The sequence below is a fragment of the Lysinibacillus parviboronicapiens genome, assembly GCF_003049605.2.
GTDB lineage: Bacteria > Bacillota > Bacilli > Bacillales_A > Planococcaceae > Lysinibacillus > Lysinibacillus parviboronicapiens.
The window spans coordinates 4,760,416-4,818,086 of record NZ_CP073713.1 but is presented as its reverse complement, the minus strand read 5'-3'; the positions used below and the strand labels follow the sequence as shown (position 1 = coordinate 4,818,086).

General features: G+C 36.8%; 56 protein-coding genes and 1 pseudogene. 38 read left to right on the top strand and 19 right to left on the bottom strand.

What is annotated here, in order from left to right; genetic code table 11:
• The first annotated feature begins 17 nt into the window (after positions 1-17).
• From mnmG to C9J31_RS23400, 6 genes are all read left to right on the top strand, one after another.
• Positions 18-1,913 carry a tRNA uridine-5-carboxymethylaminomethyl(34) synthesis enzyme MnmG gene (mnmG, locus tag C9J31_RS23425; RefSeq protein WP_107925945.1) on the top strand — a complete coding sequence of 632 codons (1,896 nt, stop codon included), beginning with the start codon at positions 18-20 and terminating at the stop codon, positions 1,911-1,913.
• A gap of 75 nt (positions 1,914-1,988) precedes the next feature.
• The gene (gene rsmG, locus C9J31_RS23420) at positions 1,989-2,705 is read left to right on the top strand and encodes a 16S rRNA (guanine(527)-N(7))-methyltransferase RsmG (RefSeq protein WP_107925947.1); all 717 of its coding nucleotides are present in this window, start codon (positions 1,989-1,991) and stop codon (positions 2,703-2,705) included.
• A 179-nt stretch (positions 2,706-2,884) separates the two neighbouring features.
• Complete coding sequence (gene noc / locus C9J31_RS23415; RefSeq protein ID WP_107925949.1) at positions 2,885-3,784, top strand: nucleoid occlusion protein; 900 nt, start codon at positions 2,885-2,887, stop codon at positions 3,782-3,784.
• A 237-nt stretch (positions 3,785-4,021) separates the two neighbouring features.
• Complete coding sequence (locus C9J31_RS23410) at positions 4,022-4,783, top strand: ParA family protein (RefSeq protein ID WP_054768478.1); 762 nt, start codon at positions 4,022-4,024, stop codon at positions 4,781-4,783.
• Positions 4,776-5,624 carry a ParB/RepB/Spo0J family partition protein gene (locus C9J31_RS23405; RefSeq protein WP_107951478.1) on the top strand — a complete coding sequence of 283 codons (849 nt, stop codon included), beginning with the start codon at positions 4,776-4,778 and terminating at the stop codon, positions 5,622-5,624. Before C9J31_RS23410 ends, C9J31_RS23405 begins: the two co-directional genes overlap by 8 nt.
• A gap of 77 nt (positions 5,625-5,701) precedes the next feature.
• Positions 5,702-6,418 (top strand): DUF554 domain-containing protein, encoded by a 717-nt coding sequence (locus C9J31_RS23400; RefSeq protein ID WP_107951477.1) that lies wholly within the window; start codon positions 5,702-5,704, stop codon positions 6,416-6,418.
• On the opposite strand, the gene yyaC is transcribed toward C9J31_RS23400, so the two are convergent.
• Positions 6,335-6,967, bottom strand: a complete 633-nt coding sequence (gene yyaC, locus C9J31_RS23395) for a spore protease YyaC (RefSeq protein WP_107925955.1) — start codon at positions 6,965-6,967, stop codon at positions 6,335-6,337. The two genes, C9J31_RS23400 and yyaC, sit on opposite strands and share 84 nt — an antisense overlap.
• Positions 6,968-7,060: 93 nt before the next feature.
• On the opposite strand from yyaC, the gene C9J31_RS23390 reads away from it, so the two are divergent.
• From C9J31_RS23390 to C9J31_RS23375, 4 genes are all read left to right on the top strand, one after another.
• Entirely contained in the window at positions 7,061-7,942 is an 882-nt protein-coding gene (locus C9J31_RS23390) for a mechanosensitive ion channel family protein (protein WP_054768477.1), read from the top strand.
• Positions 7,943-8,143 (top strand): DUF951 domain-containing protein, encoded by a 201-nt coding sequence (locus C9J31_RS23385; RefSeq protein WP_107925957.1) that lies wholly within the window; start codon positions 7,943-7,945, stop codon positions 8,141-8,143.
• 276 nt (positions 8,144-8,419) lie between these two features.
• Positions 8,420-9,520 carry a redox-regulated ATPase YchF gene (gene ychF, locus C9J31_RS23380; protein WP_107951476.1) on the top strand — a complete coding sequence of 367 codons (1,101 nt, stop codon included), beginning with the start codon at positions 8,420-8,422 and terminating at the stop codon, positions 9,518-9,520.
• A gap of 132 nt (positions 9,521-9,652) precedes the next feature.
• Complete coding sequence (locus C9J31_RS23375) at positions 9,653-10,084, top strand: acyl-CoA dehydrogenase family protein (RefSeq protein WP_107951475.1); 432 nt, start codon at positions 9,653-9,655, stop codon at positions 10,082-10,084.
• 10 nt (positions 10,085-10,094) lie between these two features.
• On the opposite strand, the gene C9J31_RS23370 is transcribed toward C9J31_RS23375, so the two are convergent.
• The gene (locus C9J31_RS23370; protein ID WP_107925963.1) at positions 10,095-10,670 is read right to left on the bottom strand and encodes a DUF3267 domain-containing protein; all 576 of its coding nucleotides are present in this window, start codon (positions 10,668-10,670) and stop codon (positions 10,095-10,097) included.
• A 174-nt stretch (positions 10,671-10,844) separates the two neighbouring features.
• On the opposite strand from C9J31_RS23370, the gene rpsF reads away from it, so the two are divergent.
• From rpsF to C9J31_RS23330, 8 genes are all read left to right on the top strand, one after another.
• Positions 10,845-11,135, top strand: coding sequence for a 30S ribosomal protein S6 (rpsF, locus tag C9J31_RS23365; RefSeq protein ID WP_054768474.1), 291 nt, complete (start codon positions 10,845-10,847; stop codon positions 11,133-11,135).
• A 36-nt stretch (positions 11,136-11,171) separates the two neighbouring features.
• Positions 11,172-11,741, top strand: coding sequence for a single-stranded DNA-binding protein (gene ssb, locus C9J31_RS23360; protein WP_054768473.1), 570 nt, complete (start codon positions 11,172-11,174; stop codon positions 11,739-11,741).
• Positions 11,742-11,788: 47 nt separating this feature from the next.
• The gene (gene rpsR / locus C9J31_RS23355) at positions 11,789-12,025 is read left to right on the top strand and encodes a 30S ribosomal protein S18 (RefSeq protein ID WP_024364646.1); all 237 of its coding nucleotides are present in this window, start codon (positions 11,789-11,791) and stop codon (positions 12,023-12,025) included.
• Positions 12,026-12,422: 397 nt separating this feature from the next.
• Complete coding sequence (locus C9J31_RS23350) at positions 12,423-13,364, top strand: YybS family protein (protein ID WP_107951474.1); 942 nt, start codon at positions 12,423-12,425, stop codon at positions 13,362-13,364.
• Between the two features lie 12 nt (positions 13,365-13,376).
• Complete coding sequence (locus C9J31_RS23345) at positions 13,377-15,350, top strand: DHH family phosphoesterase (protein ID WP_107951473.1); 1,974 nt, start codon at positions 13,377-13,379, stop codon at positions 15,348-15,350.
• Positions 15,347-15,793 carry a 50S ribosomal protein L9 gene (gene rplI, locus C9J31_RS23340; protein WP_107925967.1) on the top strand — a complete coding sequence of 149 codons (447 nt, stop codon included), beginning with the start codon at positions 15,347-15,349 and terminating at the stop codon, positions 15,791-15,793. Before C9J31_RS23345 ends, rplI begins: the two co-directional genes overlap by 4 nt.
• Before the next feature lie 13 nt (positions 15,794-15,806).
• Positions 15,807-17,165 carry a replicative DNA helicase gene (gene dnaB, locus C9J31_RS23335; RefSeq protein WP_107951472.1) on the top strand — a complete coding sequence of 453 codons (1,359 nt, stop codon included), beginning with the start codon at positions 15,807-15,809 and terminating at the stop codon, positions 17,163-17,165.
• A gap of 547 nt (positions 17,166-17,712) precedes the next feature.
• The gene (locus tag C9J31_RS23330; protein ID WP_054768471.1) at positions 17,713-19,002 is read left to right on the top strand and encodes an adenylosuccinate synthase; all 1,290 of its coding nucleotides are present in this window, start codon (positions 17,713-17,715) and stop codon (positions 19,000-19,002) included.
• A 215-nt stretch (positions 19,003-19,217) separates the two neighbouring features.
• Here the strand turns inward: C9J31_RS23330 and C9J31_RS23325 are convergent, their stop codons facing one another.
• Positions 19,218-20,078: a YitT family protein gene (locus C9J31_RS23325; protein WP_107925971.1), complete on the bottom strand. Its 861-nt coding sequence runs from the start codon at positions 20,076-20,078 to the stop codon at positions 19,218-19,220.
• Positions 20,068-20,739, bottom strand: coding sequence for a YitT family protein (locus tag C9J31_RS23320; RefSeq protein ID WP_238602211.1), 672 nt, complete (start codon positions 20,737-20,739; stop codon positions 20,068-20,070). Before C9J31_RS23320 ends, C9J31_RS23325 begins: the two co-directional genes overlap by 11 nt.
• 332 nt (positions 20,740-21,071) lie before the next feature.
• Between C9J31_RS23320 and C9J31_RS23315 the strand changes: the two genes are divergently transcribed.
• From C9J31_RS23315 to rlmH, 9 genes are all read left to right on the top strand, one after another.
• Entirely contained in the window at positions 21,072-22,538 is a 1,467-nt protein-coding gene (locus C9J31_RS23315; RefSeq protein ID WP_107951470.1) for a M23 family metallopeptidase, read from the top strand.
• Between the two features lie 412 nt (positions 22,539-22,950).
• A complete protein-coding gene (yycF, locus tag C9J31_RS23310) occupies positions 22,951-23,664 on the top strand; it encodes a response regulator YycF (protein WP_107951469.1) in 714 nt (237 codons plus the stop codon).
• Between the two features lie 5 nt (positions 23,665-23,669).
• Positions 23,670-25,535 (top strand): cell wall metabolism sensor histidine kinase WalK, encoded by a 1,866-nt coding sequence (gene walK / locus C9J31_RS23305; RefSeq protein WP_107951468.1) that lies wholly within the window; start codon positions 23,670-23,672, stop codon positions 25,533-25,535.
• Positions 25,532-26,854: a YycH family regulatory protein gene (locus tag C9J31_RS23300; RefSeq protein WP_107951467.1), complete on the top strand. Its 1,323-nt coding sequence runs from the start codon at positions 25,532-25,534 to the stop codon at positions 26,852-26,854. The genes walK and C9J31_RS23300 overlap by 4 nt, the downstream gene beginning before the upstream one ends.
• Positions 26,841-27,662, top strand: a complete 822-nt coding sequence (locus C9J31_RS23295; protein ID WP_054768467.1) for a two-component system regulatory protein YycI — start codon at positions 26,841-26,843, stop codon at positions 27,660-27,662. Before C9J31_RS23300 ends, C9J31_RS23295 begins: the two co-directional genes overlap by 14 nt.
• Before the next feature lies 1 nt (position 27,663).
• On the top strand, positions 27,664-28,452 hold the full coding sequence (locus C9J31_RS23290; RefSeq protein WP_107925975.1) for an MBL fold metallo-hydrolase: 789 nt from the start codon (positions 27,664-27,666) through the stop codon (positions 28,450-28,452).
• 277 nt (positions 28,453-28,729) lie between these two features.
• Entirely contained in the window at positions 28,730-30,025 is a 1,296-nt protein-coding gene (locus C9J31_RS23285) for a S1C family serine protease (protein ID WP_107925977.1), read from the top strand.
• A 182-nt stretch (positions 30,026-30,207) separates the two neighbouring features.
• Positions 30,208-30,372: a CxxH/CxxC protein gene (locus C9J31_RS23280; RefSeq protein WP_107925979.1), complete on the top strand. Its 165-nt coding sequence runs from the start codon at positions 30,208-30,210 to the stop codon at positions 30,370-30,372.
• Positions 30,373-30,462: 90 nt separating this feature from the next.
• Positions 30,463-30,942, top strand: coding sequence for a 23S rRNA (pseudouridine(1915)-N(3))-methyltransferase RlmH (rlmH, locus tag C9J31_RS23275; protein ID WP_054768466.1), 480 nt, complete (start codon positions 30,463-30,465; stop codon positions 30,940-30,942).
• A gap of 389 nt (positions 30,943-31,331) precedes the next feature.
• Here rlmH and C9J31_RS23270 read toward each other — a convergent pair whose 3' ends face one another.
• Complete coding sequence (locus tag C9J31_RS23270; RefSeq protein WP_244854851.1) at positions 31,332-35,222, bottom strand: S8 family serine peptidase; 3,891 nt, start codon at positions 35,220-35,222, stop codon at positions 31,332-31,334.
• A 730-nt stretch (positions 35,223-35,952) separates the two neighbouring features.
• Here C9J31_RS23270 and C9J31_RS23265 point away from each other — a divergent pair.
• Both C9J31_RS23265 and C9J31_RS23260 read left to right on the top strand, forming a co-directional pair.
• Complete coding sequence (locus tag C9J31_RS23265) at positions 35,953-36,762, top strand: MBL fold metallo-hydrolase (protein WP_107951466.1); 810 nt, start codon at positions 35,953-35,955, stop codon at positions 36,760-36,762.
• A 217-nt stretch (positions 36,763-36,979) separates the two neighbouring features.
• Positions 36,980-37,258 (top strand): hypothetical protein, encoded by a 279-nt coding sequence (locus C9J31_RS23260; RefSeq protein WP_107951465.1) that lies wholly within the window; start codon positions 36,980-36,982, stop codon positions 37,256-37,258.
• A 214-nt stretch (positions 37,259-37,472) separates the two neighbouring features.
• On the opposite strand, the gene C9J31_RS23255 is transcribed toward C9J31_RS23260, so the two are convergent.
• Positions 37,473-37,964 carry a hypothetical protein gene (locus C9J31_RS23255; protein ID WP_107927092.1) on the bottom strand — a complete coding sequence of 164 codons (492 nt, stop codon included), beginning with the start codon at positions 37,962-37,964 and terminating at the stop codon, positions 37,473-37,475.
• Positions 37,965-38,439: 475 nt separating this feature from the next.
• On the opposite strand from C9J31_RS23255, the gene C9J31_RS23250 reads away from it, so the two are divergent.
• Complete coding sequence (locus C9J31_RS23250) at positions 38,440-39,927, top strand: malate:quinone oxidoreductase (RefSeq protein ID WP_211634927.1); 1,488 nt, start codon at positions 38,440-38,442, stop codon at positions 39,925-39,927.
• A 93-nt stretch (positions 39,928-40,020) separates the two neighbouring features.
• Here C9J31_RS23250 and C9J31_RS23245 read toward each other — a convergent pair whose 3' ends face one another.
• Complete coding sequence (locus tag C9J31_RS23245) at positions 40,021-40,563, bottom strand: ECF transporter S component (protein ID WP_107926858.1); 543 nt, start codon at positions 40,561-40,563, stop codon at positions 40,021-40,023.
• A gap of 300 nt (positions 40,564-40,863) precedes the next feature.
• Between C9J31_RS23245 and C9J31_RS24105 the strand changes: the two are divergent.
• Positions 40,864-41,600 (top strand): annotated as a pseudogene (locus C9J31_RS24105) (SDR family oxidoreductase).
• Positions 41,601-41,722: 122 nt separating this feature from the next.
• Here the strand turns inward: C9J31_RS24105 and C9J31_RS23235 are convergent.
• From C9J31_RS23235 to C9J31_RS23205, 7 genes are all read right to left on the bottom strand, one after another.
• A complete protein-coding gene (locus C9J31_RS23235) occupies positions 41,723-41,995 on the bottom strand; it encodes a hypothetical protein (RefSeq protein WP_107926856.1) in 273 nt (90 codons plus the stop codon).
• Complete coding sequence (locus tag C9J31_RS23230; protein WP_107950539.1) at positions 41,992-42,657, bottom strand: hypothetical protein; 666 nt, start codon at positions 42,655-42,657, stop codon at positions 41,992-41,994. The genes C9J31_RS23235 and C9J31_RS23230 overlap by 4 nt, the downstream gene beginning before the upstream one ends.
• Before the next feature lie 133 nt (positions 42,658-42,790).
• Positions 42,791-43,204: a MarR family transcriptional regulator gene (locus C9J31_RS23225; RefSeq protein ID WP_107950540.1), complete on the bottom strand. Its 414-nt coding sequence runs from the start codon at positions 43,202-43,204 to the stop codon at positions 42,791-42,793.
• Between the two features lie 391 nt (positions 43,205-43,595).
• Entirely contained in the window at positions 43,596-45,077 is a 1,482-nt protein-coding gene (locus C9J31_RS23220) for a serine hydrolase domain-containing protein (protein WP_107950542.1), read from the bottom strand.
• Positions 45,078-45,212: 135 nt separating this feature from the next.
• Positions 45,213-45,872, bottom strand: a complete 660-nt coding sequence (locus tag C9J31_RS23215) for a hypothetical protein (protein WP_107950543.1) — start codon at positions 45,870-45,872, stop codon at positions 45,213-45,215.
• A 2-nt stretch (positions 45,873-45,874) separates the two neighbouring features.
• Complete coding sequence (locus C9J31_RS23210) at positions 45,875-46,282, bottom strand: permease prefix domain 1-containing protein (protein WP_107950544.1); 408 nt, start codon at positions 46,280-46,282, stop codon at positions 45,875-45,877.
• Positions 46,279-46,608, bottom strand: coding sequence for a PadR family transcriptional regulator (locus C9J31_RS23205; protein WP_107926846.1), 330 nt, complete (start codon positions 46,606-46,608; stop codon positions 46,279-46,281). Before C9J31_RS23205 ends, C9J31_RS23210 begins: the two co-directional genes overlap by 4 nt.
• Before the next feature lie 130 nt (positions 46,609-46,738).
• On the opposite strand from C9J31_RS23205, the gene C9J31_RS23200 reads away from it, so the two are divergent.
• Together C9J31_RS23200 and C9J31_RS23195 are read left to right on the top strand one after the other, a co-directional pair.
• A complete protein-coding gene (locus tag C9J31_RS23200; protein ID WP_153062533.1) occupies positions 46,739-47,197 on the top strand; it encodes a hypothetical protein in 459 nt (152 codons plus the stop codon).
• A complete protein-coding gene (locus tag C9J31_RS23195; RefSeq protein WP_238602149.1) occupies positions 47,197-47,361 on the top strand; it encodes an ATP-binding protein in 165 nt (54 codons plus the stop codon). Before C9J31_RS23200 ends, C9J31_RS23195 begins: the two co-directional genes overlap by 1 nt.
• A 213-nt stretch (positions 47,362-47,574) precedes the next feature.
• Here the strand turns inward: C9J31_RS23195 and C9J31_RS23190 are convergent, their stop codons facing one another.
• Together C9J31_RS23190 and C9J31_RS23185 are read right to left on the bottom strand one after the other, a co-directional pair.
• Complete coding sequence (locus C9J31_RS23190; RefSeq protein ID WP_107950547.1) at positions 47,575-48,765, bottom strand: M14 family metallopeptidase; 1,191 nt, start codon at positions 48,763-48,765, stop codon at positions 47,575-47,577.
• 190 nt (positions 48,766-48,955) lie between these two features.
• Positions 48,956-49,300: a hypothetical protein gene (locus C9J31_RS23185; RefSeq protein ID WP_107950548.1), complete on the bottom strand. Its 345-nt coding sequence runs from the start codon at positions 49,298-49,300 to the stop codon at positions 48,956-48,958.
• 280 nt (positions 49,301-49,580) lie between these two features.
• On the opposite strand from C9J31_RS23185, the gene C9J31_RS23180 reads away from it, so the two are divergent.
• Together C9J31_RS23180 and C9J31_RS23175 are read left to right on the top strand one after the other, a co-directional pair.
• Complete coding sequence (locus C9J31_RS23180) at positions 49,581-52,331, top strand: ATP-binding protein (protein WP_107950549.1); 2,751 nt, start codon at positions 49,581-49,583, stop codon at positions 52,329-52,331.
• Between the two features lie 5 nt (positions 52,332-52,336).
• Positions 52,337-53,197 carry a CheR family methyltransferase gene (locus C9J31_RS23175; protein ID WP_107926835.1) on the top strand — a complete coding sequence of 287 codons (861 nt, stop codon included), beginning with the start codon at positions 52,337-52,339 and terminating at the stop codon, positions 53,195-53,197.
• A gap of 58 nt (positions 53,198-53,255) precedes the next feature.
• On the opposite strand, the gene C9J31_RS23170 is transcribed toward C9J31_RS23175, so the two are convergent.
• On the bottom strand, positions 53,256-54,392 hold the full coding sequence (locus C9J31_RS23170) for a SpoIIE family protein phosphatase (protein WP_107950550.1): 1,137 nt from the start codon (positions 54,390-54,392) through the stop codon (positions 53,256-53,258).
• A gap of 222 nt (positions 54,393-54,614) precedes the next feature.
• Positions 54,615-55,631, bottom strand: a complete 1,017-nt coding sequence (locus C9J31_RS23165) for a hypothetical protein (protein ID WP_238602150.1) — start codon at positions 55,629-55,631, stop codon at positions 54,615-54,617.
• 257 nt (positions 55,632-55,888) lie between these two features.
• On the opposite strand from C9J31_RS23165, the gene C9J31_RS24100 reads away from it, so the two are divergent.
• Both C9J31_RS24100 and C9J31_RS23890 read left to right on the top strand, forming a co-directional pair.
• Positions 55,889-56,020: a hypothetical protein gene (locus C9J31_RS24100; protein ID WP_268807950.1), complete on the top strand. Its 132-nt coding sequence runs from the start codon at positions 55,889-55,891 to the stop codon at positions 56,018-56,020.
• Positions 56,021-56,300: 280 nt separating this feature from the next.
• Positions 56,301-56,564 (top strand): hypothetical protein, encoded by a 264-nt coding sequence (locus C9J31_RS23890; protein ID WP_238602151.1) that lies wholly within the window; start codon positions 56,301-56,303, stop codon positions 56,562-56,564.
• Positions 56,565-56,723: 159 nt separating this feature from the next.
• On the opposite strand, the gene psiE is transcribed toward C9J31_RS23890, so the two are convergent.
• Positions 56,724-57,176 (bottom strand): phosphate-starvation-inducible protein PsiE, encoded by a 453-nt coding sequence (gene psiE, locus C9J31_RS23155; protein WP_107926831.1) that lies wholly within the window; start codon positions 57,174-57,176, stop codon positions 56,724-56,726.
• 268 nt (positions 57,177-57,444) lie between these two features.
• On the opposite strand from psiE, the gene C9J31_RS23150 reads away from it, so the two are divergent.
• Positions 57,445-57,666, top strand: a complete 222-nt coding sequence (locus C9J31_RS23150; protein WP_054769940.1) for a hypothetical protein — start codon at positions 57,445-57,447, stop codon at positions 57,664-57,666.
• Positions 57,667-57,671 lie beyond the last annotated feature (5 nt).

The window sequence follows — 57,671 nt, the reverse complement described above, 5'->3', positions numbered from 1 at the left end:
GAAGGGAAGATACGAGCATGCCAACACAATACGAGGCAGGCACGTTTGATGTAATTGTAATTGGTGCAGGCCATGCAGGCTCAGAAGCTGCTTATGCTGCTGCCAAAATGGGTGCCAACACACTGATGCTAACAATCAATTTAGATATGATTGCCTTTATGCCATGTAATCCATCAATTGGTGGTCCTGCTAAAGGAATCGTCGTCCGTGAAATTGATGCACTTGGTGGCGTCATGGGAAAAGTTATCGATAAAACGCATATACAAATGCGCATGCTAAATACAGGAAAAGGTCCTGCTGTACGTGCATTACGTGCACAAGCAGACAAAGTATTGTACCAACATGAGATGAAACGTGTATTAGAAGAAAATGAAAATTTAACAATTCACCAAGCAATGGTGGAGGAACTGATTGTAGAAGAAGGCGAAGTAAAAGGGGTAATCACTCAAATCGGCGCCATTTATCGTGCTAAAACAGTTGTTGTCACTACAGGCACATTCTTACGTGGTGAAATTATTATCGGAGATGTGAAGTATTCAAGTGGTCCAAATAACCAACAGCCATCAATTGGCTTAGCAGATAATTTAAAAGATCTAGGTTTTGAGCTTGTGCGCTTTAAAACCGGTACACCTCCACGCGTGAACAATCGAACAATTGATTATTCTAAAACAGAGATGCAACCAGGAGACGATGTACCACGTGCATTTAGCTTTGAAACTACTGAATTCATCATGGATCAACTACCGTGTTGGCTAACTTATACAAGTTTGCAAACGCATGAAATTATTGAGGCCAATTTACATCTTTCACCGATGTACTCAGGCATGATTAAGGGCACAGGTCCACGTTATTGCCCGTCAATTGAAGACAAAGTTGTGCGATTTAATGATAAGCCGCGCCATCAAATTTTCTTAGAGCCAGAAGGTCGCAATACTCGTGAAGTGTATGTACAGGGATTATCAACAAGCTTACCTGAGCATGTACAAAAACGTTTAGTACAATCTATTCCTGGTTTAGAAAAAGCAGAAATGATGCGTGCAGGCTATGCAATTGAGTATGATGCAATTGTGCCAACACAATTATGGCCAACATTAGAAACAAAACGCATTAAAGGCTTGTATACAGCTGGTCAAATTAACGGAACATCAGGTTATGAAGAAGCTGCTGCACAAGGTTTAATGGCAGGGATGAATGCCGCTGCAAATGTACTTGGTAAAGAAGAATTGATTTTAAGCCGTTCAGATGCTTATATTGGGGTACTAATCGATGACCTAGTTACAAAAGGGACAAATGAGCCGTACCGTTTACTGACATCTCGCGCTGAATATCGTCTGCTACTTCGCCATGATAATGCTGATTTACGTTTAATGGAGAGAGCATACAAGATTGGGATGCTTTCTGAAGACCGTTTTTCAAAATTCACGGAGAAAAAGGAACTTATTGAAAATGAAATAGCCCGTCTTCGTGAAGTCATTATTAAACCAAATGAAGCAACACAATCTGCCATCCGCTCTGTCGGTGGTAGCGAACTTAAAGATGGCATTCGGGGAGCAGATCTGTTAAAACGTCCTGAAATGCATTATGATTTAATTTCTTCTTTAATACCAGCTGATATTGAATTTACGGATGAAGTGAAGGAACAAGTTGAAATTCAGTTAAAATATGAAGGTTATATTGAAAAGGCATTGCAACAAGTTGAAAAGCTTCATAAAATGGAGAATAAAAAAATCCCTGAAAATATTGATTATGATGCAATTTCGGGTCTAGCTACTGAAGCACGACAAAAATTAAAACAAGTAACGCCACTTTCTCTTGCACAAGCATCACGTATTTCTGGCGTAAATCCAGCAGATATTTCAATTTTACTAGTTTATATTGAACAAGGTAAAATTGCGCGTGTAAGCGGCGAATAATAGAGCAACAGTAAAGTGAATAAGAGGCGGGCATACCTTTGTGCCCGCTTCCTATTTTTAAAAAGGAGACTTTACATGAACGAACAACAATTTATTGAGGCATTAAAGGAGAAGGGCATCGAACTTTCTGACAAGCAAATCGCGCAATTTAAGAAATATTTTGAACTGCTTGTAGAGTGGAATGAGAAGATGAACTTAACGGCTATTACGGATATAGAGGGCGTTTATTTAAAACATTTCTACGATTCGATTAGTGCCTCATTTTATTTTGATTTTACACAAGTAACAACTGTATGTGATGTTGGTGCAGGTGCTGGCTTCCCAAGCATTCCGATTAAAATCTGTTTCCCACATTTACATGTAACGATTGTAGATTCTTTAAATAAACGAATAACATTTTTAAATCATTTGAGCGATGAATTACAATTAGAGCATATGCACTTTGTCCATGCTCGTGCAGAAGAATTTGGACAAAATGTAAAATATCGTGAGCAATTTGATGTTGTCACAGCTCGCGCAGTAGCACGTTTGTCAGTATTGTCCGAGCTATGTGTACCATTAGCAAAACAAGGTGGCTATTTTGTTGCTTTAAAGGCCGCAGCAGGCGCAGAAGAATTGAAAGATGCCAAAAAAGCATTGGCTACATTTGGCGTAACACTAAGAGAAGAATTTTCTTTCCTTCTACCTGTTGAAGAAAGTGAACGAACTTTATATATATTTGATAAAATAAAAGGAACACCGAAAAAATATCCGCGTAAACCAGGTGTACCAAATAAAACACCAATTCAATAATTAGTGTTTCATGTGAAACTTCTCAAGATGGAAAATAATTTTTCTGTTTTGAGCATACATACTAGTTAGGGATGGTTCACGCAAATGACATCTATGAACTATATACATTTTAGGAAATATAATAAATAATAATAGAATGACACAGAGCAAGATAGTTACTTAAAGGTGGTGCCACTTGGATGAAAAGTCCTTTTTCACGTTTTTTTGGAGGCGGAAATAAAGCAGAGCCTATTGTGAAAAATGAAGTAGAACAAGCAGAGGCGGTTCATGCTGCAGAAGAGGTCATTAAGCTTCCAATCGATCAAATTGTGCCAAACCGTTTTCAGCCACGTACTATTTTTGATGATGAAAAAATTGAAGAATTATCAAGAACCATTCATACACATGGTGTAATTCAACCAATTGTTGTACGTAGTACAGCAGAGAATCAATATGAAATCATTGCTGGTGAGCGTCGTTATCGAGCAATGAAAAAGCTACAATGGACAGAAGTTCCCGCGATTGTACGAAACTTAAGTGATAAGGAGACAGCTTCCATTGCGTTAATTGAAAATCTTCAACGTGAAGAGTTAACTGCAATTGAAGAAGCCGTAGCCTATCAAAAATTATTAGAGCTTCATGAGCTTACACAAGAAGCACTAGCCCAACGACTTGGAAAAGGACAATCCACGGTAGCCAATAAATTACGTTTATTAAAGCTTCCTGAAGAAGTGCAACAAGCTATTTTGAAGCGCAGCATTTCAGAAAGACATGCACGTGCATTAATTGCTATTAAAGATCAGCCGCGACAATTAGAAATTTTACAGCAAACGCTTGACAATGATTGGAATGTTCGTCAGTTAGAAGAACATATTCATATGTTATTATTCCCTGAGGCAGTGGAACAGGAAGAAACAACTCCGAAAAAGGCTAAGCCAAAGAGAAAGGCTATTAGTAAAGATGTTCGCATTGCCTTAAATACCATCAAGCAATCGTTATCTATGGTGACGAAAAGTGGTATAACTGTAAATACTGAAGAAGAAGATACAGAGGATTATTACCAAATTACAGTAAAAATTCCTAAAAAGAAAAAGTCTTAATTGATTACCTTGAAATTATCTTAGAAAAACATTTTTCTGGAGCTACATGCTTTTTATAGGGGAGACATCTTAGTAATATTTCTAAGATGTCTCCTTTTTTGTATATATTCTTAATATTTTATACAACTCTGTTGTGTTTTTTTGATAGAATGAGAGTTAAGATAGCGGTATTAAACAATGATTTTACAAATGGATTTGTCAAAGCAAACTTTGATAGATGAAAGCAGGTGCTTTTAAATGGGTAGAATTATAGCAATCGCCAATCAAAAGGGTGGCGTAGGTAAAACAACGACATCGGTCAATTTGAGCGCTTGTCTAGCATACTTAGGAAAGAAAGTGCTATTAATTGATACAGATCCACAAGGCAATACAACAAGTGGACTGGGCATTAATAAAGGAGAAATACAAAGTTGTATCTATGATGTGTTAATTGACGATGAAAATGTTGAAAATGTCATTCAAGAAACAAATGTAGAAAACTTGTCTATTGTTCCCGCGACTATCTCACTCGCAGGGGCTGAGATTGAATTAGTGTCAACAATTTCACGGGAAGTACGTTTAAAGCATGCACTACAAGATGTAAAAGAGCAGTTTGATTATATTATTATTGATTGTCCACCCTCATTAGGACTTCTAACTATTAATGCTTTAACGGCATCGGATGCACTTATTATTCCCGTTCAATGCGAGTATTACGCATTAGAGGGATTGAGTCAATTATTGTCCACAGTACGTCTAGTGCAAAAGCATTTAAACCAGCAGTTATATATTGATGGAGTATTATTGACGATGCTTGATGCACGGACGAATTTAGGTTTACAAGTTATTGATGAAGTAAAAAAATACTTTCAAGATAAAGTATATAAAACAATTATTCCTCGTAATGTGCGACTAAGTGAGGCGCCTAGCCATGGTCAGCCTATTATCATTTATGATGCAAAATCAAGAGGTGCGGAAGTGTATTTAGAGATGGCGAGGGAAGTGATTAAAAATGGCTAAAGGTTTAGGGAAAGGCATTGGAGCGTTGTTTCCGGGAGAGTCCCTAGAACAAAGCGGACAAGTAGAAGAAGTACAATTAGAGCAAATCGTTGCAAACCCTTTTCAGCCACGCAAAATATTCGATGAAGAAACATTGCAAGAATTAGCAGACTCTATTCGAGAACATGGTATTTTACAGCCAATTGCGTTACGAAAAAAGGCTAGAAAATATGAGATCGTTGCAGGGGAACGTCGTTTTAGGGCGTCACTGATAGCCGGTTTAGATGTGATTCCAGCAATTATTAAAGAGCTAACAGATGCTCAAATGATGGAATTAGCGATTTTAGAGAATCTTCAACGTGAAGATTTAACCGTTATTGAAGAGGCTGAAGCTTATCAAAGTTTAATGGAGAATCTACATTTAACACAAGAAGAGCTATCCAAACGCTTAGGGAAGAGCAGACCACATATAGCCAATCATGTTCGTTTATTAGCTCTGCCAGCTGATGTTCGTGCCCTGATGAATGAGGGGACATTATCAATGGGGCAGGGGAGAGCATTACTGGGCCTAAAAAATAAAAGAAAAATTCCCGAAGTTGCAGTTAAGGTAATAAAACAGGGCTTAAATGTTCGCCAAGTGGAAATGCTTGTGCAAACTTTAAACGAAGAAGTTTCACGTGAAACAGTGCAGCCGAAGAAAAAGGATATATTTGTTGCGGCTAAAGAATCGCAATTACGCGATTATTTTGGAACAAATGTCCAAATTAAAAAGGCCAATAATAAGGGGAAAATTGAAATTGAGTTTTACTCTGAAGATGATTTAGAGCGTATTTTAGAAATTTTGAATTTACAGGAAGAATAGAAAAAAATTCCTATAATGTAATCAGAGCGCCAAAATACTAGGCGCTCTCTATTTTTCTAGAGAGGGAAGGCTAGATTGTGGTATTACTAGGGGCATTAATTAATGCATTGCTCATTATAGCAGGTGCATTAGTGGGACGTATTTTTAAAAATATTCCTGAATCAATGAAATCTACCGTATTATCGATTATTGGTTTAGCGGTTGCCTTATTAGGGATAAAAATGGGCTTTGTAAGTGATAATTTTATTATTTTAGTGGTAAGTCTAGTAGTAGGTACTGTAATAGGAGAATGGTTAGATTTAGATAAGCAGATGAATCGACTAGGCCAGTGGGTAGAGTCATTATTCAGTAAAAATCGCACGGATGACAATCAAATTAGTATCGCTGAGGGCTTTGTCACTGCCTCGCTAATATTTGTTGTTGGATCGATGGCCGTAATAGGTGCGCTCGATAGCGGTTTACGCAATGATCATAATGTGCTAATAACGAAAGGAATTATCGATGGTTTTACTTCCATTATTTTAGCATCCACTTTAGGTATCGGTGTACTGTTATCTGCAGTGCCCGTATTCATTTACCAAGGGATAATTGCCCTTTGTGCAGGCGTTATAAGTGCTTATATTCCAGATGTAGCACTACAAATGTTCATTACAGAAATGACCGCTGTTGGTGGTGTCATGATATTAGCGATTGGCTTAAATATAGCAGGCTTAACCAAGATCAAGGCTGCTAACTTGCTGCCGGGTATTGTCGTTGTCGGTATTATGGTCGGCGTCATCTATCCTTTTCAATGAATAGCGATGTGCAGCCAGTAGGAGTGCTCTAGAAAGTTTTTCAGCCATTGCATAAGAGATATGCAGCCTTGTATTTTGTAAAACAAGCATTTCCATAAAGCCTCCAATATTGACAATCCCTTTAACGGAGATGTCGCCGATTGGGGGCAATTGTTTTTTTACAGCCTTCCCAGGCAAAATAGGTCCGTTCTGTACAGCGATATGGCCAATATTATGTTCACTTCCGAGACATGCATCAATCGCAATGATGAAAGGTTTCGTAGTATGATGGTGTAGCTGTTGTAGTGTGGCATCTAAATTCAGGGCATGTAACGGATCTTCCAGAGATCCTACAACTTCATAGGGAAAACTAACGGATTTTTTTAGAAAGCTACCTGTTAAAGGTCCAAGTGTGTCACCTGTACAACGGTCACTACCAATACAGCAAAAAATTAGGCGCTCGTGTTGAAAAGGTATATATTCTAAAAATAATGTACTCAATTGCCAAACAGCATTTTTACTTTCATGATGAAGCGAATAAGGTAGTACTAAATCTGGTATAGTATTCATAAAAAAACTCACTTTCCTTTTTATTTGTAAGAAGTGCTCAATTTTTATGCAGTATACGCAAATTTTTAGCAAGTTATTCAAGAGGTGGTAATAATGGAATTTAACACAAAAATGCTGGAGAGATATTACAATAAACTGACATCAGAAGCATTCTGGGAGAAGGTTGTTGATGCAACTGTTGAGATTGCATTAATCTTAATTGTATCGTTGATTGTTGTACGTTTAGGTAAAAAGTTTATCAATAAGGTGTTTTTATTACGTATGCGTTCACCGCTGAACCACTCAGAGCGTCGTCAACGCACAATTGCTAGATTACTACAAAGTGTCATTTCTTATGTGGTGTATTTCTCAGCAATTATTGCAATTTTGTCCTCATTAAATATTAAAGTTGCAGGTCTACTTGCTGGAGCTGGGATTGTCGGTTTAGCTGTCGGTTTTGGTGCACAGAGTTTAGTGAAAGATGTTATTACAGGGTTTTTTATTATTTTTGAAGACCAATTCGGTGTAGGGGATTATATTAAGATTAATGCTGCAGAAGGAACCGTTGTAGAAATTGGTCTCCGTACAACGAAAATTAAAGGTGCAACAGGGGAGCAGTTTATTATCCCTAATGGATCAATTGGAGAAATCATAAATTATTCTGTAAACAACTCTAAAATATTTATAGATTTACAAATGACAACAGATGCGAATTTTGAAAGGGCTGAAGCCATTATCAATAAATATTTAAGTACACTTCCTGAAGTACATGAAGAATTGGTGGCAGTACCTGCATTTTTAGGTGTGCAAAACGTCAAAGGTACCGAGGTAACCATTCGTATTGCTGCGGAAACATTGCCACAACAACAATATGGAGTGGCACGAACTATTCGTCGTGATGTGACGAAGTTATTTGAGGAAAATAATATTCCAATGGCCTATCCAAACATGATGCTGTATGGTAATAGTGGAAAAGAAGAAAGGAGAAACGAATAAATGGAAGCAAAACAATTTGGTTTGAATGATATTGTTGAAATGAAAAAACAACATCCATGTGGCACAAATGAGTGGAAAATTATTCGTATGGGTGCGGATGTACGCATTAAATGTGAAGGGTGTCAGCACAGTGTGATGATTCCACGTCGTGAATTTGAGAAAAAAATGAAAAAAGTGTTAAAATACGCGAATGAAGCTTAACTTTAAGGTGAATTAGACTTTTTAATAGCGAATCAATATAATAGATAAGGTTATAAAGTGAATCATGAATTACTGATGCTGCCGATTATAGCTAAGAATGCTAAGTCTTGTGGCTACGCCTTATAGTGACCGACATAATGTTGGTCTGTAGTAGTGGGTGCTTTTAGGTTAGTAAACGCCCACTTAATCAGCTTGCGTAGTATTCATTATGCAGTGGTTCTTAGTACCGGATGAAAGAGCAAATTTGAACAGAACATAGAAAGGTTGTGTCCATGCATGGCATTAACAGCTGGAATCGTTGGTTTACCGAATGTTGGAAAATCGACATTATTTAACGCAATTACAAAGGCAGGAGCATTAGCTGCTAACTATCCATTCGCAACGATTGATCCGAATGTAGGTATTGTCGAAGTACCAGATACGCGTTTAGATAAACTAACTGAATTAGTAATACCTAAAAAAACAGTCCCAACGGCTTTTGAGTTTACGGATATCGCTGGTATCGTAAAAGGTGCATCTAAAGGAGAGGGTTTAGGGAACAAATTCCTTGCTCATATTCGAGAAGTAGATGCCATTTGCCAAGTCGTACGTTGCTTTGTAGATGAAAACATTACGCACGTATCAGGTGGAGTTGATCCGATAGACGATATTGAAGTTATTAATTTGGAACTGGCACTTGCTGATTTGGAATCTGTTGATAAACGTATACAGCGCGTAAGCAAAATGGCAAAACAAAAAGATAAAGATGCAATGGTGGAAGAACCAATCCTTCTAAAAATTAAAGAAGAACTTGAGAACGGTAGACCAGCTCGTGCTGCTGAGCTTTCAGAGGATGAGCTAAAGGTTATTAAAGGTCTACATCTATTAACAATTAAACCAATGCTTTATGTTGCCAATGTTTCGGAAGAAGAAGTTGCAGATGCAGATAATAATGAATATGTACAAAAGGTACGTGAATATGCATCAGCTGAAGGTGCTCAAGTAATTACAATTTGTGCAAAAATTGAAGAAGAAATTTCAGAGCTTGATGATGAAGAAAAAGCTATGTTTTTAGAAGAGCTAGGTATTAAGGAATCAGGCTTAGATCAATTAATCCGTACTTCTTATGATTTGCTAGGACTGGCAACTTATTTCACAGCGGGTGTACAAGAGGTACGTGCATGGACATTCCGTAAAGGCATGAAGGCGCCACAATGTGCTGGTGTTATTCACACGGACTTTGAACGTGGATTCATTCGTGCGGAAACAGTTGCTTTTAACGATTTAGTAGAGGCTGGTTCTCAGGCTGCAGCTAAAGAAGCAGGTAAAGTACGTCTAGAAGGTAAAGAATATATCGTACAAGATGGCGATATTATGTTATTCCGTTTTAACGTCTAACAATTGGTGAAAGGGCAATCTCAAAAGATTGTCCTTTTTTGGCTATATAATTATCTGAATTTTCATTTTCTAAGGAGGCGTATTATGAATATATATCAAATCAAAGATGTGGTTTAGACATAGAGCAACAAGGTGAAAAATAGTTATGGTCATTGGGTACATAGCTTTCCATTTGGTGCTTTTGCTGAAGCTTCCTTTTTAAGTGTTTGTCTAGGTATAACAGATAATTTTTTAGAAGAGGCATCAATTTTAGTTAAACAAAAAAACAATGAAATACAGCTGTTGTTCATAAGGCAGCAACTAAAGCACTTTAAACAGATTGAAACGCAATTTTATACGATGTTGTCTGCATATTGGCAGCAACATAAGCAAGGACATCAGTTAACCGACGAAGAGTTACAGCACTTTTCACAGATTAACAAAGAAAGTGCTGTAGCTTGTGTGAATATTGCTAATAGCATAATTCGAAGCCTTGGTATGGATGCAATAATAGAGACATCTACGATTAATCGTATTTGGCGAAATCTGTGCACGGCGGTTCAACATGGGTTTTTAACACCATAATTTTGGCCCATTAATCCTGTTTGGATAACTCTTTTTTGTGTGTAGGATACACATATAGCTTTGGGTATTGAGGATCATCCTGTACAAGCGCATCTTTTGGGTATTTACGTAATTCTTTGTACATGGCAAAATCGCCAACAGCTCCTGCTATTAAAAAAGCACCAACTAGTAGCAACACAGTACTGTTGAAATAAAATCCGGCAATTGTCGGTAAGATACCAGTTGTCCAAAATGGTAGCAACAATGCTTTTTTCATTGCATGATTAGGTAGTGGCTGATCAGTTGTTGCATAAGCCACACCAAGTTCTAAATTAACCCCATATTTCAAGGATTTAAACGGCACACCACCAAAGAGCATAAAGCCAATGAGATGAGAGGTTTCATGGAGTATAATAAGTACAATGTAGAGGACGACAAATAATATGCTCGCACTAAACGTCCCCCAAAATGAAAATTGGAAATCTTTTAAACAAATATATTGTATGGCTATAAATAATATGACAAGACCAGTCGTGACAACAATATTATCCATCATTAGTTTTTTTATATCTAATTCAATCACAACAGGTTGCTTATCTGGTAGCATAAAAACGCCCCCTCTATGAACTTACTTACATATATTATATCCAATGAATTCTTTGATTGCGACTTGAAAGACATATATCTATGTGTTACAATTCATTGATGTGAGTAATAATTATTACTTGCTCCTTGCTCCCTGTAAACAGGAGAGCCTGAGTCCATAAGGAGGTGTAAACAGATGAGAAAATACGAATTAATGTACATCGTACGTCCGAACATTGAAGACGAAGCGAAGAAAGCTTTAGTTGAACGTTTCAACGAAATCTTAACTTCTAACGGTGCTGAAGTCATCGAAGCAAAAGAGTGGGGCAAACGCCGCTTAGCTTACGAGATCCAAGACTTCCGCGAGGGTTACTACCAAATCGTAAAAGTAAACGCTACTTCAGAAGCAATCAACGAATACACACGTCTTGCTAACATCAGCGAAGATATCATTCGTCACATTGCAGTGCGCGAAGAAGCAAAATAATTTTAAACAAAATGCTGAAAAGGAGGTTGTATTCTGATGATAAACCGTGTCGTACTAGTTGGAAGACTAACAAAAGATCCCGAGCTACGCTACACACCAAATGGTATTGCGTCTACTCGATTTACAGTTGCTGTAAACCGTACATTCTCAAACCAACAAGGTGAAAAAGAAGCAGATTTCATAAGTTGTGTTGCTTGGCGTAAACAGGCTGAAAACTTAGCGAACTTCATGAAAAAAGGAAGTTTGATTGGAGTAGAAGGTCGTATCCAAACAGGCAGTTATGAAGGACAAGATGGTAAGCGTGTATATACAACTGATGTTGTGGCAGATAGCGTACAGTTTTTAGAACCTCGTAGTGGTGGAGGTGCTCCAGCATCTAACCAATACGGTGGACAATCTTACGCAAATAGCCAACCGTCATATGGCGGTGGTCAACCACAACAACAGTTTGGTGGCGCAGCGCCTCAGCAAGGTTCGTTTGGCGGCGGTTCTTATCAGCAAAACCAACCACCAATGAATCAGCCGAACTATACACGTGTAGATGAAGATCCTTTTGCTAACAGCAAGGGACCGATTGAAGTATCAGAGGATGATCTTCCATTCTAATTCTTTTATCTACAAAAACTATAAACTTATAAGGAGGAGACAACACTATGGCACCACGTCGCGGAGGCCGCAAACGCCGTAAAGTTTGCTATTTTACATCTAATAACATTACGCATATCGACTATAAAGATGTGGATTTACTTAAAAAATTCATCTCTGAGCGCGGTAAAATTTTACCACGTCGCGTAACTGGCACTAGCGCTAAGTACCAACGTAAATTAACTTCAGCTATCAAAGTTTCTCGTATTATGGGATTACTTCCATTCGTATCTGAAGACAAATAAGATTGATGTCGCCAGGGGTTAGACCCTGCATCAATTTCTAAACCAGCATATTTCGATATTCGTATCGGGATGCTGGTTTTTTGTTGTTACTAGCACTCCTTAAACATATTTTTAACTTTAGGAAGAGGACTAGTTATTATGTTTGCAGTTTCAGATATGTAACTACTACGGCAAATGATGAGGCACATTCGAAATGGAAAAGGATTTCGATTTTCTACAAAAAAAGCCCTATGAATGGAAGAAATTTTGTAAATGTGTGTGAACGACACTTTAGCCATTTGTTCTACAAAATTAAGCACGAAGTAAGTAGTTGTTCTTAGTGTTTTTTGTTCAAGAACGTGAAAAAATGGTACAATAAAGTTTAGAAAGTTTGACTGAACAAAAAGGAAGGTTTTTAATGCCGAATAATCAAACCAAAGCGCTTGTACAAGGCTCAATGATGGTCGCAATTTTTACGATATTAATGATTATCTCTGCGTATATCCCATTTATGTTTATGATAGCCTTATTATTTGCTCCATTACCGATTGCTTGGTATAGCGCAAATTACAAGCGTTCCTCATCAATGCTCGTAGCTGTTGTAGGCTGTATTTTAACTTTTTTAATGAGTGGCATTACTATGCTACCGTTCGCCTTTACCATGGGCTTGCTTGGAGTAGTAATAGGTAATGCGATTCACCTAGAGAAAAGCAAACTTTATTTACTCATGTCATCAGGTATTGCTGTACTGTTATCAACTGCGCTAGTCTATCTTGCTTATGTGCGTTTAGCAGGCATTAACATGATTGATATGAGTTTGGACATCGTTCGTGAAAATTATGAGCAATCGAATGAGCTCGCTAAAAGTATAACTGGGCAGGTAGCGATTCAACCAGAACAATTAGAGGTAATGTTTAGAACAATTGAACTGACAATCCCTGCAGCAATAACGATTTTTGCATTTATGGTAGCATTCATTATAATTACATTGAATTTACCTATTTTAAAACGCTTAGGTCTAGCTGTGCCAAAATTTCCACCATTTCAGAATATGCGTTTACCACGGTCTGTTTTATGGTACTACATGATTGTTTTATCCATTAATTTATTTATACGTCCAGAATCTGGAACAATGTTAGATATAATTGTTTTAAATGTGTCTTATATTTTATGGCTATTATTAATCCTACAAGGGATTTCCTTTATCCATTATTTCATGTCCAAAAAAGGAATGCCAAATGCTGTGAAATGGATCGCCAGTTTATTAGCTATACCATTATCATCATTCATGATTTTACTAGGTATTGTGGATTTAGGTTTTGACGTACGTTCACTTGTTAAAGGGAAGACTAAAGACTAAGGGGCTGATCTCATGGGGACTTTTAGAAAACGACCAATCCGCTATCCGCTTTTTGTTCTTTCTATTTTTGGCATTGTGACGTTCGTACTTCTATGTATTTGGAATATTGGAATAGGACTCGGTTATGGAGTAGGTTTTGTTCTGATAATGGTTTATACATGGAAAGTTGAACAGGTTACTTTTGAAGAAACAGAAAAGCATATCGAGTCCATTTCCTTCCGCATGAAAAAGGTTGGAGAGGAAGCATTGCTTGAAATGCCAATTGGCATTTTGCTAGTGAATGAACAATTTGAGATTGAATGGTCGAACCCATATATGCAAGGCGTCTTAAATATGGAGACATTAGTGGGCGAAGGGATTGTTAATATATCTGATGATATATATGTGCTGATGAAGACCGAAGAAACAAAGGAAGCAACTATTACCCTTCGTGACCGTAAATATCGAGTGTTCTATAAAGAAGAAGAGCGTTTGTTATACTTCTTTGATGTAACCGAGCAAATAGCGATTGAAAAACAGTATTTCGCAGATCGTACAGTTATTGCAATTTTATTTGTGGATAATTATGACGAAATTACGCAAGCGATGGACGATCAACCTCGTAGTTTAACAAATACGATGGTGACATCGATTGTTAATGATTGGGCTGCGGAACATGGAATCTTTGTAAAACGTATTACATCGGATCGTTTTTTAGCGGTATTAAATGAATCAATTTTAACAGAACTTGAAAAGAAAAAATTTGCTATTTTAGATACAATTCGTGAAAAAACAGCACAGAAAAATCTATCATTAACGCTTAGTATTGGTGTTGGTGCAGGCTCATCTTCCTTGGTGGAACTTGGTGAGTTAGCACAATCAAGTCTTGACCTCGTTTTAGGTCGCGGTGGTGATCAGGTAGCCATCAAGCAACCTACAGGGAAGCTCAAATTCTATGGCGGAAAAACGAATCCTGTAGAAAAACGTACTCGTGTTAGAGCGCGTGTCATTTCACATGCGCTGCGTGATTTGATCCAAGATAGTGATCAAGTGTTTGTCATGGGACATAAGAATCCTGATATGGATTCCATTGGTGCCTCTGTAGGTGTACGTAAAATGGCACAAATGAATGATGTAAAAGGCTATGTCGTTATCAACTTTGACGAATTAAACGGCAGTGTAACGCGTTTAATGAATGAAATTGAAAGAAAGTCTGATTTCTATGAAAACTTCTTAACACCAGAAGAGGTTGCAGCAAAAATGACGGAAAAATCCTTGCTCGTTATTGTTGATACACATAAACCAAATTTAGTGATAGATCCATATTTATTAAAATTAGCAGAAAAGGTCGTTGTTATTGACCATCACCGCCGCAGTGAGGATTTTATAGAAAATCCAACACTGGTTTATATGGAACCATATGCTTCATCCACAGCTGAGCTGGTGACAGAGTTATTAGAGTATCAGCCTAAACGTGCAAAAATTAATATGCTAGAAGCCACTGCATTACTAGCTGGAATTATTGTCGACACAAAGAGTTTCACACTGCGTACAGGTGCTCGTACCTTTGAGGCAGCTTCTTATTTACGAACGAACGGTGCTGATACAGTTTTAGTCCAACGTTTATTAAAAGAAGATGTGGATACGTATATTGAACGTTCGAAAATAGTGCAAACGGTGAAGTTCGTGAAGCCAGGTGTTGCCATTGCTGTAGGTGAAGATTCGAAAGTGTATGATTCTGTCTTAATTGCACAAACGGCAGATATTTTACTAACAATGAAGGATGTTAGTGCTTCATTTGTCATTGCACACCGTTCAGATGGCTTGATTGGCATTAGTGCAAGATCACTTGGAGAAATCAATGTCCAGCTTATTATGGAAAAGCTCGGCGGTGGCGGACATTTAACGAATGCAGCCTGCCAAATTGAAGCTCTTACTATTGATGAAGTGAAAAAATATTTAGAAGAGGCCATATTTGAGGTACTCGAAGGGAGTTCAGAATCATGAAAGTAGTATTTTTAAAAGACGTTAAAGGAAAAGGGAAAAAAGGGGAAATTAAAAATGTAGCAGATGGCTATGCACAAAATTTCCTTATAAAAAACGGCTTTGCTGCAGAAGCTAATGCACAAGCTATGAGTCAATTAGAAGGTCAAAAAAAATTAGAAGAAAAAAATGCAGCAGCAGAGTTAGCTGAAGCACAAGCATTGAAAGAAAAAGTAGAGACTTTAACAGTGGAGCTAAAAGCAAAATCAGGTGAAGGTGGCCGACTATTTGGTTCGGTTTCTACAAAGCAAATTGCTGATGCACTACAAAAAGTACATGGCATTAAAATTGATAAACGTAAAATGACTTTAAATGATGGAATTCGTGCATTGGGTTTTACAAATGTACCTGTGAAACTACACCATGATGTAACAGCGACATTAAAAGTACATGTGACGGAAGAATAAGGGGCGACTATCCATGAGCGAACCGATGATGGACCGCGTTCCACCGCATAACCGGGAAGCGGAGCAATCGGTTATCGGTGCAATTTTCTTAGAACCACAAGCTTTAATTACGGCATCAGAAATTCTTCTAGCAGATGATTTTTATCAAAATGCACATAAGAAAATTTTTGAAACAATGCTGCGCTTAAGTGATCAGGGAAAAGCGATAGATGTTGTAACAGTTACTGAGGAATTATCAGCAAAAAAAGAGATTGAAGACGTTGGCGGGCTATCTTATATACTAGAGCTCGCCAATGCTGTCCCTACGGCTGCTAACGTTGCCCACTACGCTAAAATCGTAGAAGAGAAAGCTTTATTGCGTCGTTTAATACGAGTAGCTACTAAAATAGTGGAAGATGGTTATACACGGGAGGACGAAGTAGAGGCACTACTTGGCGAAGCTGAGAAGAAGATGATGGAAGTTGCCAATCGTAAAAACGCAGGTGACTTTAAGCATGTCAAAGACGTCTTAGTAGAGACCTTCGATAATATCGAGCAGTTACAATCACGTAAGGGCGATGTAACGGGTATTCCTACAGGTTTCCGTGATTTAGACCATATTACGGCTGGCTTCCAGCGTAATGACTTAATTATTGTGGCGGCGCGTCCTTCTGTAGGGAAAACTGCCTTTGCACTTAATGTTGCGCAGAGTGTAGCAGTACAAGCACGTGAAAATGTTGCTATATTCTCGTTAGAGATGGGTGCAGAGCAATTGGTTATGCGTATGCTTTGTGCAGAAGGGAATATTGATGCCCAAGTTTTACGTACGGGTGCTTTAACAACTGAGGATTGGGGTAAACTAACTATGGCAATGGGTAGTTTATCGAATTCAGGTATTTTTATTGACGATACACCAGGTGTACGTATCAATGAAATACGAGCAAAGTGTCGTCGTTTAGCACAAGAGCATGGCCTCGGTATGATTTTAATCGACTATTTACAGTTAATTCAAGGTAGTGGTAAACCAGGTGAAAACCGTCAACAGGAAGTATCAGAAATTTCGCGTTCATTAAAAGGATTGGCGCGTGAATTAAAAGTACCTGTTATCGCTTTATCACAGCTTTCTCGTGGCGTTGAGCAACGTCAAGATAAGCGACCAATGATGAGTGACTTACGTGAATCGGGAAGTATTGAGCAGGATGCCGACATAGTTGCATTCTTATACCGTGATGATTACTACGATAAAGAATCTGAAAGTAAAAATATGATTGAAATTATTATTGCTAAACAACGTAACGGCCCGACCGGTACTGTAACTCTTGCATTTAAAAAGGAATTCAATAAATTTATTAACGTGGATTGGTCACAAATGCCACCGCCACCACGTGATTAGTTATCCCGCATTAACGTTCAGTAAGAGGCCATCTCTAGCAAGACCACAACTGATCGTAAAAGCCCGATTGGTTCAACTAACAAGCAGTGGGATAAAGAAAACCCACTGATTGGAGTTTCACTTTATCCCGCATTAACGTTCAGTAAGAGGCCATCTCTAGCAAGGCCACAACTGACCGTAAAAGCCCGATTGGTTCAACTAACAAGCAGTGGGATAAAGAAAACCCACTGATTGAAGTTTCACTTTATCCCGCATTAACGTTCAGTAAGAGGCCATCTCTAGCAAGGCCACAACTGATCGTAAAAGCCCGATTGGTTCAACTAACAAGCAGTGGGATAAAGAAAACCCACTGATTGAAGTTTCACTTTATCTGGAAATGAGATAATATTCATATCATTCCGTCATTAAACACGAACGTTAAATCATGGCAATTGATTTTATGTTCGTGTTTTTGACTATTTTTTGTTGACTAGGGGTTTCTATCATTGTTACAATAATTAACGCTTGATAAATGAGATGCAGTAAGTATCTAACGGAGGTGCTGATTATGACATCAGTTGTAGTTGTAGGAACACAGTGGGGAGATGAAGGGAAAGGCAAAATTACCGATTTCCTTTCACAAAAGGCGGATGCAATCGCTCGTTTTGCAGGTGGTGATAATGCAGGACATACCATTAAAATTGATGGTGAAACATATAAACTACATTTAATTCCATCGGGTATTTTCTATAAAGAAAAAACATCAGTAATGGGAAATGGTATGGTTGTTAATCCAAAGTCGCTTGTAACAGAACTAAAAGGACTACAGGAGCGTGGCATTGAGACAGATAATCTTCGCATTTCTAATCGTGCGCATGTTATTTTGCCATATCATATTAAACAAGATATCGCGGATGAAGAAAGCCGTGGCGATAATAAAATCGGTACAACTTGTAAAGGAATTGGTCCATGCTACCAAGATAAAGTAGCACGTATCGGAATCCGTATGGCTGACCTGTTAGATAAAGAAATATTTGAAGAAAAACTACGTCATAATTTAGCCATTAAAAATAAATTATTCGAGAAATTTTATGAAGTTGAAGGTATTTCATTCGAAGAAATTTTCGAGGAGTATTACGGCTATGGGCAAGAAATTGCTAAATATGTAACTGATACTTCTAAAATTTTAAATGATGTATTAGATGAGGGCGGTAAAGTATTATTTGAAGGAGCTCAAGGAATTTTACTTGATGTCGATCAAGGTACTTACCCGTTTGTTACTTCTTCAAATCCTGTTGCAGGTGGAGTAGCTATTGGTGCTGGTATTGGCCCATCACTCGTTTCTAGTGTCATTGGTGTATGTAAAGCTTATACGTCACGTGTAGGAGATGGCCCATTCCCAACAGAATTATTTGATGATGTTGGTCAGCAAATTCGTGAAGTTGGTCGCGAATATGGTACAACAACGGGACGTCCTCGTCGTGTAGGTTGGTTTGACACGGTTGTCGTACGTCACTCACGTCGTGTAAGTGGTATTACACATCTTGCGCTTAATTCAATCGATGTTTTGTCTGGTTTAGAGACAGTAAAAATCTGTACAGCCTATAAATATAAAGATGAAACGATTACAGAATATCCAGCCAATCTTCATATTATCGAACAATGTGAACCTATTTATGAAGAACTTCCAGGATGGTCAGAAGATGTAACAGGTTGCCGAACACTAGAAGAGTTACCAGAGAATGCACGACGTTACGTAGAGCGTGTGAGCGAACTAACAGGCATTCAAATTGCTACCTTCTCTGTCGGTCCTGCTCGTGAACAAACGAACGTTTTAGTAGATATTTGGGAAGCATAATTTTAAAAGAAAGCAATGGTACAGACACCATTGCTTTCTTTTTCATATTGTGGCCTTTCGTGAATTTTGGTGAGCACATGCATCATCTGGAATAACATTGGATTATGCTAAAAATACAATATAAACGTAACTTATAAGCTGCTAATGATATGTAGAGAAGACAAAAGACGAGCTATAATAATGGCCCGTCTTTTTGTGATTTATATCCTTTTTAATTAGTGAATGTCTCGTTTTTTGAAATTTCCTCCCTTAACTTCTACTACTTCATATACTGTAACAAAAGCAGTTGGGTCAATTTCATGAATAATTTGTTTTATTTTACTATCTTCCAAACGATTAATGACACAAGAGATTTCCTTAAATTGTTGATTGGAATAAGCTCCTTGAACAATTTTAAATGTTGCCGTTCGTCCTAATCGGTCGCGAATTGTCTCTACCATTAGTTCGGGCTCGCTTGTGATAATATTAAAGGTTTTAGAACCACTTAAACCTTCTTCAACGATATGAATTACTTTGGAAGCTATAAAGTACGCAATTGCCGATAGTATTGCACCCTGTAAACCGAATACTGTTGATACAATAATGAATACAAAGAGGTTTAAAAAAAGAATTAAATCACTCGTACCAAATGGTAATTTTCGAGAAAGTAATACGGCAAGCATATCAATACCATCTAATGCCCCACCATTACGCAACGCTAGTCCCATACCAAAACCGATGATAATACCACCGACAACAGTCACTAACAGCGTATCCCCTTCTATAATTGTAGGTACATGATGCATAAGGCTTGTACCGATTGCAAGAGAGAGAATACCAATTACTGAAAAGATAGCAAAAGTTTTACCAATTTGTTTATATCCTAAAAATATGAATGGAATATTAAGCACTGCAATTAGAAGTCCTAATGGTAATCCGAATAATTTTGAGCCAACGATACTAAGACCGGTAACACCACCATCTGATACATTATTTGGGATTAATACTGCTTCTAATCCATACGCAGCTATCAACCCGCCAATAATAATCATGAAAACTCTTGTTGCGAACTTTACCCCTTTACGCTTATTTGCCATAATTTACACCTGATTTCTTCGTTAATACCAAATATTGGTTGTCTACATATAAAGAACGTAAAAATATCCTTCCTTCAATAATCTTAGATTTGAATCTCTGGGTAACACTAAACATGGTGTGCTTCACAAAACCAACTACCATACATAAGTTAAAAATGGTTATAACTTTGCCGACCGAGAGTGCTAATTTTTCGTTATATAAATTCACCAAAATCGCTGTATCGTCTATAGTACCATCAGAGCGAACAATACTAACACCAATTCCTAAAATCATGCCTCCGAATACTAGTAGTATATCTTTTGTATATGGGTCTAAATTATGTAGGAGAATTGTTGCCACGGAGAGTATAGTAATTCCAATTCCGATAGAAAGCGCATGTGTTTTACCAAGCTGTTTATAGCCTAAAAAGATAACAGGTAAGTTTAAAACGAAGATGAAAATACCAAGTGGTAAACTTAATAAATGTGAAGTGATATTAGAAACAGTAATGATTCCACCATCCATGATGTGGTTGGGCACTAAAAATAACGCTAGTCCTACGACCATTACAACAGCACTAAGGATAACCATAATAGTTCTGATTATAAGTCTGCGGGCTTTATTCTTTTTCTGTGGCTTCTCTGCTTGAGATGCTAGTGCAGAGGTCTGTGAATCACTCAAATCAATCGCTCCAATCAACTAGTGTAGTAACCTTATTCTATTTTATCGAAATATGAATCAAGTAAAAAGTAATAAGTCTAAATACTGTCTAGAATTTAAGTAAAAAGTATAAAATTGTTTAAAAACCTTATTAATTGAATATAAATACAAGAGAATAGCAACAAACAAAAGCCGGAGTTATGTAACAATTAGTAGATAAATAATACATTTTCATTACAAAAGGGAGAAAATATTCACTCAATATTTTCTTTATGGTACATTATAGTGGTGCAAAAAAAACCCTTGTGGGTAAATAAACCTATAGTAGGGTAAAGTTGGAAGGGGCTTTATTGATGAGTTCGTCTTGGAATAACAAAGAAGAAAACAATAGATTCACCTACAATTTTTCTTCTTTTAAAAAGGTATCAATTATTGCAGTGTTGATGGCAAGCTTAACGATTAATATGGGGTATGCCAAAGAAATTAATCATAAAGAAGCGTTACATAAAATCTACCACGTTTATGTCGACAATAAATATATGGGTGCTGTATCTGATGACAAAGCTGTTAAGGAAATCATTGCATCAAAAGAAAAAGAAGCAAGTAATCAGTACAAGGAATACGCCATAGATGCTGACTCAGCTGTGAAGATAATACCAGAGCAAGTGTTCAGTAATGAAACAAAGGATATAGAAACATTGGAGAAGGTTGAGCAAGCTCTAGTAGCACAAACGCCAGCTTTTTCATTATTAGTAGATAACAAGCCCATTGCTAATTTAAAAGATGCTAAAGCTTATGAAGAAACTGTTCGTATGTTGAAACTACAATATGTTTCACCGCAAGAGTTAGCTAGTTTTCATGCGGACCAACAAGCGATGAATGGTTTACCAGCTTTACAATCTGGTGAAACGCGAATCTTAGATATTTCCTTTAAACAAGGAGTTACAGGTGTCACAAAAAAAATAGCGCCTAACGCTATACTAACGCCTGAGGACGCAGTGAAATTATTAATGACAGGCTCCGTCGAACAAGAAAAATATAACATCCAATCTGGTGATGTATTAGGATCAGTTGCAAAAAAACATGACTTAACAACTGCTGAGTTATTAGCTTTAAATCCTGGTATTACCGTGGATACAGTATTGCAAATAGGACAAGCGATTAATGTCACTGTCGCCAAGCCGTTTGTAACAATTGCTGTAAAGCAAGAAAAGAAAGTTACAGATACAATTCCGTTTAAGAAGGTTATAAAAGAAGACCCAACGATGTATAAAGGGGAATCAGTTATAAAGCAGCAAGGTGTTGACGGTAAAAAGGAGACATCCTATTTATTAACATCTGAAAATGGTACACGCACATCAAAAGTAGCATTAGAAGAAACAATCATACAGCAGCCTGTTGAGGAAATCGAAATTGTAGGGACAAAGGTTATTTCTTCTCGCGGGACAGGTGATTTTACTTGGCCAACAGTAGGTGGCTATATTTCGAGTCAAATGGGCCAACGTTGGGGTGCCCAACATCGAGGTATCGACATTGCTCGCCCTAGCAACTACAATATCCTTGCAGCAGATAATGGTGTTGTTGTAGCAGCGGGGGTTTCAGGTAGCTATGGAAATCGTATTGTTGTTAATCATAATAATGGCTATACGACTTTATACGGACATTTATCTTCTATTGATGTAAAGGTTGGACAAGTTGTTGAAAAGGGTTCAGTTATTGGAATTATGGGTTCTACTGGAAATTCAACAGGTACACATCTACATTTTGAAGTTGAGAAAAATGGTGCGCTTGTGAATCCTTTATCTTATGTTAGTCGGTAATTAACTTGTATAAAAGGCAGTCCAAACGCTGGGCTGTCTTTTTGCATATAACTATAAAAAAGTTGTTATTTCCCAAGAAATATAAGTGATTTTATTCGGCGAAACTCTTAATTTTATGTAAAAAGTTACACTTAGTATGTAATAATCTCAAGTAATTGAGGGATTAGAGTAATTGTCGAAAAGATAAACTAATCATGAATAATGCATGGAAGCTAAAAGCATGTTAGAGTTAAGAGTAGTGACTTTTAACTTCATTGAATAAAGTTGACTAGCTTTTTCCGTAAATATCCACACTGTCTTTCTGTACGGAAACAAAGCGACGAGACAAGTGTTAAATACCCTAAAATAAAATTAATAATTTACACACATTGTTTTACAATAGAATAGAGGAATAGCGAAAGGGAGAGAATGGATGAACAAAACGATATTAGTTGTTGACGATGAAAAACCAATCGCAGATATTTTACAGTTTAATTTAATTAAAGAAGGCTACAAAGTTATTTGTGCATATGATGGAGATGAAGCGCTAGAGAAGGTTGAGGAAGAACAGCCAGATCTAATGCTATTAGATATAATGTTACCAAAGCGCGATGGTATGGAAGTTTGTAGGGAAGTGCGAAAAAAATATGATTTTCCTATTATTATGCTGACGGCAAAAGGCTCTGAGATTGATAAAGTATTGGGCTTAGAGATGGGCGCAGACGATTATGTAACGAAGCCATTTAGTACACGGGAACTGATTGCTCGTGTGAAAGCCAATATGCGTCGTTTACAAGTAGTGGCTCCAGCTACAGAAGAAGCACAGGAAGAATCAAATGAAATTGTTGTAGGCTCTCTTGTTATTCAGCCGGACGCTTATTTAGTGATGAAGCGAGAAGAATCAATTGAACTTACGCATCGTGAGTTCGAACTATTACATTACTTAGGTAAACATATAGGACAAGTGATGACACGTGAGCATCTTTTACAGACCGTATGGGGTTATGACTATTTCGGTGATGTACGTACTGTGGACGTAACGATTCGTCGTTTACGTGAAAAAATAGAGGACAATCCAAGTCACCCAGCGTGGATTGTGACACGGCGTGGTGTAGGTTACTATTTACGAAATCCTGAACAGGAGTAAACGGAATGCAGAAAGTGAGCTTCTTTAAATCAATTCATGTCAAGCTAGTGCTTATTTATATATTACTAATCATGCTAGCTTTGCAAATTATAGGCATCTATTTCGCACGTGAATTAGAGCGAAATTTGAAGAGTAATTTCCAAGAATCCATTTTTCAACGTGTCGATTTGATGCAATATAGCATTCGTGAAGAAATTTTAAAAGAACGCGATGAAAGTATGCCAAAACTTGAGGAAAGTCTAAAGTCTATCGTAAAGGAATTCTCTACGGGCTTAAAGGATGTTTCAACTGGCGATATTTTAGAGATTCGCGTCATAGATAGTCGCCAGCGTATACTCGCAACCTCAGAAGTAGAGAACCAAAATTTGATTGGGCAACGTTCGAATACGGACATTGTACGTCGGGCAATTTCAGCAGAAACGTTATTTGATATTATAAAAATTGACAATAAAACGCGTGATCGAGTATGGGTGGTAGCAACGCCAATTCGTGATGGTGCAGGTCCTGATGATGAAATTATAGGGGTACTCTATATCGAATCAAATATTGAATCAGTTTTTGAACAAATGAATGATATTAACCGTATTTTCTTGGGCGGAACAGCGATGTCCTTAGTCATCACTATCTTCTTAGGAATTTTAGTGGCTCGTACAATTACACAGCCAATTGCTGATATGCGAAAGCAGGCACAGGCAATGGCAAAAGGGAACTATTCACGTAAAGTACGAGTTTATGGGACAGATGAGATTGGGCAACTTGCTCTTACCTTTAACCATTTGACGAATCGCTTGCAGGAGGCACAATCGACAACAGAGGCAGAGAGACGTAAGCTCAATTCGGTGCTAAGTAATATGACAGATGGTGTAATTGCCACTGATCGTAAAGGGCGTATTATTCTTATTAATGACCCTGCACTAGAATTACTGCATATTTCAAGAGATATTACACTAGGTCGCCCAATTGCATCTGTTTTAGGCATCGATCAGGAATATAGCTTTGAAGATTTAATTTACATGAATGATGCAGTAAATTTAAATTTCAGTACGGCAGATGCTCCATATATATTACGCGCGAATTTCTCAGTTATTCAAAAAGAGACGGGCTTTATCAATGGTCTTATTACCGTGCTACATGATAACACGGAGCAGGAAAAGATTGAAATGGATCGTAGAGAGTTTGTATCCAATGTTTCACATGAACTACGAACACCATTAACAACGATGCGCAGTTATCTAGAGGCATTAGCTGATGGAGCTTGGAAAGATGAAAATATCGCACCGACATTTTTAAATGTTACACAAACAGAGACTGAGCGTATGATTCGTTTAGTCAATGACTTATTACAATTATCTCGTATGGATAGTGCGGATTATGAGTTGAATAAAGACATTGTCCTATTTAATTCATTCTTTAATCGCATCATCGATCGCTTTGAAATGTCTAAGTCAGATAAGGTAGTATTTGAACGGTTATTTCCAGAGGCATCTTATTATGTTGAAATTGACACTGATAAGGTGACACAAGTTATCGATAATATCATTTCCAATGCTATTAAGTATTCACCCGACGGTGGTAATGTACGCTTTGGCTTTACTGTTCAGGGCAATATGTTGAAGGTTATGATTTCCGATGACGGCATGGGGATTCCTAAAGAAAATGTCGGTCGCATTTTTGATCGTTTTTACCGAGTAGACCGTGCACGTGCACGCTCAATGGGTGGAACAGGTCTTGGTCTAGCTATTGCACGGGAAATGATTGAGGCACATGGCGGGAAAATTTGGGCGGAAAGTGATGAAGGTCATGGTACAACGATATTCTTCACATTACCATATGATTTAGATGAATTTGACGAGGCGGGTGAGTGGGAATGAAATATATAGAACCAGTTAAATCTGCTGTTTTATTTCTACTTGTGATGTTGAGTGTTGTGTTGACCTTTATTATTTGGACATATACGCCAGATTATAAATTTATTGAACAAACAGAAGGCAAAGAAATCTTAATTGATGCACAAAAAAATCTAGAAGATGTCATCAAACCTTATAAAGCTATTTATCGAGCTGAAGATGAATTTACCGGAACTGTATCGAATAGCGCTATGAAAGATATTATGAATGCTTTTAAGGGCTGGAACATTCTTGAGTTGGTGCGTGTTAATAATGAAATTTCATCAGACTATGTCAATGAGCTGATTCGGGCAAATAATCGTATGACAGTCTTTTTTGCTGGGGAGATTCCATTCTCAGCATTTAGCTCTATCTTTCAATTTGCTGATAAGGAACTACCAGAAACAACCTTCAATCGTATGATTATAGATTGGAGCCAATACAACAATAAAGAATTACAAATATTTTTCGTAAGTAGCAATAACAAATCACTGCTACGTTCACATGTAAGTATTGCAAATGCTCACCAGTTTGTAAGTGATATTGTTGAACCATCAAAGCAGTATGGTGTATTTAAAGAAGTAGAGCGTGATGGCTATACGTCACTTTATGTAGCCAACGATAAAATCGAATCTGTAAAGTATACGTATTATATAGTTGATTTACCACTTGAATCATTTAAAAATGTGTTATTTACAGATCCAAATATTGTACAGAGCAATGTTGAAAGTTCTACATCTGAAAAGTATACAGATGGCATGTCCCTAATGACCATCGATAAGAGATTAAAATCCTTGAACTACGTGTATCCAGCTGCAGAAAGTAGTGAACGAACAGAGCCGTCAAAACTATTAAATAGTAGTTTTGAATTTATCAATGAGCATGGGGGCTTCACAGCGGATTATCGCTATGTATCAACAAGTACAAGTAAAAATCAATTGGATTATCAACTCTATTTACAGGGATACCCGGTATATAGCGATCAGGCAACAACCCGCATTACAACTGTTTGGGGGGACAATCGCATTTTCCGTTATAAACGACCATACTTTTCATTAGATATGGATATTTCGGAACAAGAGATTAAGGAATTACCTTCTGGAGCAGAAATAGTAGAAAAAATTCATACGCTTAATAATATTGTATTATCGGATATAGATGAAATTGTCTTGGGTTATTATTTAACGAAAGAAGAAAACGAAAGTTTATTTAATTTAGAGCCAAGGTGGTTTGTTATACGCAATGGTGCATGGATTTTATTGACGCCTGATATGCTAGGGGGTGTCAAAAATGGATTGGAATAGAACAAAATCCATTTTTATTATGGTTTTTCTAATCCTCAATATTTTCTTATATTGGTTGTACGTGAGTCGTTATAACGAGGCGCAAAACGTAGAAATATCTGGTGAGAAAACAATTGGGGTTCGTTTAGAAGATGATAATATTACGTATGGGGCACTCCCAAATAGTATAGAATCGGCTACGTACATTTCTGGCAAAGTCCATAATTTCACCCCCGCTGAATTTGTTAACTCAAATCATCAAGTGGATCTCTCCGTTGAAACGAGAGCGCGCGTTATTCTGGAAAGTCCTGTGAAATTACGAAATGTAAATGATGATACGAGCTTTACAGAATTTGCTCAAGCGCATATTAAAGAGGGTACTTCTTATGCATTATGGAAGGTAGACCGTGAGGAACGTGTCGCAATTTTCTTCCAAAAAACAAATAATCGAATGCTTTATTACAATAAGAGTGGTTTATTAAAAGTACGATGGAATTCAAACAACGAAGTAACAATGTACGAGCAAACAATGATTGATAGTATTGAAGAGATGGAGCAACAAGAAAGCGTCATCCCACCTCTTCAAATTCTACAGACATTATATGCAAAAGGGCTGTTAAAGCCAGATTCGCGAATTACGCAAATGAAGTTAGGCTACTCGACACTTGTTTATTTAACTCGAACACAGGTACTTGTTCCAACATGGGAAGTACGCGTGAAATTATCGGATGGAGAAACAGAAGAGTACTTTGTCAATGCTGTTGAAGGTAATGTTATTGAAATCCAAGGGGACAAGCAAGAGGGCGAAGAAGAAGACTGGGGAGTTTAGTATGCGATTTAGTGTTTTAGCAAGTGGTAGTACAGGCAATTCAATTTATGTCGAGAACGACGATTATGCTTTCATCGTCGACGCGGGCTTTAGTGGTAAAAAAATGGAACAACTATTTGCAAAAATCGACCGTAATATGAAAAAGCTAAATGGCATTTTTGTCACACATGAGCACAGTGATCATATTAAAGGAATTGGTGTCTTAGCACGAAAGTATAATGTCCCAATCTATGCTAACGCTAAAACGTGGCAGGCAATGGATGGGCTCGTAGGTGATATTCCAGTTGAGCAAAGATTCGAATTCGAAATGGATACTGTGAAACATTTCGGCTCATTAGCGATTGAGTCTTTTGCAGTATCACATGATGCGGCAGATCCAATGTTTTATACATTCCATGAGGATGGGCGCAAGCTCGTTATCATTACTGATACAGGTTATGTGAGTGATCGTATGAAAGGGATAATCCGTGGGGCAGATTCCTTTGTGTTTGAAAGTAATCATGATGTGAATATGTTGCAAATGGGCCGATATCCATGGTCGGTAAAACGACGTATTTTAAGTGATGTAGGACATGTGTCAAATGAGGATGCTGCTATCGCCATGAGTGAGGTTGTTTTTGACAAGCAGACCAATATTTATTTATCACATTTAAGTAAGGACAATAACATGAAAGAGTTGGCGCGCATGAGTGTTTCGCAAACCTTGCAATCATGTGGTATTATTGCAGGCGAATATGTGCATTTATTTGATACAGACGCAGATGAGCCTACAAAGTTAGTAACCGTTTAACATAAAGGCCAATGGTGGTTGGAGTGCTTACAGAGATTACTTCTACAAGCTTTGCCACTGTCTCCTGGGAAATGGAGCGCAGACGGACAGGGTGGGAAAAGAGCCATAAGATTTACTAGAGTCTTCATAAAAAAAGCTGTTCAAGTGCATTTTGAAATGAATGCATTGAACAGCTATTTTTATGTCTATTTTATTTATTTTTCATCTGATTTTAATGTTTGAATCGTAAGATAAGGGTAACAATTAACAAATAGCAGTAAATGAAAGGATGAGGACGATGAGTAATTTTCAAGATAACGATAAAAACAGTGATTTTCTAAATAATGATGAAATACAGAGATCACCTCTACAAGAGCGACTCGAACGGGACGAGAGGGAAATGCAATCAAAGCGTTTAAAAAAGAAAGGTGGAGGTGGTAAGGGCGGTTACTTCTTTAGCGGTCTTATCGGTGTCATTATTGGCGCTTTACTCGTTTGGCTAATGCTACCTGGACTTGTCAATCAAATGCCAGGGACTACAACAAATGGCTCAGACAAAAACGACACAACCATTAATCAGGTAGCAACTGAAGTAACAACAGACGTTACAGCAGCGGTAGAAAAAGCCTCAGAGGCTGTTGTCGGAATTACCAATATACAAGAAGTGACTAGCAATGGCTTTTGGAGTCAACCTTCGACATCAACACAAGAGGCAGGAAGCGGTTCAGGTGTTGTTTATAAAATAGAAGGCGACAAAGCTTTTATCGTAACAAATAATCACGTTATTGAAGGGGCAAAACAGTTAGAGGTAACAATGGCAGATGGCACGAAAGAAGAGGCACAATTAGTAGGTCGTGATATGTGGACAGACCTTGCTGTTATTTCAATTAGCTCCAAAAATGTTAAAACAGTTGCAACATTCGGTAACTCAGATGTCTTAAAGCAAGGGGAAACAGTAATTGCTATCGGGAATCCACTTGGTTTAGAATTTTATGGCTCTGTTACAACTGGTGTTGTTTCAGGTAAAGATCGTTCGGTGCCAGTGGACTTAAATGGAGATGGTACAGAAGATTGGCAGCAAGAAGTTTTACAAACAGACGCAGCCATCAACCCAGGTAACAGTGGTGGGGCACTTGTAAACTTAGCAGGGGAATTGGTCGGCATTAACTCTATGAAAATTGCCGAATCATCTGTTGAAGGTCTAGGTTTCTCCATCCCAATTAACTCAGCTATTCCAATTATTGAAGAGCTAGAACAAAACGGTGAAATGAAACGTCCAACAATGGGTATTTCGCTAGTTGATTTAACAGATGTACCAGCATTCTACCAACAACAAACATTGAAGTTACCAGAAGAAGTAACAACAGGTGTTGTGATTACAGATGTTATGGGGAACTCACCAGCTGCAAAAGCAGGCGTAAAACAATATGATGTCATTGTGGAAATGGATGGCGAAAAAATTGAAACAGCTATCGATTTACGTAAACATTTATATAATGAGAAAAAGACTGGTGATGAATTAACAATGAAAGTATATCGCCAAGGTAAATTAGTCGAGCTATCATTAAAGTTAACAAATAGTGATACACTGTAAAGTAACACTTTAAGTGGTGTGGATAACTAGAAAATTGTGAATAGTAACTTTACACAGCGAGTAGTGGGAGAAAGCCTTTTCTTTCCTACTCGCTTTTCCTTTGTTACAATAGATTGTGGATAACATAGGCTGATTTGTGTATAAGTTTGTGGAAATTTCGGAAAATAAGGAGTCAAGTAAAAATGGAAAAATACAGCTGTGAAAAGCATATAGATCACGCTTTAGACATGTTCGTGGCAGAGGAAAAAGTATTCCCAATTATGGATAAAATCGAAGAGGATAAAAAGTTATCCACAAAATGCAGTTACTGTGAAGAGCCAGGAGAATATATTGTATCAAGGAAATAACTTTACACAATATATAGGAAGTGCTTGTGGATATGTTGATAACTTTTGTGGATAATTTGTTTGTAAATGAATTGTAAAGGTGGATAACGTGTGAATATAACGATTGTATCAGTCGGGAAACTAAAAGAAAAGTACTTAAAAATGGGAATTGATGAGTACATAAAACGGCTAGGTAGTTACGCAAAGATGGAATTAATGGAAGTGCCAGACGAAAAAGCACCGGAGCAATTAAGCGAAGCCGAAATGGAAATCGTCAAGAAGAAAGAAGGAGAGCGTATTCTTTCTAAAATTGGTCCTGACACATATGTTATTGCGCTTGCCATCAATGGCAAGATGAAAACCTCTGAGGAAATGGCGACAGATATTGAGTCATTAATGACATATGGTAAAAGTAAAATTGCCTTTGTAATAGGAGGCTCTCTTGGTTTACACGACGATGTATTGAAGCGCGCCGACGAAAAGCAATCATTTGGCAAAATGACATTGCCCCATCAGCTGATGAAGTTGGTGCTAATCGAGCAGATTTATAGAAGCTTTAGAATCATGAAGGGCGAACCGTACCATAAGTAAGTGCGGTTTTATAATGCATCTTTAAATATTATATATTTATATAATTAATACTTAGGCATATTCAGATAAAATGAATATGTCTATTTTTTTGGAAATCTCGTAACGTTTTATTATTACGCTAGTTAATTAAGTGAAGGAGGGGAGTTGACCTTGGCAAAGTAACGAAAGAAAAAAGGCAAACATGGGAAGAGCTTCTACAACAAATGAAGTTGATTTGGGAGAGATAAAGAGGAATTGATTTGTATCAAATATGGCAAGAAAATCAAAAAGAAAATGTCACAGCTAGTTTAGTAGGAGATAATCTTTTTAAAGGGATTGCTTTATAATAAATAGCAAAAAGAGAAATTGCGCTGTGCAATTTCTCTTTTTTTTGCTGGAACTGAAATTAATTATAACACATCCTCGGTAACCTCATTGCCATTACCGTTGCCATTACCGTTGCCATTACCGTTGCCATTACCGTTGCCATTACCGTTGCCATTACCGTTGCCATTACCGTTGCCATTACCGTTGCCATTACCGTTGCCATTACCGTTGCCATTGCCATTGCCGTTACCATTGCCATTGCCGTTGCCGTTGCCGTTGCCGTTGCCATTGCCGTTACCATTGCCATTGCCATTGCCATTGCCGTTGCCATTGCCATTGCCATTACCGTTACCATTGCCATTCCCTGGTTTTACAACCCACACATCAAATGTTAGTGTGTGCTCACCATACGTTACCGTAATCATCGTATTACCTTGACCTTTTCCTTTTACAGCCCCTGCATTTACAGTAGCTATTTTATCATTCGCTACTTCGTAGGTTGCAAGTTTTGTAACATCTTTTTCTGTTGTTTTCCCATCAAAAGTAGTTACTTCAGTAATCTTAACTGTAACTTCCTTACCTATACTAGTTTCAACCTGAGCTTGGTCAATTTCTAGTGTTACTATTGGTACTTCTACAACAGGTGCTTTAACTGTAACATTTACAGCAACTTTATTAGCACCATATGAAATAGTAATGGTAGTCGTGCCCTCACCTACTGCAGTTACGAATCCATTTACTACAGTTGCAATATTTTCATCTGCAACAACATAAGTAGCTTTTGGAGTTACGTCTTCCTCTGTTGCCTCACCTTCTGCAGGCGTTGACGTTTCTGTCACCGTAATTTGTGCAGTTTCTCCAGCTGTTAGGTCTAGCTTAGTTGGATTTACAGAAAGTGTTACTACTGGTTCTACTACTTCTTTTTCATATATCTTCGCTTCATCAACATTCCCGGCAGCGTCTTTAATTATTACTGATACAGCATTTGTTTCTGCTGTTACTGGGAATGTGAAGCTACCGTCTTGATTTAATTCAAAAGCAACTGGAGCTTGTATTTCGCCATTTACCGTCGAAACATAGGAAGCTTTTAATTTATCATTTAAATTGTAATCTAAACCGTATAAATATAACTCTTCATTGTAGTCGATATACTTATCTGTTACTTGTCCTGTAGCGACACCTTTAGCTACTGAACCAGTAATTTCTGGTTTAGTCGTTTTCACGATAATTGGTCCAACATAATCGGAAACTACTCCTGATGCTGCAAGACCAGTGAAGTCAATTGTATACAGACCATCTGGAATCTTTGTGGCAGGTGCTGTTCCCCATGGTTTGTACTGCCCACCAATATTCAGCGTATAAGAGCCTTTTCCTAGCGCAGTACCTGCATGTAGATAACCAATGTAGCCATCTCCGTATTCTCCACCTTCAGGATTCATAATATCCCAAAGCTCGATATAGTTAGTTGTTACATCTCCAGTTAATGTGAATGAAAGTACTGCTGAGTCTTTTACTCCATCTCCGTTAAAGGATAGGTCTGTTTCTGTAATCTTAAAATCTTTAATTTCAGTTGCTGCCGCTCCGCCAAAGTCAGCTGCGAATGGCAATGATATTTCTGTAGATCCTCCATTGATGGAAATATACCCTAGTATTTCAGAGCCGTTTGGTGCCGTAGCTTGTGAAGCAGTTAATGTAATATTTAAAAGTTGCTCACCATCTATATTAAATGTCGGCTGATCTACTGTAACAGTTGCATCACCAAATGTTTTTGTTACATCAATTGATACGTTATAATTGCCGCCGTTCCCTTTCATATCTTTTACTAAAACTTGTTTGGTTACAGAAATATCTCGGTCTTTAAGTGATTGTGGACCGAAAGTAACTGTACCTTTCAAGTTTTCTGTAACTGCACCAGTTCCATCTAAAATTGCGCTATCAAGTGCATAGGCAAGAATTTCTGGATGAGCTGCTGCATAAGCATCTACACGCCCTGCACCTTGAGAAAACACATCGTATTTTGTTTTATCTATAACCTTTGCTGTATTAGAAAGCGCCACTTTTACATCGAACGCATTCCAACCAGGATTTGCTTGTTTAATTAATGCAGCAATACCTGCAATATGCGGTGTTGCCATAGAAGTTCCTGTTTTACGACCATATGCTTCCCCATAATCTGCATCAGGGAAATCTTTTTTATACTTTGGAATCGTTGACATAATGTTTGTTCCAGGTGCACTTACATCTGGTTTAATATCAAAGTTTGGTGTAGATGGTCCACGTGAACTTGAATCGTTTACATCATCTCCCAGTGTCTTTGTGGAAGCAAATTTACTAAAGCTTACTTTTCCGGCTCCGCCTGCTAATGCAGCGCGAATTGTATTGCCATCCGTTTGGGACATATCAAATGTTGGTAGAAAATCAAATGAATCACCAAGGAATGTGCCTGAAATGTTCGGTGCATTCGTTCCACCAGCAAAGTTATGAATAATTGTTGCGACTGCTCCATGTGCCTTTGCATTCGCAATTTTATCAACAAATGCATTACTGCCACGAGAAATCAATGCCACTTTACCTTCTACATCAATTCCTTCAAAGTCTTTTACTTCTCCGTTTCCAGGAACAGCAACTAGGTCAAATTCTCCTTGTAGCTGTGTTGCTAAATCTTTCCCAAAAGTCGTTCCCATTAATGGAAGCTGTTTTGTTAAGTTGTAGTTGCCAACTGTAACATTCACTTCCCCGTTATACATTGTTTCAGGATTTGTTGTGTTACCAACAGCAATTCCTAAACGAGCAGTTGCAGGCGTGCCCATTGTTCCGCGATTTGGACCTTCATTTCCTGTCGCAACTACTCCGATTGTTCCAGCCATCATGGCATTATTAATAGCAAATGAACCAGCATCCGTTTCAGAGTTAGCTCCCCCGCCAAGTGAAAGGTTGATAACGTCCATTTTTTCTTTTACAGCAGTTTCAATTGCTTTAACAATACCAGATGTAGCTCCACTTCCGTATGCCCCAAGAACACGGTAAGCATAAAGGTCTACTTCGGGAGCAATTCCTTTAATACCGAATTCGTTAGCTCCGATTGCTGCAATTGTTCCAGCAACATGTGTACCGTGAGAAGTATAGAACGCGCTTCCCTTTTCATTAAATTCAGGTGTCCCGGCTGGACGCTCCGAAGGCAATGTTTCCGATGCATCGTCATCTGCCCGAGGCTTCGTGTAAGTTGCTGAATTCGGAATGAAGTTTTTTCCACCTTTATAAACTCCAGCAAACTCAGGGTGATCTACATCAATACCAGTATCTAATACTGCTACTTTTATTCCTTGTCCTTCAAGTCCTTCCTTCCAAAGCTGTTCGATGCCAAGGAAAGAATTACTTGTATTCATTTGAGCTTCTAATGAATCTTCCTTCATAAGTTCCGATGATTTCATCGTATTATCTTCTGATGCGTAAACAATTGCATCAGGTTCGATTAATGTAATTCCTTCTACTGTTAGCAGTTTCGGGAGATCATTTGCTTTCACTGTTGCCGCAAAACCGTTTAAAACAGTATCAAATGTGTATCCTTGAGTCATCTGAACATTTTTAGCAGCTAACTCTTCTTTAACTTCAGCTTGTTGTTCTTTTACATTTGAACGAACTTCATTTGCTTGGGCTTTAGAGAATTCTTCGCCTTTGATTTGGCTCATTCCTTGCTCTAGTGCCACAGGCTTTTCAGATAAATGAACGATGACTGCAACCTGTTGATTGCCTGATATATTTTGTAAGCTTTCGTGGAGAGTTGGACCATCTTTAGACAAGCTTAGCTGTTCAGCAATAGCCGCCTTTAGTTGAATTATACTTTCGCTTTGACTATCCTGCTTGAATGGTTTCGATTCTTCAGCACTAGCACTCGACAATGGAACCAATAGAGAAAGCACCATAACGAAAACTAGAATACTACTTAAGAACTTCATAAACTTAAAATTTTTCAAATCCCATTTCCTCCTCTTCCTTTAATTGTCACACTTTTCAGTTTAATGTGATATTTCCAATTTATCACAATGGAACTAATCCGAATACCGAAATATTTAAATATTCTAAAATTTGTTAATTAGTATCAGTTTATCAAACATAGATTAAATCTATCTTCCTAGTAATGTAATAAAAAAGTAGAACTTTCAAATGAGAAATGACTTACAGTAATTCTATAATTTTTTCATTTAATCCTATCAAGGCAGCAATTGTAGGTACAGTCGGTGGTGTAGTTGCTTATAGAAAATTAGGAGGGCAGTAAGAGGAGTGATTGGAAGGAAATCGGTTTAGTATGTGATACGTATAATAAGGAAGGTTTAAGGAGCGAAAAAAATATATTTGTATCACGTATTTTAGATTGTGCAGAGGTTAGGTTTTCTTTTGTAGTACGCACATTATTTAAAATATGTCTAATGCATTTTGATAAGCACCATATTTTGAACATTCTTTTGGTACATACAGACTGACATTATCAATGTAGGGAAGTGATTTTCCAGCAATGGATCATTTAATCGCTTCGTAATGAATGCTTGTAATCAAAAAACCTAGTATGCGAAATTTAAATTGAATGCGCATACTTTTTTATAAGAAAAGGAATTTAACAATATTGCGCGAATTGATGGATATAAGTAAAAAATAAGAAATCAAAGAAACATGTATAAATTGTAAGAGGAAAAGTGAGGTTCAACAATGATTCAATTCCAAAAAGAAAATATTACTGTTTTTCAAAGTGCATTATATGTGACTACATCGGCAATAATTCAAACGAATAACGCTGTAATTATGACAGATCCTAATTGGTTACCTACTGAAGTTGAAGAAATAAAGGACTATATAAATAAAATAATAGGTGATAAACAGCTTTATATCATTTATACACATAGTGATTTTGACCATATTATTGGGTCTGGTGCCTTTCCAGAAGCTAAGGTAATCGCATCTAAAGAGTTTGATGAAAATCCAGACAAAGAAGAAAGTATAGAAAGAATTAAAAATTTTGACCAGAAATATTATTTAAACAGAAGCTATATGCCTATATATCCAACAGTAGATATTGTTGTTTCAGAGGATGGGCAAAAATTAGATTTAGATTCGTTAACCATGACATTTTATAAAGCACCTGGTCATACAAATGATGGTTTATTTACAGTTATTGAACCTTATGGTCTTTTTCTTTCAGGGGATTACCTGTCGGAAATTGAATTTCCGTTTATTTTCAGCAGTTATAAAGACTATGTAAATACTATCAATAAAGCTGAAAATATTTTGCTTAATCATCAAATAACAACGCTCATACCTGGACATGGTACGACAACACAAATTAAACAGGAAATTGAAAGGCGGCTAAACTGTTCGAAGTATTATTTGAATCAATTACTCCATGATAATGGAGAGCTAGTAAGCTATTTAAGTCGAGAATATCCATTTTTTGAAGGTATGAAAGGAATTCATACTGCCAATAAGGAAATGGCAAATCAAGCATTTTCAGAGGAAAATTAATATGATTTTGAAGTAGTTATTTATGTGAGTGCTTTTCGTATTTAGGTTTCATTTATAGTTTGTTTGATTTATCAAGTTTGGAGGCATTTAATTTTCCAAAAGGTTATTAAGATTGATAGCTAAAAATACGCTACTTAATCCATGCATATTTTCCGGCCATTTTACAATACTATGTTTAGATAATTTATCTAATTGGCACAGAAGGGAAGAGGCATAATTGGCTAAGCACTCAGATACAAGCTGGAAACAGGATCATCCAAGTACTTTGTTTAGCAACTCTGTTCAAAAGGCAGAGCGTTTGTTGAAGCATGCAAAGTCACACCCAGAGGAGATAGCGATTGAGCATGCTTTCGATCAAATAAAACATGCAGAAAATGCACGTTACAATGCAGAGCAATATGGTGAGCATTTGGATACGGTGCAACAAAATAATGAATACTTAGAGCAAATCAAGCAACAATTACACAACATGAAAGAGCAAGTGAAAAAGCAGTAGAACCCTAACCTACGTGCTTTAGAGCGGGCATCATAATAAAACGTTAAAAACGGCTTAAGCACTATATTGTAATAGCTTAAGCCGTTAATTTTTCTTGTCGATTTGCGTGCAAGTGTAGACTAAACAGTGACATGCTATACAGAATATGAAACATTAGGCTTTCCTTTGTTGATTTTGCACTGTAATCCAACAAAGGAAATAACTATTTAATTAACTAACACCAGACGATGACTTCATACGGTGTGGTTTGTGCAGGAATACTTCTGGTAGTAGGACCATAGACAACAATTAAGTTTCGATTTGCAGGATTTTTTGAAAAAGGCTGCCCGTTTTTAAGTAAAATAGGGGTGTAGGGAGAGAGATTTAATTGCAATTGACCATCACTACTCACCAATTGACTATTAAAAAAGTCTACTTTTACAAATTGATTATTGTTTTCCTTTACAACAATAAGTGCTCGATATTGCGGAGGGTATATCATTGGTACAGGTGCATCTCCATCATAATAGCCAGTAATCCAATCACCCCGAGCGACAATTTCTTGGTTTACAAAGTAAGTAGAAGGTGAGACCACAAAATTAACGATGCCACCAGTACCATCTTCTACCGTCATGAGTTTATAACAACCCTCCCCTTCCCCATTTTGCCCGACTGAAAAATCGTTTATCTGTGTAACCAATCCACGAAAAGATTTAAAATTTACCATAGCCATTCCTTTCTCGATAACATCTCAATCAATGATCGGTGAGATAAATCATTTATTTATGAAAAGAAAACCAATAATATTCGAACAGTGTCCCTTTAATTTATGTAACATCTCCAATATGGGTGACAGATGAAATACAAAGAAATGAATATATGTTGCATAAATCATCATATATAGCAGGGAAGCTAGCGAATAATTAAGGTCTTAATAATAGAAAATAATTGCCCCGTATGCTCCCTTAGAAAAATGCATCGTATCTTTTGCAGGGATTCCCTACTTTTTATCATCTTTTAAATAGATTACAACTGTTATATAATAGAGGCGATTCTAATGTATGAAAAATTGTAATACACAAAGAGATTGTTATAATTGAGACAGAAAAGGTATGTGACTAGTTACGCCTTTGCTTGCTACAACACCTAAGCAGGAGCGCCAACAACCTTTCTTGCGAATATTAGGTATAAGGATGGTAGAAATGAGTAACAGACAAATTAAATCAGACGTCATCTTAATTGGTGCCGGAATCATGAGTGCGACTTTGGGAACAATGCTCAAAGAATTAGCACCAGATTGGAATATTACTGTGTTTGAGAAACTTGCAAACGCCGGAGAAGAAAGCTCGAACGAATGGAATAATGCGGGAACAGGGCATGCAGCATTGTGTGAGCTTAACTACACTTCTGAAAAACCAGATGGCTCTATTGATATTAGCAAAGCCATCAACGTGAATGAACAGTTCCAGGTTTCTATGCAGTTTTGGTCATATCTTGTTAATCGCAAGCTCATCCAAAACCCACAAGATTTTATCATGCCATTACCACATATGAGTATGGTAAGAGGCGAGAAAAATGTCGCGTATTTGAAAAAACGTTTTGAAACAATGGCTAATAATCCGCTGTTCAAAGGGATGGAATTTTCCGATAACCCAGAGAAACTGATGGAATGGATTCCGCTTATTATGGAAGACCGTCCAGCGGATGAAGCGATTGCGGCAACAAAAATTGACACAGGTACAGATGTCAACTTTGGGGCTTTAACGCGCATGTTATTTGACCATTTAAAAACGCAAGATGTTGATATCAACTACAAACATAGTGTCGAAAGCATTAAACGTACGAAAGACGGCTCATGGGAGTTAAAAGTACATGATATCGATGGCTGTAGAATGGAATATCATACGGCGAAATTCGTCTTCCTTGGAGCAGGCGGCGGAAGCTTAGAGTTATTACAAAAATCAGGTATTCCTGAAGGCAAACATATCGGTGGATTCCCAATTAGTGGTTTATTTATGGTATGTAACAATCAAGAGATTGTCGAGCAGCATCATGCCAAAGTATACGGCAAAGCTGCGGTTGGCGCGCCACCAATGTCTGTGCCGCATCTGGACACACGATTCATCGACAACAAAAAATCGTTACTATTTGGTCCGTTCGCGGGCTTCTCACCGAAGTTCTTAAAAACAGGCTCGAATATGGATTTATTTGCTTCTGTAAAACCGCATAATATTACAACATTATTGGCGGCAGGCGTAAAAGAAATGGGCTTAACAAAGTATCTTATCCAACAACTGATGTTATCGAAAGATCAACGTATGGAAGAGTTGCGTGACTTTATCCCGACAGCGAAGAGCGAGGATTGGGATATTGTCGTTGCGGGTCAACGTGTACAAGTTATCAAAGATACTGAAGCTGGTGGTAAAGGAACGCTTCAATTTGGGACAGAAGTAGTTAGTGCAGCAGATGGTTCCATCGCGGCCTTACTAGGTGCTTCGCCAGGTGCGTCAACTGCCGTTCCAGTAATGATTGAAGTCATTAACAAGTGCTTCCCTCAACAAGTAAAAGAGTGGGAACCAAAACTAAAAGAAATGATTCCTTCTTATGGCATCAAATTAGTAGAAAACCCAGAGCTTCTAGAAGAAGTTCATACTTCTACAGCACAAGTGCTTGGTTTAAACAATAACTAATCAAATAAGAATAAAGAACCTTTCATCCTGTTTGGATGGAAGGTTCTTTGTTAATTTTGAGTGTAGAAAATCTAGTTTCGTATTTTCTATAAATTATTTAAAAACTTTAATTTTTTTCAGCACGATACAAACTGGGATAGCTGCGCAGATGCCTACAATGTTTTGAACGAGGTTACCAGGAATAGAGGCTGCTGGTATGATCCAATTGCCAAACAACACACGTTCACAAATATAATAACCTCCTAACATAAAGGGAACTGAAATGATGGTAGCGATAAGATTGAACGTAATACTATTCCCTTGGCGACCCTGTGACCAGGCAATTTTTCCAACTATATAGCCTTGCAAACCACGAGTTAGAAAAGTAAAAGGTGCCCATAATGTCCAGCCAGATATTAAATCGAATAAGCCCATCCCGAAAGCACCTGCCATTGCTCCTTTTTTAGGACCAAATAAGATGGATGTGATAAAGAGCATAGCCGTTCCAAGATGAACCAAACCACCGTTGGCGGTAATAGGTAATTTAATATTGATAAAGAGTGTTGCAACGAATACTAGTGCAATTAACATGGCAGTTTGAATCAGATCAGAAACGCGTGTAGTTGTATAACTTTTCGTACTTTTTGTAATGTTCATAGTGATAGACCTTTCTTACCTTTCGTATTGGTTTTTATTTATTGATAAAGTTAACAAAGGATTGGCCTATTTAAAAGTATCAATTTTTCGTATTTTTATATGGTCAGTTTAAGGTTATTAGTGTTTTCATTTATGCGCCAAGCTTTTTATTGAGATTCGTTAAGTGCCTAATCCAATCAAAGCCATGCTGCGCCTAACCGAATGAGAGCGCACCATTTAAAATATAATCCTGTGAAATAACGAATGAGAATTCAATACTTACAAAAGGGGATGGAAACATGGGAAGTTGGCAGGTAAAAAATTGCCTTGATTACTGGTGCTAGTCGCGGGATTGGTCGCAGTATTGCTTTGCATTTTGCGCAAGAGGGTGCCTTTGTCATTGTTCATTATGGTAAAAGACGCAATGAGGCAGAGGCAGTAGTTCAACAAATTACACAAAATGGCGGAAATGCTCGTGCGATTGGTGCCAATCTCAGCACGCTCGACGGCATTCAAGATTTATTTGTGGCATTAGATTATATTATTCAGGAACGCATAAGTGATAACCTTTTCGATATTTTGGTCAACAATGCTGGAATTGGTCAAGTTATTAACTTGGAAGACACAACGGAAGGATCCTTTCCATGAGGTGATGCAGATTAATGTTAAAGCACCACTTTTTGTTACACAACCAGCTTTACCTCGTTTACAAGATGGGGGAAGCATTATTAATATTTCATCATGTGTGACACGTGTAGCTTCTCCGAGTGTATTTACCTACAGTATGACCAAAGGGGCTATCGATACATTTACGCACCTGCTAGCCAAGGAACTCGAAATATAACAGTAAATGCTATCCAGCCAGGTATTATTAACACAGAAATGAATGCGGGAACATTGCAAAACGAAGAAGGACAAAAATATGCGGCTGTTCTTCAATCTTTAACAGATGGGGGGAGCCGGACGATGTAGCCGATATTGCTGAATTTCTTGCATCGGTGGATAGTCGTTGGGTAACTGGCCAATTACTCGATGCAAGCGGAGGTTCACATCTCTAATATTGATAATAGAAAGTGGGAGTAGGCTTGTTAGATGTAAAAAATACCTACTCTCGTTCATAAATATTTTTAAGTTAAAATTCATGGAGTACTGATTTTACATGAATAGATTTAATAGCCTTTTAAAACCTTAACTTTAAAAGACAAAATGTAATGGAACGTTTTACGTAAAGCGAAGCAATAAAAAGCAAAAAAGAAACAACGAGCGATAAAGGAATACTTAAAATGACTGGAAGGTCAACGCCTTGCCAAATACTCATTTTTATTTGTTCGAAGCCCACTGTACGTAGAATACCTGCTAGTATCGATAGTATTGCACTTACCATCAACCCTGCGTATAGGATAGATAAGACTAAAGTTGCTAGCGAGCAAAAAAACGCCAGAATTATTTTCATTCACTTTCACTCCTTATGATAAGGTGCACTTGAGCATTTGGAGAAACTGTATAGTTTTGTTTGTAATAAAGTGTTTGTATATGACAATTATCTCCGATCAATACAACATCCCCTTGAACAACGTCCGCATCTGTATTAGAAAGTTTCAAGGTTCTTCCATTTATTCTTTTACAAACCAGTTTCTTCTTTAAGAAGGACAGGGAAAGCTTATCTTTTTCTACACAAATTTCATCTGCAAAAAGCTGATTGATTTCACTTCGCCCCGACATTTTTAACTGAAAATGCTTTGCATGTATTTCCTTCGCTTTAACGAAGCCAGTTGCGTTAAAATGTTCTGCTTGTAATTTTTGTTCGATTGTTAGCTTCCCGGTACTGTTAATTTTCTGTACTTGCCCATTTTTCATCGTTAGATTTCCAGCATTCGTCATTTCTGTAACGTCACAAAAATCTTTTATCATACATGATCCCGTATTATTTAAAACCTGCGCTACAACGCGAGAATGGAAAGAACTATGTCCGTGAGTAGAAATCTTTTGTAAGTGTAGTTCTTGGTGTAAAGCAACAGAACCACGGATTTTTAGTATTTCACAATCTGCAGCCAAGTTTTTGATCTTGCCACTTGTAAGGGTTATACTTCGAAGCTGTTGTATTTCTTCATTCATGGATAAAGCACCTCTTTTAATTTAATTAATATATATTTTAATTATTAAAATATATATTAATTAAATTATATACACACTCAATTTGTCAAGAACAAAAAAGACAATAAAAAAAGGATTTCATATTCATGAAATCCTAAAAAATTTTTTTCATTAACCGATTAACATCGATTAGCACTTTTGCTATGTCTGTTAATTTCTCTTGTGGAAGTTTTAAGAATATATCTTGTACTTTAATCTCCCCAGTAGTTGTTAAAATCATTTTCACAACACGTCTGTCCTCATCTTCTCTAACACGTTGCACGAGATTTAATTTTTCCAATTTATCGCACATCGATGTAATAGCTCCAGGTGTTACAGTGAAAAAATCAGCTATTTCAGTAGCTTTCATACCACCATTGATTTTTAGCTGAAGAAGAAGTATCAGCTGGTTCTGAGATAGAGATTCACCCTCTGAGAGAAGGTTGACAAACATCATAGATTTTTGTTGTATTTCAAGCATTTCTTTCATAATGATTTCCACATTAAACATTTCACTATTTTTTGACATAAGATCACAGCCCGTTAAAATATTTACTAGTTAAATTATATAGTAAGTATATAATTTATTTCACTTACTGCCAATATTCTTTAGTTTTCTTGATGATGGAGCCTTTTAGAATCATGTATCATCGACATGAATTTTTTAGTCAAGTAAACAATTTTAAACACGTATTTAGAGTAGGGAGTAAGAATTTTATAAATCGTTGGGACAACATTTCCTGGGAAAAGGCTAAAATTTTAACCAATGACAGGAAATGTATAAATGCAACGAACAATAATTTATATTTTGAGGATGGAATGAGGAAAAGCTAGTGTAAGTGACAAAATCTTTAGGCGTCCCCCTATTAGTAGCATCGCAATTCTTATTAATAGCGTACTTTCCTAATGCTATAGAGTCATCATATCACTCCTGATTTACCAAATGTATTTTTCTTCAATTTGACAATTACTATACTTAATTTTATGACCCCCACAATTAACAGGAGCAAAGGGATCAAAAATAATAAATGTCCTATTCCAGGAGCAAATAATGTTACCACGGATAGAGGACCAAATAATTTAGGGAATCCAAGTAAAATAAGCAAAGGTATCAGGACATTAAATATTAATATAAAAATTCCCTTTAGCTTTGTTACTTTAGGATTTTTCACTTTAAAAATTCTGTAAGCAGACCACACAATGTAAGCAAGGATTACTAGTAAAACCACATTAAACACTATATATTTTATAAATGGATTGCCGGAAGATATAGCTGGTTCTTCATTATGGACTAGCTTGTTAATCCCACTCGTTATTGCTTCGTATTCATTCAAATTGAAATAATCCATGGAATTGATAAGTAGACTGATGCCATACTCCCCATCTAACATGACTTTTGAGTATGTGTTTTCTGTCCATCCATTATGAGAGACTACACCGTTATTCACTTCCCATCCCATAGCATAGTAGGTATCATGGCCGGCAAAGGATGCTGGATGATGCATTGTGTTCATGGCATTCGCTGATAAAAGGCTTGTCCCATTGAATTGGCCTTGATTTAATTGGGCAATCATGTAATTTGCCATATCCTCTACACTGGCAATAATGTAGCCAGATGCAACAGTCCCTTCGTGGTTTAATTGCTTTGTTGGCATCTTAAATCCAAATACAGTTTGATAGCCTTCCGCAATTGTTTCGTTTACATCATCTATAGGGCCTGCAAAGCTATTGTTCATGTCAAGTGGTTGAAATATGTACTCCTTTATATAGGCTGTATACGATTTATGTGTCACTTCTTCGATAACTGCACCAAGGATGCTATAATTTAAATTCGAATATTGATATTGCTCACCAACAGGGAATGTCAATTCGGTATTTGCCAAGCTTTGTATATGTTCTTTTACCGTTCTATCTCCTTGCGAAATAGCTACTTGACCATCCAATGTAGAAAGACCGCTTGTTTGATTTAGTAAATGTTGAATAGTGATTTTTTTAGATGCCTCTTTATCTGCAAGTTGAAACCACGGTATCACGGTTTGTACTGGATCCTCTAGATTGATTTTTCCCTGTTCGACTAGCTGCATAATGGCCAGTGCTGTAAATGATTTACTTACCGATCCTATAACAACTGGCGTTTGCGCCGTCATTGCTGTTCCATCTGGGCTCGAAAAACCATACCCTTGTAGGTATGCAACTTGATTTCCTTTTACGATGGCCAGTGAAGCACCGGGAATCTTCAGTCTCTCTATTTCATTAGTCATAAACGCATCAATGTTAGAGATAGCTAGATTTCTATTTATAGATTCAGTTTCGTTTGCCAATGCCATTCCGTTAGCACTAATCATTATCGTTAGTATGGCACATACAATAGCTTTACCGATTGCCAATTGTTTTTTAAGCATAATGTTATGTTCCTTTAGCTGAATTATTGTGTAATCTCAATGTCAATTACGAGAAATAATATGTCCATATAAATAGGAGTTAGTGGAATACATGTGAGCAACCGCCAATATTGGCGATTGCATTTTTATAACAGCTTATATTCTTTTAAGTAAAGTTGCAGCCTTATACATCTTCCTCTTATGGACATAAAAGTACATACTTAGTGGCCACCACATCACTAAAAAGATTGGATAAATCGCCCATATTGTTCCTGGAGAGGAAACGGCATTTACTGTAATAAAAAAGATACTGATGAGTAAGCTAGCGTAAATGGAGAACGCCACAAATGTTTTTTTCTGAGCATGGTATAGAGCCAAAGGCCACCAAATGACTAAAAACGATGGGAAAATAGCCCATGGATATTGCGGAGACATGACAAGATTTAATAGAGAATAATAGATAATGGTAGATGCACAGCCAATCAGTGCAATGTTCAAAGATTTTGCTCTTTCCCCTAAAAACATAAGGATGGGCCACCATAGTATTGGGTAAAAGGCATACATAATCCATAAATGATGAGGTGAATATAAATAATTTTCAAGCGTCAGGAAAGCGATGACCATAATACTACAGACTACAGAATATTGTTTGTATAATCTTTTAGACATAAAATATATAGTGATCGGCCATAGTAATAAAAGTAAACAAGGATAAATAAACCAAATCGTTTGTGGTGATGTTATATAATTCACCATTCCTAAAAATATCATGGTCATCAGGCTGCCTGCTATAGAAAAACTAATATAATGTTTCACAATTATTCCCTCCATTTCTTACGTGACCAAACAAAGTACATAGAAAGGGGCCACCATAAAATCACGAATATTGGGTAAATCGCCCAAATTGTATTTGGCGTATAATAAAGATTGATAAAAATAAATAAAGCAATAATTAAAGAACTTCCCCACACCGAAAATTCTAAATTTAATTTAGCCATATTTTTAATGCCTGTATTTTTTACACCTAATTCATTTCTTAGATCCTCAATATCTCCGAATTCAACGATGGCTTTATTAATCGCATCATCTTCATCTTTTCCTTGCTCCATCAAATAAAATACTTTCTCTTCAAGGTTTTGAATAATTTCTTGTTTCACCATTTCTGTATCATTATTACGAGGAATATCTTTAAACAACTCATCAATATGATTTTTTATCTTTTTCATTCTAAGCCCTCCATAAATAAGTCGATAATTTCCTTCACTTCCGTCCACTCTCTAACTAGCTCGGTTAAATAAGCTCTGCCTAGTGGGGTAATGCGGTAATACTTCCTTTTGCCGCCATGCGTAATATCACCGTAATAGGCCTCAATAATTTCTCTTTTTTCTAAACGTTGAAATATTGCGTATAAAGTTGCTTCTTTGATTTGAAAACGATTATTTGTACGAAGACTAATTTCCTGAGATATTTCATAACCATATCGATCTTTCTCTGAAATCAGCCGCAAAATAATGGAATCCAAATGTCCGCGGATAATATCACTTCGAACCATAAGTCACCTACTTAGAGTATATTATTCTACCTGGTAGAGTAATATTAACAAACATTACTCTGCCTGTCAAAGTAATAAATAAAAATTTCTGGCAATAAATTTGTGCACCAAAACATGATGTTCAATGATATTGATTTTAATTAATGATGTAACTTTTGCCACCAAGCTATGTAGGGCATTTCAAAGAATAAAAAATTCCACAGGATATACATCCAGTGGAATTTTGGTAGTAATAGGAACTATTATTTTTTTTATATATGTTGCAATGCAATTAGAAAGCGAGCCGGAGACGCAAAATTTATCAAGTAGCAGTAACAGCTCTCTCAGTCAAACTTTCTCGCTAGAAAAGGGCGACGTGGTGTTAGATTCGAAATGGCTATCACTGTTAGAAAAACGAGGAGGATGGTTGCAAGTACTGGACCCTCAGGGTAGAATGCTAGCTTCCTCCACTCTTCCTTCCCACTATGAGCCAGGTCAATTGGTATCCTATTGGCAAAAAAGCATGTCTTTTCCTTATGAGCTTACGGTAAGCCAAGAAGAGAAATTGATATATCCGTTAAGAAAGAGAGTGACAATGGCTTCTCTGTAATGATTTGTGATAAGGGAGCGGGGATGAATCAAGTAACATTGGACAAGCTGTTTGAGCGCTATTATCGTGGTACCAATTCGGAAGAGAAAACCAGCGGATCTGGCTTGGGGATGAGTATTGCGAAACAATTAACCGTTGCACACAGGAGAAATATTCGTAACTAGCAAACTGGGACATGGCACGGACATTGTACTAAAGTTTCGTCTGTAAAATAGGAGTGGTACTCTAAAAATTTTGGTGATATCTAAGCTGTATGGAACTACACCGCGTACTTTCTATTATGTCTACTGTCATAATAAATCCGATAATCAAAGGTTACTTTAACCTAAAGATTATCGGATTTTTGACTAATTTAAAGCCGAATTATTCGTTTGCAATTATAAATATAGCCCTGCAAGAAAGATTCCTAATACTTCTTGATAAATTTCATCAAACTGGCTTAACGGCAGTGGGTTTGTACCGCTACCCAATTCGACGGTAAAACCAGGTCTTCGCCAATCTTGAATGAACCAATCCTTATAGCCTGCATAGCTGCCAGCCGATTGAACAGGCTCATAGCCACTCACTCGACTAAACTCATTCACTAGTACCTCTGACTCTGGTGGTTCTAGATTTTCAAATCCCCAATAAATGACTCTTCCTTGCGTATGAAAAGCTAGAACTCGTGCAAAATTACGTTTCTTTGTTAAATCTGCCATCGCAATGGATTCAGGCTCGGAAAGGGGACTTTTACCCCCATAATCACGGGGACCTGGCGTTTTTGGATTGCGTGCACTTTCTAACTCCCACATGGCAGGAAACTGGTCGTTTAAATCGACACCATTTATATTCGCCTTCCAGCCAGAAAAATCGGAACTGCCATTATTCCAAGCAATTATTTTGTTTCGTAATGTTTCATCGTCTGGTGGTCCATGTAGGACTAAATTGACGCCATCAGGATTGACCATTGGAACAATGGATAATGAAGTTTGTTGGTAAAGAGGAAGGGTAGAGAGTCCACGAATAGTATTTTGGTTTGTGAGAGACAGTAGGTAGTCATTTAAAAAGGTCAAAATGATAGGCGTTGTAATCCACTCGTTCGCATGAAATGAACCATTATAATGGACCCGTTTAGAGCCATTTCCAATTAAAACCTCTGGAATTTCTTTTGCTAATACAGAATGGCCAATTGATGAACTTTGAATAAATGGATAGGCTGCTTGTAGTTTTTTTAAATCGCTTATCATGATGTTGTAGTCATAGTCCTGTTTACCATTTACAAGCCTCCAAGTAATCCTTTGAGGGATTTGAATTGTCTGTCCGATTTGCATACGATTGGGATTGAGGTTAGGATTAACAAGTAGAATGGCTTGGAGAGGAAGATTTCGACTTTGAGCAATTTGCCATAAAGTGTTCCCTTGTTGGATTTGATAATTGATTGTAACAAATCCAGGAATTTGAATACGTTGCCCAACCTGAAGTATTTGAGGATTAATATGTAGGTTGGAATCGACAATGAGTTGAAGGGGTATTTTAAACACTTCGCTAAACTGCCAAAGTGAGTCCCCTGGTCTTACAAATATATCCACATCTGTTCTCTCCCTATTTTCAAAATAATACATCATAGAAGTATATGATTTTCTACAACACTTATTATTCAATGCATAAAATGATTAGGGGCTGTTTCTTTGTTATTTCTTTTTCCTCTATTATACTGATAATAGAGTTACAAGACAGGCGAAGTGGAAAATGTGGGAAGTGGGGGATTTTTTATTTCCCCTAAGTATTAAGTTGAACCAATCGGGCTATTACGGTCAGTGAATTCTCTTTACTGACCGTTAATGCGGGATAAAGAGAAACTTCAAGCAGTGAGATTTTTTCACCACCACTGCTTGTTAGTTGAAGCAATCGGGCTATTACGGTCAGTGAATTCTCTTTACTGACCGTAACTGCGGGATAAAGAGAAACTTCAAGCAGTGAGATTTTTTCACCACCACTGCTTGTTAGTTGAAGCAATCGGGCTTTTACGGTCAGTGAATTCTCTTTACTGACCGTAACTGCGGGATAAAGAGAAACTTCAAGCAATGAGATTTTTTCACCACCACTGCTTGTTAGTTGAACCAATCGGGCTTTTACGGTCAGTGAATTCTCTTTACTGACGTTAATGCGGGATAAAGAGAAACTTCAAGCAGTGAGATTTTTTCACACCACTGCTTGTTAGTTGAAGCAATCGGGCTTTTATGGTCAGTGAATTCTCTTTACTGACCGTTAATGCAGGATAAAGAGAAACTTCAAGCAGTGAGATTTTTTCACCACCACTGCTTGTTAGTTGAACCAATCGGGCTTTTACGGTCAGTGAATTCTCTTTACTGACCGTTAATGCGGGATAAAAGGAAGGAATTATATGTACAGTAAATTAAAATTAGGTATTCGATCAAAGATTACTATTGGGTATATAGTTATCATTCTTTGTTTACTTGCATCGGTTATCATATTAAATAATCAAATTACATCTCTACAAAAGGAAAGAAATTTTATTATAAAGTATGATTCCCAGGTTCAGGCACTAACAAATAGTATCGAAAAATATATATTGGACATGGAATCCAGTCAACGTGGCTTTATTATTACAGGTGAATTGAGTTATTTAGAACCATACGAAAATGCCTCTAAAAATTGGAAGGTGGATTTTAATGAGCTTCACCAGCTGTTAGATAATAAGCCGAATCAACAAGAGAAGTTAGAAGAGATAAAATACACGATAGAGCATTGGGTTGCAACATCTGGTGATCCAACTATTAAGTTAAAAAAAGATAATAACACAGCAGAGCTAACAGAATTTTTTAAAGTTGATATTGGTCGTAAGGATATGGAGACGATGAGGAAGCAATTTGCTTCCTTCCGTTCAGCTGAGAATGCTCTGACACAAACAAATGCAAATCAATTGGATAAAAAAAATAATAATTTAACAAGTGGGCTATTTGGATTATTGGTACTTGTTTCGTTTATCGCTATTGTAATTGCTAGTGGCATCTCTCGCTCCATCGTAAAAACAATAACAGAAGTTACAGAGGCAATTAAAGAAATTGCTGCTTCTAAGGCTAATCATAAAGGAAGAATCCACGTTAAAACAAACGATGAAATTAACGTGCTTGCCGATGCAACCAATGAGCTTTTAGATACGCTAGAGGAACGGGAATGGTTGCAGTCCAATATTGCTGAAATGGTCACAAAATATCAAGGGATATCGGCCATTACGCAATTAGCAGAAATCTTCCTATCCGAAATTGCGCAAATGACAAAATCTTCACTCGGGGCATTTTATGTTCGTGAAATGAATAATAATGATATTTATTTTGTGAAAAAGGCCGCCTTTGCAGATGCCAGCGATAATATAGGAGTTGAACGTTTCAAAATAGGACAGGGACTAATTGGGCAAAGTGCTCGTGAAAAACGAGTATACATGTGTAACGATATTCCTAAAGATTACAAAGTAATTGGAACAGGCTTAGGAGAAGCACCTCCCAAGTGCATCCTTATTATTCCGATTATATTTGAAGATGAAGTCATTGCTGTTGTGGAATTGGCAACAATGAATAGTTACACAGAGTTACAGCAAGAATTAGTAAAACAAATCATTGAAACCTTTGGACTGACGGTTAATAGTATTTTAGGTCGTATGGAAATTGTTCGGTTATTAAATGAATCTAGAGCGATGACAGAAGAATTACAAGTACAGTCCGAAGAACTTCAAACGCAATCAGAAGAATTACAAATGCAGACAGAAGAACTGACAATGATTAATGAACAGTTGGAAGAAAGAACGAAGGATGCTGAAACAAAGTCAAGGGAATTAGAAATAGCCAAAAGAGATTTGGAAGAAAGTGCTGAGCAACTTTTACTCAATTCTAATTACAAGTCCGAGTTTTTAGCCAATATGTCTCACGAATTGAGAACACCACTGAATAGCATTTTAATTTTATCTGAAATGTTAGCGGAAAATAGTAATAATAGTCTAACAGAAGAGGAAGCAGAATTTGCAAATGTCATTCACTCTTCTGGGGAAGACTTACTGGCATTAATTAATGACATATTGGATTTATCAAAAGTTGAGGCTGGAAAGTTAGATATTATTTTCGGAGAAGTAAATGTAAGTGAAGTGCCACTACTATTGGAGCAAATATTCTCGCCAGTCGCTCATAAAAAGAAACTAGAATTCCAAATTACAAAAGCTGAAAATGTAGTAGATGTTTTCTATACGGATGAAAAAAGATTCCAACAAATCTTAAAGAATTTATTATCGAATGCCTTTAAATTCACGGAAAAAGGTTCTGTAAATCTAAGTATCAAACAACTTAAAAATGAGCAGTTAACAAACAATATGCAAGAGATTAGTGCGGAGTGGCTCGAAATTACGGTTTCAGATACCGGTATAGGTATTCCTAAGGACAAACACCAACTTATCTTTGAATCGTTCCAACAGGCGGACGGTGCTACGGTGCGTAAGTATGGTGGAACAGGTCTTGGTTTATCTATATGTAAAGAATTCGCCAAGTTACTCGGTGGTTGGGTTTCCTTACAAAGTGAAGAGGGGAAAGGTAGTAGCTTCACGCTTACTATTCCAAGTTTACCGAATGGTATCAACGAGGAGCGGTGTTCTAACCTAACTTTTGCAGAAGTCGTAGCAACGACAGTCGTGAATGACCCTATCGAGGTAATAGAAGGACCAATTGAGGAAAGCCATCATGACGCTCAAAATGAGGTAGATGTTTTTCAGAATAAAAATATTTTAATTGTAGACGATGATTATCGTAATATTTATGCATTAAAAACAGCTCTTGAAAAAAGAGGTATGAATATTCTCGTTGCAAAAGATGGATTAGAATGCTTGGATGTTATGCAAACCAATGACAAAATTGATTTGATTCTCATGGATATAATGATGCCGAATATGGATGGTTATGAAACGATGTCCGTCATTCGTACACAAATGAAGTTAACAGATTTACCAATAATAGCTTTAACGGCGAAAGCCATGAAAAATGACCGAGATAAATCATTAGAGGCAGGCGCTTCTGATTATATTAGTAAACCATTGAATCTAGATCAATTAATATCTGTATTACGAGTATGGCTAGTTTCCAAAAGGAGTTAATAGGTATGGAAAAAGAGTTTCACAACAACCTGGAGCTAAATATAGAGAACAATAAACATACTAATATGGAGATTGATTTGTTACTCGAAGCCATCTACCGTTTGTCTGGTTTTGATTTTAGAGAATACAATCGTTCTTCTATATCACGCCGGATTTATAACAGGATGAGGGTTAGTAATATCCCAACGATTACTCGTTTACTTGAAAAAGTAATTCATGAAGAAGTGTTTTTAGAGCAAGTTCTAAATGATTTTTCCATTAATGTAACGGAAATGTTTCGAAATCCCAGCTTTTTCAAAGCCTTCCGTAAAGATGTTATTCCTTACTTACGGGATTTCCCTGAAATTCGAATATGGCATGCAGGGTGTGCTACTGGTGAAGAAGTGTACTCAATGGCTATTTTGTTACAAGAAGAGGGGTTACTTGAAAAAAGCGTAATTTATGCAACTGATATGAATGAACACGTTTTAGAAAAAGCTAGGCAAGGGGCATTTCCTATTCAAAAAATGCAAGCATATACAAAAAATTATATGCTTGCAGGAGGGGTTCATGCTTTTTCAGAATACTACAATACCGATCATCAATATGCCTATTTTCACCCTTCGTTACTAAAAAATATTATTTTCGCACAACATAATTTAGTAACCGATCAGTCGTTTAATGAATTTCATGTCATTATGTGCCGAAATGTATTAATTTACTTTTCACCTGCCTTACAAAGTCAGGTCCATATGCTATTTTACGATAGTTTAAGCCAGAATGGATTTTTAGGCTTAGGAGATAAAGAAACCCTTCGGTGTGAAGGGATTATTTCCAAATATAAGGAAATTGTAGGCAATGAAAGAATTTATCAAAAATTATATTAAGAGCAAAGGGGAGTTCTCGAGTTGAGATCTCCCCTTTCATTTTTGTCGCTAGTAGTGCTTAGTGAGCTTGAATCATTAAGACACACATATCATCTGGTTGATTTATTTGTTTTTCCTTTGGTAGAAGGTTATCTATAAGGCTCTGAGAAAAATTCCATTTTGTAGATGTTAGGGTGCGCAAATGTTTTTCGGATTCTATTTCACATGGCCCCATAGCCTCTAGAACACCATCAGTATACAAAATAATTTGGACATCTTCATTATACTGAATTAGTTGTTTCTCAACTTCTATTTCCTCAAAAAAACCAACCGCGCAACTACCTTTACTTAAAGGAACTAGTGTTTCTTCATCGACTAGTGCATACCCATAAGGATGACCAGCGTTAACATATTCAATCGTTTTTTTGTCAGTATCGATTACTAAGTAAATCGCCGTAAAATAAAATAAATTTTCATCTTTTCCGTTCTGTAAAAGCGCCATATAACGATTTAATTCTTGAATGACTAATTCGGGTTCTACTAGCTGTTTAACAGCCTCTCTGAGCACAGAGGAGATAAACATACATACGAGTGCAGCAGAAATACCATGCCCCATCATATCAAGCAAGATGATGGCATAGCGATGATCATTTATTTTATGCCAATAGTACATATCTCCTGCTAAATTGGAGGAAGGTAGATAAGAAACTTCAATTTTAATGTCCTCTTTATTTAGCGGGGGACTTAATAAGCTTCGTTGAACATGTGTAGCTAAATCCAATTCGTATTGGATTTTCTTATCGTGCAAAGTGTGCCAGTCTAATTCTGCTTTCAAGCGTAGAGCGACACGAATTCGCGCAAGAAGTTCTATCTTATTAATCGGTTTTGTAATGTAATCTACTCCACCTATATCTAATGCTTCTGCAAGTTTATTTTTATCTTCAAGTGCCGTAACAAAAATAATTTGAATGTCTTTTAAACGCTCATTTTGTTTAATACGTTTGCAGGCTTCAATACCATCTATTTCTGGCATCATAATATCTAATAAAATTAAATCTACTGAATTACCCGCTGGATTTTCGGCATCCAACTGTAAATAATCAAAAAGCTCAAAAGCTGATGATAGAGATACACAGTTATCATAACCCGCATTTTTTAATATTTTTTCAATTACAAATAGATTGACGGAGTTGTCATCTACAAGAAGGATTGTCATAGTTATTTCTCCTTATTTTGATATGAATATTGATGAAGTGCAGATTATCATAGTCAATTAAAAATACTCTCAACCTTATTATTATACAAAACATTAGAGAGTTACGGTATTTTAACGAATCAAAGGTATATCGTACTAGTTATTAAGTTTGGCTATCAGTAAAGCAATGATGAACGCTATAGGCATTAAGATTTTTCTTGAGAATGAAGAACATTTACTTTATCAATGTTTAATTCTAGCTTTCTTAAAGCGATTAAATATATCAATACCATTTGCGACAATGGATATCGCAATAATCACGAACAATATTCGATCGATTGAAAACGCGACCTTTGAAGCTGTAGTTTCCAAAATAGCAGCTATATAAGGAATCGCAGGCCCGTGTATTAAGTCAGGTTGCCTAGCTATTAGGATAAAGACAATTGTAGTTACAACTTGAAGGAAAGCATTTAAAACAGCAATTTGTATGGTCCATTGACTTACTTTCCATTTATAAAATGTCAAAGCAATACTGAGTACGATGCAAAACACTATGATTGGTTTATAAAATAATAGGATTTCTTGATTGAATATGGGCATGACGAACGTTAAACCATCTCGCTCGTCAGAAGTGTAAATGCCAATGAGATCATTAGCTTTAAAATAAACTACAGAAAAAATAGCTATTCCTAAAAAGCTAAAGACAATATCATTTAATGGAATATATTTGTCATGAGTGATTATTTTAACTTTATTTAAATCATCAGGTGTCCATTGTTGTTGATCTGTTAAAAAAGGTATATGATCCTTCACGTTATCAAAGTTGCCAGTACGTTCAATAACAATAAAGGTAATGGTCACCCAAAAGAGCACATGAAATAGCACCGATATAATGTTGGCAACTGTTATCGAAAAAGTTTTGATGATGGCAGTCAGGAGTGCGACCTCCCCTGTATATAGCACAGTATTTTCAATAATTTGCACCAATATTGTAATAAAAATAGCCCATGGTATTACTAATTTGATTGTTCTAATATAGGTGCTATATACTTCTGGACCGATTAAATGTGTTGAAGTATCCTGATAACTCGTTGCAAGCGCAGCAGGGTTTCCGAGCTTCAAAAGCACTTCCTTTACCTCTAATTCGGAATAATTATCAGGTAACATGCCTTCAATTTTTGATTTTAGCTCTAGGCCTTTATCTGCACGAATTTTCTTTGGTAGCCTTCTTGTCACTTCATAAATATAAACCTCAATCATATTCACCCTTGTCATCTCCCTCCAATAATGCATTCGGCTCTCGAACGATACCGACCATTTGAGAAGTTCCACATTTTTAATGCACAGAGCATAGTCACGCCATAAAATTATTTGTTTTCCTCTCCTAGCTACTTATTAAGTGGTAATATATGTTATTAATTATAACGGAAATTAATGTGAAGAATTGTATGAAAATTAAATTGCTTTTAATACAATAAACATACCAATAACTTTTTGAATGGATAGGAGGAATGAACGTGAGGTCTGTTAAGAAACTGAAAGAAGAGGTATTTAACGAATTTGTAGATATTGTGGTAGACGGCTTACCCAGGAATGTCGGATGCTTCACAGCAGTCAAAGGAACAATTGAAGAAGCTCTTTGTGCATAACCAACATAATAACCCATCCATTAATTATTATGGCTTGTGGACAGACAAAAATTAATTGATGGTATGCGACTGCATGATTTTGAAATTTATTTTCAAAAATAATTCCGATTGGTGGTGTGTGGTTGGTAGCGGTTGATTTACTGCATAAAAAAGAGAAGGTTGCAAAAGACTTAATAGATTAGTTCTTAGTGTTTTTTTAAATAAAAATGTTCATTTTGTTGCTTTATATCCATTCAGACCAGACTTTTATAAAAAAATGGGTTTTGGCTATGGACCGAAAATGTATCAGTATGTAGTGGAACCGTCTAGTTTTCCTAAGGGAGATACGAAAGAACATTTAAGGTATTTACAGGAGCAAGATCAATATAAATTAAAGGATTGCTATAATAGGGTAGATGCAAAAAAACATAGTATGTTTTTTAAAACGGAATCGGAACTTATAGCTATTTTTAAAAATCCGCAATACTATATTTATGCTTTTGACTATGATGTGGAAATGGTTATAGATATTGCAGAACTTTCATCACTTGTATGGGTATTGTAACGATGAAGGAATTATTAATGCTGGGTAAAGTGAAAGTGAGTAATGAACGATTGATAGAGGTGTTAAATCAGTTCTTTTTCGTCTATGAAAAGCCAATCTATGTCACAGCATTTTAGGGTAAACCATTATTCTCGATGGCTTCCCTATATACAGCGTTAGTTATTCTTTTTTCATAAAGAGAGAGGAAGAACGGACAGGCCTCTCTAATGGTGTAATATTAATAATAAAATAGCTTATTATTAATATTAAAATAACAAGTGAATACATTAATGTGTTTAAGGGATGGTCATGCTCCACGATGATTAAGCGGATCATGGCCGTGATACCTATATAAATGAAATATCTCAGTGGAAAATGATAATCTTCTTTGAAATATTTAATAATCATTGTTATAAATTCAAAATACAAAAAGAAGATAAGAATATTTGCGAGGAAAAGCTTGTAGTCACCGCTGTCATCGGCTATTAAAATTTTTAGGAACTCAATTAGCTCTTTTATAAGTAAAAAGGACAGTATGAGCGCAAGTAGTACTAGGCAGACATTTAAGAATAATTGTAAAGTTTTAGGCACAGTATTAATTAGTTGAAGATACGTATTGTTTTTTTGATTCATCTAATTCCTCCATTCCAATCTTCTTATTTAAAAATAATATTATCTTTATAGAGTATGAAAAGCCTTGAAAAAAGAGAATGCCTACTTGTGAAAAAATAGTGATATTTTGTGTATTTTTGCTTTGATTGATTAAATATAACATTTTATTGTAAATGTATTAGCAGTAGTACTGTAAATTCCAGTAAACAAGCGTAAAAGAAAGTTTTCAAAAAAATTAGGCTGTATGCTAAAATAGATGTGCATGAATATATAAAAAGGGGTTTTTAAAATGGCAAAGTCAGCAAAATCAGCAAAAATTACACCTGAGCGTTTAGAAGAAGCATTAAATGTTCGTGATCGTCTTATTATTGAATTGCTAGTACAAGTACTTGATGAAAAGCTAGTAATTGAACGTCCTGTTTTACGTGAACGCTTAGGGAACCTTGTAGACCTTTCTAATCACGATGCGGAACTAAAGGAAACGTTAACAGCCGTTATTAATAAGCTATAATAACT

Bases quoted from the DNA above. Each gene is read 5' to 3' on its own strand.
- mnmG (WP_107925945.1), top strand. From the start codon at position 18: ATGCCAACACAATACGAGGCAGGCACGTTTGATGTAATTGTAATTGGT.
- rsmG (WP_107925947.1), top strand. From the start codon at position 1,989: ATGAACGAACAACAATTTATTGAGGCATTAAAGGAGAAGGGCATCGAA.
- noc (WP_107925949.1), top strand. From the start codon at position 2,885: ATGAAAAGTCCTTTTTCACGTTTTTTTGGAGGCGGAAATAAAGCAGAG.
- C9J31_RS23410 (WP_054768478.1), top strand. From the start codon at position 4,022: ATGGGTAGAATTATAGCAATCGCCAATCAAAAGGGTGGCGTAGGTAAA.
- C9J31_RS23405 (WP_107951478.1), top strand. From the start codon at position 4,776: ATGGCTAAAGGTTTAGGGAAAGGCATTGGAGCGTTGTTTCCGGGAGAG.
- yyaC (WP_107925955.1), bottom strand. From the start codon at position 6,967: ATGAATACTATACCAGATTTAGTACTACCTTATTCGCTTCATCATGAA.
- C9J31_RS23390 (WP_054768477.1), top strand. From the start codon at position 7,061: ATGGAATTTAACACAAAAATGCTGGAGAGATATTACAATAAACTGACA.
- C9J31_RS23385 (WP_107925957.1), top strand. From the start codon at position 7,943: ATGGAAGCAAAACAATTTGGTTTGAATGATATTGTTGAAATGAAAAAA.
- ychF (WP_107951476.1), top strand. From the start codon at position 8,420: ATGGCATTAACAGCTGGAATCGTTGGTTTACCGAATGTTGGAAAATCG.
- C9J31_RS23370 (WP_107925963.1), bottom strand. From the start codon at position 10,670: ATGCTACCAGATAAGCAACCTGTTGTGATTGAATTAGATATAAAAAAA.
- rpsF (WP_054768474.1), top strand. From the start codon at position 10,845: ATGAGAAAATACGAATTAATGTACATCGTACGTCCGAACATTGAAGAC.
- ssb (WP_054768473.1), top strand. From the start codon at position 11,172: ATGATAAACCGTGTCGTACTAGTTGGAAGACTAACAAAAGATCCCGAG.
- rpsR (WP_024364646.1), top strand. From the start codon at position 11,789: ATGGCACCACGTCGCGGAGGCCGCAAACGCCGTAAAGTTTGCTATTTT.
- C9J31_RS23350 (WP_107951474.1), top strand. From the start codon at position 12,423: ATGCCGAATAATCAAACCAAAGCGCTTGTACAAGGCTCAATGATGGTC.
- C9J31_RS23345 (WP_107951473.1), top strand. From the start codon at position 13,377: ATGGGGACTTTTAGAAAACGACCAATCCGCTATCCGCTTTTTGTTCTT.
- rplI (WP_107925967.1), top strand. From the start codon at position 15,347: ATGAAAGTAGTATTTTTAAAAGACGTTAAAGGAAAAGGGAAAAAAGGG.
- dnaB (WP_107951472.1), top strand. From the start codon at position 15,807: ATGAGCGAACCGATGATGGACCGCGTTCCACCGCATAACCGGGAAGCG.
- C9J31_RS23330 (WP_054768471.1), top strand. From the start codon at position 17,713: ATGACATCAGTTGTAGTTGTAGGAACACAGTGGGGAGATGAAGGGAAA.
- C9J31_RS23325 (WP_107925971.1), bottom strand. From the start codon at position 20,078: ATGGCAAATAAGCGTAAAGGGGTAAAGTTCGCAACAAGAGTTTTCATG.
- C9J31_RS23315 (WP_107951470.1), top strand. From the start codon at position 21,072: ATGAGTTCGTCTTGGAATAACAAAGAAGAAAACAATAGATTCACCTAC.
- yycF (WP_107951469.1), top strand. From the start codon at position 22,951: ATGAACAAAACGATATTAGTTGTTGACGATGAAAAACCAATCGCAGAT.
- walK (WP_107951468.1), top strand. From the start codon at position 23,670: ATGCAGAAAGTGAGCTTCTTTAAATCAATTCATGTCAAGCTAGTGCTT.
- C9J31_RS23300 (WP_107951467.1), top strand. From the start codon at position 25,532: ATGAAATATATAGAACCAGTTAAATCTGCTGTTTTATTTCTACTTGTG.
- C9J31_RS23295 (WP_054768467.1), top strand. From the start codon at position 26,841: ATGGATTGGAATAGAACAAAATCCATTTTTATTATGGTTTTTCTAATC.
- C9J31_RS23290 (WP_107925975.1), top strand. From the start codon at position 27,664: ATGCGATTTAGTGTTTTAGCAAGTGGTAGTACAGGCAATTCAATTTAT.
- C9J31_RS23285 (WP_107925977.1), top strand. From the start codon at position 28,730: ATGAGTAATTTTCAAGATAACGATAAAAACAGTGATTTTCTAAATAAT.
- C9J31_RS23280 (WP_107925979.1), top strand. From the start codon at position 30,208: ATGGAAAAATACAGCTGTGAAAAGCATATAGATCACGCTTTAGACATG.
- C9J31_RS23265 (WP_107951466.1), top strand. From the start codon at position 35,953: ATGATTCAATTCCAAAAAGAAAATATTACTGTTTTTCAAAGTGCATTA.
- C9J31_RS23255 (WP_107927092.1), bottom strand. From the start codon at position 37,964: ATGGTAAATTTTAAATCTTTTCGTGGATTGGTTACACAGATAAACGAT.
- C9J31_RS23250 (WP_211634927.1), top strand. From the start codon at position 38,440: ATGAGTAACAGACAAATTAAATCAGACGTCATCTTAATTGGTGCCGGA.
- C9J31_RS23245 (WP_107926858.1), bottom strand. From the start codon at position 40,563: ATGAACATTACAAAAAGTACGAAAAGTTATACAACTACACGCGTTTCT.
- C9J31_RS23235 (WP_107926856.1), bottom strand. From the start codon at position 41,995: ATGAAAATAATTCTGGCGTTTTTTTGCTCGCTAGCAACTTTAGTCTTA.
- C9J31_RS23230 (WP_107950539.1), bottom strand. From the start codon at position 42,657: ATGAATGAAGAAATACAACAGCTTCGAAGTATAACCCTTACAAGTGGC.
- C9J31_RS23225 (WP_107950540.1), bottom strand. From the start codon at position 43,204: ATGTCAAAAAATAGTGAAATGTTTAATGTGGAAATCATTATGAAAGAA.
- C9J31_RS23220 (WP_107950542.1), bottom strand. From the start codon at position 45,077: ATGCTTAAAAAACAATTGGCAATCGGTAAAGCTATTGTATGTGCCATA.
- C9J31_RS23210 (WP_107950544.1), bottom strand. From the start codon at position 46,282: ATGAAAAAGATAAAAAATCATATTGATGAGTTGTTTAAAGATATTCCT.
- C9J31_RS23205 (WP_107926846.1), bottom strand. From the start codon at position 46,608: ATGGTTCGAAGTGATATTATCCGCGGACATTTGGATTCCATTATTTTG.
- C9J31_RS23195 (WP_238602149.1), top strand. From the start codon at position 47,197: ATGATTTGTGATAAGGGAGCGGGGATGAATCAAGTAACATTGGACAAG.
- C9J31_RS23180 (WP_107950549.1), top strand. From the start codon at position 49,581: ATGTACAGTAAATTAAAATTAGGTATTCGATCAAAGATTACTATTGGG.
- C9J31_RS23175 (WP_107926835.1), top strand. From the start codon at position 52,337: ATGGAAAAAGAGTTTCACAACAACCTGGAGCTAAATATAGAGAACAAT.
- C9J31_RS23170 (WP_107950550.1), bottom strand. From the start codon at position 54,392: ATGACAATCCTTCTTGTAGATGACAACTCCGTCAATCTATTTGTAATT.
- C9J31_RS23165 (WP_238602150.1), bottom strand. From the start codon at position 55,631: ATGATTGAGGTTTATATTTATGAAGTGACAAGAAGGCTACCAAAGAAA.
- C9J31_RS23890 (WP_238602151.1), top strand. From the start codon at position 56,301: ATGTATCAGTATGTAGTGGAACCGTCTAGTTTTCCTAAGGGAGATACG.
- psiE (WP_107926831.1), bottom strand. From the start codon at position 57,176: ATGAATCAAAAAAACAATACGTATCTTCAACTAATTAATACTGTGCCT.
- C9J31_RS23150 (WP_054769940.1), top strand. From the start codon at position 57,445: ATGGCAAAGTCAGCAAAATCAGCAAAAATTACACCTGAGCGTTTAGAA.